Here is a 57671-nt window from a genome sequence, read left to right as displayed (position 1 = left end):
TTGTTCTTCTTTTCCGCAGGAAGACAACAGCAACAGGCCAAAACAGCCACATAGGATCAGGTTTTTTGGGACAATCATGGGGGAGCTTAGTTTGAGGAGACACAGCGGAAACCCGTGTGCTCCAGGCCGGTATCCGGAGATGATTTCATTTTAGCACTGACACGGTACCCTTCACAATAGGACACATTGCATAGGAAGGACCCCCCCTTTACAATCTTTTTTGGAACAGTAGGCTCCTGCGGATCGTAACTGTCGGATGGACCTTGCGGGTTTACCTGCACTTCGTTTTTCAAACGGGAATAATAATCCTCCCGGTACCAGTCGTTTGTCCATTCCCACACATTGCCAGCCATGTCGTACAAGCCGTAGGGGTTGGCTTCAAAGGACTTGACCGGTGCCAGGCCCTGGAATCCGTCCTCACCCTTGTCGGTTACCGGAAACTCTCCCTGCCAAATATTTGCCATGAATCCACTTTTTTCAACGGGATCATCCCCCCAGGGAAAAGATTTCTCTTCCAGGCCTCCCCGTGCGGCAAATTCCCATTCGGCTTCGGTGGGAAGGCGTTTCCCAGCCCATTTGGCGTACGCCATGGCATCTTCCCAGGCCACATGGACGACGGGGTAATCCTCTTTGCCCTCAATGCTGCTTCCTGGACCTTGGGGCTGCCTCCAACTGGCTTCCGGCGTCCATTGCCACCATTGCCCGGCATTGTTTAAGGGAACCGCCTGATCGGGTGAATGGAAGGTAAGCGAAGCTGCGACGAGCACCTCATCGGGCGGTTTCGGCGTACCCGGAGGCAATTGCTTTTTGATTTCTTCCCAATCGGGCTTTTTTTCCGCAACCGTCACGTAGCCAGTCGCCTCTACAAATTCCGCAAATTGCCGGTTGGTAACCTCGGTTTCATCGATCCAGAAACCGTCCACCTTTGCCGTATGGGCGGGTAGTTCATCCTGCCGGCCCCGGTCGTCCGTTGCACCCCGGGTAAACGTACCTCCCTCTATCCAAACCATTCCCTCGTGAGATACCGGCGCATCTCGCTCAGTAATGGCGGGTGCGGATGCAGCATTTCCCGCCGCAAACCGGTCGGGAATGGTACCATGACAATCCGTGATTTCTTCTCCTGCCGCTTCGTTTTCGGAAGAATCGGAGGAAGAAGAGCAGGAAAACTGCCCGAAAACAAGTAGTATAACAAAAGGCCAAAGCCTGTAATGCATGTTCATAATCGTTCTTATTTTTTTATCGGGTTCAATTTAATGAAGTTCGCCAAAAAGCCCTATGGATCGTACCAATTTTTGATGAGCGTACCTTTCTTTCCGTCAAACGCCGGATTACCAGGTACCTTTGAGGTAGGCCAACCGGCGTTCCACTTCTGGATTCAAGGCACTTACTGCCAGCCCGGCAGGGTCCCTCTCCGGCTCGTAATTACTGTGATCGAGAAAATACACCAGCGTATTCAGACCTATTAACGCTTCGACCGGATCCCCAACACGCTCAATCCAGGAAAAAAGCGCAGGAAACGGGTTTTTGACCTCTAAAATGCCTGCCAACTCAATGGCGCGTAGCTGCACCATGGCTTCAGACTCCTTCTCCCAATCGGGAAACTGGGCGTAGTCGCTGCCGATTCCTTTTCCGAAAGAAGCTGCTACGGTGTAGCCCCAATACCTTTCCAGAGGCGTACCGGTATGTAGGGTTTGAATAAGTTCCTCCCGAATGGCCGACCAGGGACGGGTGGCCCAGTCGGATACCGCTATTGCCCGTTCCAGGTCGGCATGGCGGCTTCGGCCATAGGCCACCGGGTTCGCCAGGGCTTCTTCCAAAAACCAGTTTTCCGGCAGAAAACCCAGGTCGTTGTGCGCGGCCAACCAGGCACTTAAGGCCTGCCGCATGCCCCGAAGCCGGCTAGCCATACCCGGCTCGGTTGCCAGATTATTAGTTTCGAAGGGATCATTCTCCATATTGTAAAGCCGCTCTATCGGCTTGGACTCAAAAAACGCTCCTTCGGTCGGATCCAACTTGCCTTGTCCGTGCAGGCTTCTCCATTCGGCAAATGCCCGCATCTTGTACCGGTAATTGTTGTGCAAGGCATCCGGATACCAGGGCTGGTAACTTCGGATGTATTTCCATTTACCTTTCCGCAGGGACCGGACCATTTCGTATTTTTCGTCAAAGCGGTCAGCGTAGCCGTATGCTTCATCCCGGGATTCAAGCGTCTCCCTGGACAGGTCTTTGCCTAAAAACGGCTGTCCATCCATGGGCTCCGGAACTTCGACACCTGCGAGTTGAAGGAGGGTGGGTGCAAAATCGATAAAACTAACGAAAGCCTCCGGAGATTCGCCGCGTTGGTATGGAACCAGCTCCTGGTAGTTTTCGGGAATACGCACCACGAGGGGCACGTTCAAACCCGTTTCGTACAAATAACCTTTACTGCCCGGCAGTACACCGCCGTGGTCGCCGAAGTAGAACACAAAGGTGTTCTCGAGCAGCCCTGCTTCCTCCAATTCCCGGATTTTCTCGGCTACCCAATCGTCGATTTCCCGGATCTTATCCCGGTGATAGGCCGTGGTATAGCGAAACAAAGGCGTATCTGGATACATGGGAAAAAGCCGGACCTGAGATGGATCGTCATTGGGCCGGTAGGCGTCCATCCGCGCCTGGTCGAAATGCAAACGACTTTCGTGCGAACCTGTAAAGGTTTCCTGATGAAAAAACGGCTGCCCCGGCTCCGGACGGTTATGCCAGGAAGCCTGATTTGACGATTCGTCCCACACCCCTTCTCCTTCGATTGCGTTGTAATCCTTTTTTGCATTATTGGTGGTGTAATACCCGGCCTTTCGCAAATAAGCCGGAAACATGTCCAATCCCTCCGGCATGGGTACCGGCTGAATTTTCCGGTGCAGGTGCATGCCGGTTCGCGTAGCCAGGGTACCGGTAATCAGGGTGCTTCGGGCCACCGAACATACCGGGGCGTTGGAAAAGGCATGGGTATACGTAAGGCCCTCGGTAGCCATTTTTTCAATGGCTGGTGTGGAGACCCCATTCGGATCAAACAACTTCATGAAATGCAGGGAATTGTCCTCCGAAATCAAAAACACCAGATTTGGGGGGATCGCTTTCTTATCCGGATTGTTCGTTCGTGCTGCAGACAAACCGGGAATAAATAAGCCCAGGCATGCAATCCACTGCATCAAAAAGGAAAGTATCGAAAACTGTTTCATCGGCATACAACGAAATTTACGTAATGGAAAGAACGTGGTGAAAAGGCGTGTAGCCCGTTAAAAAAACCGTCGGCGCATCCTGCTTGGGCAGGGCGCCCCGAATCTGTACCCAGCGGTGTCTGTGCAGCCCCGGACCAAACCGAATGGACGAACCGGCATGGGAGTAAGTTCCCGTTCCGGATTTCAGGTAGTAGGTATCCTCCAGCGTTTCGTGCGGAACGGTTCCGACAAAAGTACCTCCAGCCCTGAAAATAAGTTCCAGGGCGACCGGGACCCGTTCGGTGCCTTCAATACTGATTTCTACCGAAAAGCCCTGTCCCTCCTCCCGGACGGTTACCTGGCTGTGCAGTTTCTGCACCTCGGATTGGGGGCGTTCCGATCGGGGCATTTTGGCCCAGTCACCATCCCCGGGGATTTTATCTGCTGGAAACGGTTGGTAATAAGGCCCTTGCAAATAACTGCTAAGCTGAAAGGCTCCCTCGTTTTCGGTCAGGGTTTCGGAGACAAATTGCCCTTTTCCAAAAAAGGCACTTGCAAAACGTATTCCCTGCAATGCCAGGCCGGCTTTATGGAAGGTGAAAAATACGGGACTTTTTGCCAGAATGGAGGCATCGTAGGCTCCTCGCCGCACGCGCGCCAGGTTGGAATTCGGAAACACCTTTGCATAGGACCTCGGTAAGGGTTTCGCTGCAGGCAGTTCTTCCCATAAGCGCTCGTCATCGAGGAAATAGTACAGAAAACCGGCGGTCTTTTCGAAGGCTGTTTCCTCAATCAGGCGGCAAGCGGCTGCATATTGCCCGTTTCCGTCTTTCAACGCCATGTACCGGTACGGGTAGTAGTAATTTTCCAACGTGCCGATGATGGAATTGTCCTGCCGCCCGGAAGCTTCCGTGACAATCTCCCCGTTTGGGTGCAGGTAATAAAAATTCATGTCCAGATTTCGGCGCACATAGGCATACAGTTCCGGTTTATCGAATCCGCGTGCCGTGCTGATCAACACCCGATTACTCAGGGAGGAATAGATATAGCTGCTTTTTTCCTCGTACTGACCGTCTTCATCCATGTCTATCCCCTCGGAAAGCCAGCGCTCGGCTCGTGCCAGGTAGGCCGGGTCCTGTTCGATTTTGTGTAGCTCAGCCAACGCCGAACAAACCACCCAACGGTGGTTGGGCGTATGAATGCCTCCGACTTTCAGCGCTTCTCCCCCTTGCAGTAGAAACTGTTTGAGCGGTAGGGTGATGCGATCTTTTCCCGGTACGTTGCTGCCTGCTAGCAGGCGCCAAACCGGCGCAAGCCATTTGACAATAAAACCGGTATCGGGGGTGGAATGAAAATTCGTTGAAAGCAGGTCGATGGTGCCATCGCTGTGCTGCAGACGCAGCAGGAAATTCGCTGCCCGCCCCAGCCTTTCCACCAGCCCGGCATCGGCATAATGTACCGATTCGGGGCAAATCAGCGCGCAGCACCCGGTTTTGAGAAATGCGGTGGCGGCATGGGGTGAGGGCATGCCGTTTCCATCCAATACCGCCCCAAAATCCGGATCATCCCGGTCTTCCTCCAGGCGGGGAAAGATGGTGGCCAGGTTGGCGTCGTTTTTCTTAATCATCCGGACCAGCCACTCGGGCTTTTCCGATCGATCGAAGGGAAGCACGGGAGAGACTTCACTTCCCGGTATCAGTAAATTCGGTGCAAAGGGCACCAACAGTGCCAAGTGGCCGTTATGCTTGATAAATTTTCTTCGGTTCATTCGGGGTTTATTTCGCTTTTTCGGAACCAAGGTAGAAAAAATCAGGCTACTTCCAGGCAGGTACAGCAAGATAAAATCCGGTTTTTGACTGCCGATGCTTTCATTTACCGCCCTTTACGTTACGGATGAGATCGTGCACGCCTGCCAAAAATTTCCGATTTGGCTTAGCCCACGGTTTCCAAAAGCGATTCCCGAAGTCGTTTGGCGACGATCTTTTCCTGTCCTTTTTCCAGCATAAAGACCGCAACCCGTATGTAATCCTCACTTTCCCAGGAAATGGTTTCGATAGAAGGCGAGCCGTTTCTCATTTTTTCTCCGAACTGCTTTCCTGTCAATTTTACCCGGTCCTTGTCCCAGGAAATTTTCAAGGTAGGGTTTTCATTGGCGATTTCCGGAATAAAGGTCTCCGTGCGTATCCCCGGGATATCGGCCAGGGTATCAGCAATGTAGGCAACCCGATTTTCCCAGGTTTTCCAGATTTTGTCATGGTCCCGGTTGATAAAGGTTTCCAAGGCAACGTACATGCCGAGAATTTCTTCCTTATTGACTTTGTTTCCACGACCAATATTTCCGCCACGTGGGGGCGAATGCATCCGGGCAGCTTCTATCAAATCCTTCCTTCCCATCAAGATACCCGCACTCTGCGGTCCACATAGGGCCTTTCCTCCCGAGATGGCCACCAGGTCATAGCCCATGTCGTTGTATTTCCAAAGGTTTTCCACAGGCGGTACATCGGCTGCGATGTCGTTCATGGTCGGGATTCCGTGCTTTTTGGCGACTTCGATCCAGGTACGGTGCTTGATTTGCCCCTGCGGTTCCTCCCGGTTTAAAAACCACATCATGGCCGTTTTTTCAGAGATCGCGGCTTCCAATTCTTCCAGCGTCTCCACCAGCACCAATCGGGCACCGGTGTTCGTCAGCGCATGGTGGTAGCCGTTTGCGTGGGTTTTTTGCAGGATGATTTCTGTTTTCATGCCGCTACCCTCCAGAAACGGCAACATGGCCACTTTCTTAGGATCTTTACCGGTGAGTACTCCCGCCGTACCCAATACCAGGGCCGACCAGCAGCCTGCCGTTACCATGGCTGCCTCGGAATGACAGAGGGCAGCGATTTTCTTGCCGACTGCATCCTGCACGTCGTCAAGCATCACGTAATGCCTGGATGATTCGTTTATGGTTTCCATGACTTCTTCGGGCATCAGGGAGGCAGTCATGGAGGTATAGTTACCAGCGGCATTGATGAAGGTCCGCAGGCCCAATTCCTGAATTACGTTCCGTTTTGCCGGTGCGGCAGCGGCGGTTGCGACAGCCGGCAACGCCATACCGCTGCCGAGCAACCCTCCCAAAAAAGGAATGGCGGTGATTCGTTTGAGTAGTTTTCTTCGTGTAAGCATAAGCCGTGTTTTAAAATCCGGGTACAATCGGTAATACAATATGACTGGGGCGGTTTCCCCCGTGGTGAATGGTTTGCTGGGCAATGCGAACCTCCGCATCCGCTCCCAGGGGCTTACCCGTATTGGGGTTTCGGTCAAACTGCGGGAAATTACTGGAGGTGATGTCGATCCGGATACGATGTCCCGGTTGAAACACGTTTGCCGTTCCCATCATTTCAATTTCGAACTCGTACACTTGATTCGGGGTGAGCAGATTGATCTGATCCAGGCCGTCTTTGAAACGGGCGCGCAGGATGCCTTCCGAGACCGGGTAGGCGCTTCCATCCGGATACACATCGACGAGCTTGATCATCCAATCCGTATCGGGACCGTCGGTGGCGGCATGCAATTTCATGGTAATCGGGCCGGCCACAGTCACTGGTGTTGTGAGGTACTCCGAGGTATAGACCAATACATCGTTTCTGCGCTCAATTACCCGCTGATCCTTGGGTCCGGCGATGGTCGGGGTGCCACAGCAATTGTTTCCCCCGTAGGTCATGACGGGAAGATTGGGATCATAACGATACGTATCGCTACCCGCGGCGGCCGGCTTGTCGAAGGTAAGTTTTCCGGACCCGCGCAGGGAGTTGGCCGGACCCTCCCCCGTCAGGTACAGCGCCTTGTACTGCGTTCCCGGAATGGGCCAATCCGCTTCCTCCCTCCAGGTGTTTTCGCCCATGTAAAAGAGCTTTACCGGTTTTTCTTTGTCCAATCCATTGGCAATTCCCTTCAGGTGAAAATCGTAATAGCGCAGTTCCTCTTCAAAGAGATCCACAAAGGCATGGTCGCCAAATTCGAGGTCGCCAAACCCGGTACCCGGACCGTGGCCCCAAGGGCCAACGAGCAGCTTGGTGCCTGCGCGGGCAGCGGCTGTCCCGCCATATTTTTTCATGCCCGTGTACCCATTCAGGGTACCCATCAGGAATATATCAAACCAGCCGCCGGTATTATAGGCCGGGACCATCACCTTGTCAAAACGTTCTTCGTCGCTGATGGATTTCCAATAGTCGTCGTAACTCTCGTGGGTCAGCCAATCCCGGTAGTGCGGTACTGCATAGCCTGCACTCTGCAGGTCCCCATCCTTCAAGGGAAGGTGCATCAGGATATTTTCGTATCTCAACTCCTCGGGCGTGTAACTCGCCGTGTGCCAGTTTTGGGGCAACATGATGCGGTTGGGCATCCGCACCACGCCCCAGCCGTAATTAAAACTCAACCGAAAAGCACCACCCATGGTAATCCAGTTGGCGTACAGGTTGGTCGAGGCCACCGAGGGAAAGATGGCATCCAGGCTGGGGGGACTTTGACTGGCCGCCGCCCATTGGTTGTGGCCCAGGTACGATCCGCCCTGCATCGCGATCTTTCCGTTTGAAAAATCCTGCTCGGCGATCCATTCGATGGTATCGTGGCCGTCGTTTGCCTCGTCCCGGAAAGGATCCCACTTTCCTTCGCTTTCATAGCGCCCTCTTACGTCCTGTACGATCCCGATGTATCCCCGCTGCGCGAATTTTATCATGCGCTCGTGGTGCACGCCTTCCCGTTGCAATCCATAGGGCGTACGGGTGACGATCACCGGATATTTTCCCGGTTTGACCGGGCGGTAGATATCGGCATACAGAATGGTTCCGTCCCGCATGGGTACGGGTACCTGCCGGACGATCCGGATTTCGTTTTGTACCGGATCGGGATCATTCGCCGCAACTGGGACGGTACCCGAGAGGCCCAGGGAAAAAACGAACAGGACGGCAAGAAACGGTAGGTTTTTCGAGAAGTACCCCTTGCCGAAAACGAAGAAGTTTTTTAGTGCTTGCATGTGGTTATTGGTTAACGGGCAGATTTCATGTGTAACGAATTGAATTAGCGGGTAAATAAGCATTTGACAGATGGTCGGCAGGAGGTAGTTCGATACCCAATGCATTGGCGATTAACTGCTTGGGCACTACCGCCTCCCTACCTGTAATTTCGCAATCCGGCGGCATCCATCGGATGGGTATGGTACCAACGGTTGTATTTTTCGGGTATTCGGTGTAAAACAACTTTAAACGGAAGCGGTTTCTGTCAGCGAGGCTTGATATATTACGTCCCATTACCCATTCAAACCGATTCGTCAGCAACTATCCCCTGCCCAACAGCGTCCCTTGTCCTCTTTGTATTGGGTGATAATTCCCTGATGAATAGGACATTTTGTGTGGTTGGATTACTCCCCATACGCCCAGCGGACCTGCTCCCAGATGGGTTCCCCATCGTTTTTTTGCGCCGGACCGGGCGTACTTCTTCCTGCTTTGATCAATCCGATCAATTCCTCTTTCAATGCCGCCACTCGTTCCGGATACCGTTCCACCAGGTTGTCTAGCTCTCCGGGATCTGCGGCGAGGTTGTACAACTGAAAATCGGGTAGTCCCTCCAATCCCCCGTTGCTGAGTGGCGCAGTCCAGCCTCCGGAACCCGGCCAGCATATCAGTTTCCAATCCCCTCTTCGGATGGCAAAGCGCCCTTCGATCGAGTGATGGACAATCGAGGTACGTCTTGACGGCGATTCCTTCCGCATCAGGGCGGAAAGAAAGCTGTAGCTATCCTCAGCTGCATCTTCGGGCAAGGGTTTTTGCAGGAGTTCGGCAACCGTGGCCATCAGGTCCGTGGTGCAGACCAATTGGTCGGAAACACTTCCGGCAGCAACCTTTACCGGCCAGTGCACCAGAAAAGGCACCCGGTGTCCGCCTTCGTAGATATCCGCTTTGTGTCCCCGCCAGCCGTTGCTGGGATCGTGTCCTACCTGCGCGAGTTCCGGATAATCGGCCCGGGGAGAGCAACCGTTATCCGAGGTGAAAATAATTACGGTATTGTCGAGCAGGCCGTTTTCTTCCAATGCCCGGGTAACCTGCCCCACCACATCGTCTACCTGCAGCATAAAATCGCCGTACATGTTGGCATTGCTTTTTCCCATAAATTCGGAGAGCGGGAGTATGGGCGTATGGGGAGCAGGCAGGGCAAAGTACAGGAAAAACGGGGAGCCCGCAGTAGCCTGCCTGTCGATGTATGCCAGTGCCTTTTTGGTGATATGCGGTAGGGTTTGCGTGTGATCAAAATCCGCTCCGGTGGGGCCTTCGCGCCAATAGCCCTTCTCGTCCACGTTTCGGGTGGTACGATCCGGCAGGGCGGTCACCCGGTCGTTTTCCACATAGACATAGGGGGGAATGTCCAGGGAACTGCTAAACCCGTACGAATAGCTAAATCCCCTCTCCCCGGGTCCATTCCGAATGGGTTGGGTGTAATCTACCTCTAGCACCTGATTCAACCCATCGATTTGCGTGTATTCTTTAGAAAAGGTCCAATCCCAGCCCAAGTGCCATTTCCCTACAAAGGCCGTATGGTACCCCGCTTCCTGCAGGAAGGCGCCGGCCGTGAGTCGGTCCTGAGAAATCAGCGGTGCTGAGAAGCCTCCCAGTACCCCGCTTTTTAATTCCGAACGCCAGTTGTACCGCCCGGTAAGGATGCTGTATCGAGTAGGCGTACACACGGCCGAACTGGTATGGGCATCGGTAAATCGCATGCCGTTGCGTGCGAGCCGGTCGATATGGGGAGTGGAAAAAGCAGCCTCGGCGTTGTAACAGGAGGCATCACCAATCCCCATGTCGTCGGCAAGAATGTAGACAATGTTGGGTCGGGTGGATTGCTGTGCAGAAACAGACAGCACCAAACCAATCCCTACGAAATAAAGGAGCAGGAGAAGCTTCGGCATCATGGGTAATTCGGTTGGGTTGAGACGGACGGTTCCGTCGATTTAGAGGAAATATACGGGATTCCTTTTGGCAAATCAACCGATTGCCCCGAATCTGGCAAAAATGCCTGCGCTGGGGACTACCTGTTTAAGGTCAAACCTGTCAGGTTTTGGAAACCTGACAGGTCTCATTCCAGGAAATGGTCGCTGTTGATTTTGGATGGCTGGCACGGATATTCGCAGGACTTCCAACGCATCCTTTTCCAATCGGAACGGTTTTATGGCCAAACCTGTCAGGTTTTGGAAACCCGACAGGTCTCATTCCAGGAAATGGTCGCTGTTGATTTTGGATGGCTGGTACGGATGTTCCTTGGACCTCTAACTCATCCTTTTCCAATCGGAACGGTTTTAAGGTCAAACCTGTCAGGTCTCATTCCAATTCCTTATGCATCAGCCATTCCTTTTTCGCTTCGATCATGTTTGCGACATGCTCCCAGTCATCAAAAAAGTTTAGGTAATAGTCCCTGCTAATTTTGGATGGCCGGTCCGGATGTTCGTAGGCTTTCCAACTCGTCCACTTCCAGTTGGAATGGTTTTCAACAAAGCCGTGTTAGACGGGATTCAAATGAATGTAAAGAAAAGTCTCCTGCCATTGGTGTTCGGAGAGGATGGGCGTCTTTTTAAATGCCCGAATAAATAAGTTTCCCTTTCGATGGTATCGCTTATTAATCGCCTTGGTATAGGAATTAAAAAAATCCGAAAACCCCTTTACTGCCGGGTTCTTGGAAGGATGCCCGGTCAGACCGGACAAGTCTTCGCGTACCCCAATCAGAAGATGAAAGTGATTTGGCATCAAGCAATAGGCGTAGGTATTGATAACCTTTTCCAGGTATTTTGTATATTGTTTTAGAAAAAATCGATAATTCTCGACTTCTCTGAAAAGGTTATCCGCACCGTTGGCGTGGTTGTAAATATGGTAGGACTGACCGGGTTCCAATTCTAATGATTCTAAATTAAAAGGATTTCAGCTTTCACAAAATTTTCGATCTTTTGGACGATTACTAATTGGCGAAAGCTGTTTAAAAATACCTTTTTTTGTTAGAATTTAAAAATTCACTTTTTTTAAAAGCCTTCCATTACAGATAATAGACCTGTCAGGTTTTGGAAACCTGACAGGTCTCATTCCGTTACGCTATATATGGACGCTCACTGGTCCATCCCTGACAGACCGGAAACGGATCCCTGCAAGTGGGCTGTACTCCTGAAACACAACCACCGGATTTACCCATGAGCAACAGGGAGCAACGATTCGTTTTTTGGCAAAAATGGCTGACCTACGCCAACCTGCTGATTATTGCCGTTGGCTTGTTGGTAGCCTTTGCAGGAAATTCCATCTTTTTTGCCCAACACAATGCCTTCAGCCGGCAGGTTTTTTTCGAAGGGGAGCCGTTTAGCCGGGAGGCTCTGGTCTTTAAAAACTGGCTCTTTGGCATTATCGGAGGCAGCATTGTCGGGTTCCATACACTGATGCTACTGATTTCAGAAAATGCGTTTAAAAAGAAGGAACCCTGGGCCTACCGGGCCATATGGTACGGAATAGCCTCCTGGTTTTTGATCGATAGCGGGGTTTCCTTCTACTACGGCGCCATTTACAACGTGTTGCTGATCAATCTGGTAGCCCTGTTCCTGATTGGCTTACCCCTGCTTATGACCCGGGCGGAATTTACCCAGAAAATTCCCGGAGAATAAGTGCGCGCCCTGCCTACCTGCTTTCCTTTCGTTCTAAAAATCCGTACATTTCACCCCTAAACAATCCTTCCAAAACCCAGTTTACGATGCTTCGATTCGGCTTTCTATTGTTTCTTCTAAGTTTTTTAGCTCACCAAGCACAATGCCAAACGGATTACCTAGACCAGGCCATCTCCCGACACCGTAAAGGTCAACTCCTCATTACCGCCCCTGCGGGTGCAAACGTGCAGGTTACCCAGCTCGCTCACGAATTCTGGTTCGGTGCCGCCATTGCCAACGGCCTGGGATCGGGCAGCATGGACCCGGACGACCGGCGCAGGTACAGCGCCCGTTTTCTGGAAAACTTCAACAGTGCTGTCACGGAAAATGCGCTAAAATGGGCCAATATGGAACCCGAAAAAGGAAAAGTCAACCACCAAACCGTGGAAGGCATTTTGGCATGGACCGAGGAGAATAACCTGCCCCTTCGGGGACACAACCTGTTCTGGGGCATTGAGAAATTTGTGCAGCCCTGGGTAAAAGAACTGAGCGATGAAGAACTGGAACGCACCATCCGGGAACGAGCCATTTCCATTGCCCGCCGCTACAAAGGGCGTTTTGCAGAATACGACCTCAATAACGAAATGATTCATGGCAACTATTACGAGGAGCGCCTGGGGCCGGGTATCACCGGCAAAATGGTCGGGTGGGTACTGGAAGGAGATCCCGATGCCAAACTCTACCTAAACGACTACGATATCCTGACGGGCAACCGACTGGAGGATTACCTGCGCCAAATCCGGGACCTGCTGGCGCAGGGCCTGCCGATCGCCGGTATCGGGGTTCAGGGACACCTGCACGGCAGCAGCTTTGATCGCATGGCGCTGCAAGCCAGCCTGGACTCCCTGGCCCGGTTTGGGCTACCCATCCGAATCACCGAATTCAACATGCCCGGACAGCGCTCCAAATTTTACAAAGATACTCAACTGCCCATGAAAGCAGAGGAGGAGGCCCTCAATGCACAGGAACTTGTGGACTACTACCGCATTTGCTTTGCTCATCCGGCCGTGGAAGGCATCCTTATGTGGGGATTCTGGGAAGGTGTCAACTGGATTCCTGCCTCTTCCCTGTACACCCGGGACTGGCAAGCACGGCCGGCTGCCAACGCTTACCAAAACCTTGTATTTGGCCAATGGTGGACAAAAGCAGAACGTCGTTTTAATGCCCAAGAAACCTGGGAACTACCGGCTTTCTTTGGCCGGTACCGGATTACGGTGGATGGAAAAAGCCAGGATGTAGAGCTTAGCAAGGAAGCCGGACTGCTGCGAATCGATTTGACTCAATAATCCGCGCCTGTGAGGCTTTCCAGCACGGACTGTTGCCAATTTCGCAACTCCTGCTCCATTGTTCCGACGCGCTCTGGCTGATCGGCATACAGGTTATGCTCCTCTGCCGGGTCGGTCGACAAATCGAAGAGTTCCCGTTTCGTATCCTCCCCGGTTTTTCCATGGATCACCAATTTGTAGGGGTAATCCAGCCATGCCCGGTCACCGGCAAAATCCACCTCCTGAATATCCGGATGCCGGTAGTTTCTGAAATTACGTGTAGCGATGCCATTCATTAGCTTTACCAGTGGCGTGGTTCCGGATTGCAACTCGGCTGCTATGTAAGGTTCCAGGTCCTCTCCTCCGCTGCGGGGCCGTCCGTTCCAGAAACCAATGGGCTCCGGTCGTTGGTCCATCTTTCCTTCAAAAACCGGGCTGATATCCAGTCCATCCAGCGGCCTTTCCGGAAGGGGAATGCCTACCAGGCTACACAGCGTAGGCAACATATCGCTTGACACAAGAGAAGCGTCGGATACCAGGGGCTGGGACAGTTTGGCCGGCCACTCCAACACGGCCGGTACGCGGATTCCTCCCTCGTATACGCTGCCCTTTTGCTCTCGGAATGGCACCGTGGCATTGCCCTCCTGCGGGGTGCCGTTGTCACCAAAATACCAAAGCAATGTATTGTCACGCTGCCCCTTTTCCGAAAGGTAGTTACGTAATTGTCCAATGGATCGGTCCATGGCGGTAATCTCGGCAAATCGCTCTTGCAGTACCTCTCGCTGCAGGCGCTTTACCGGTGCGCCGGTTTCGTTGGAGGTCAACCGCACCATCCGGTCGCCGAAATCCTCGGGCAGGTCCTCGTACAAGGCCAGGTCTTCGGGTAGCCCGCTATAGGGTTCGTGAGGAGAACCGTACCAAATAACCACAAAGAAAGGCTTGCCTTGTTCCAGTGCCTTATCCATAAACTGTTGGGCTTCGCGGACCAGAATCTCCGAACTCTCGCCCTGGAAGATCACCGGCTCGGCACCGTTGTCCGAAAGCGGGGGATTCATTTCAAAAAAATTGTCGTGAGAAAGGTACTCCTGAAAGCCCATCACTGCCGGATTGGTTGGAGAGGAGGCTTTCACCGGGCCCAGGTGCCATTTCCCGTAATGCGCCGTAGCATAGCCTGCCTCTTGCATCAGGCTGGCGATACTGATTTCTTCCGGCCGTATGGAATAGCCGGGGTTGAAGGTACCGTAGCGATTGGGATGCCTTCCGGTGATGATGCTCCCGCGGGTAGGTGAGCAACTCGGGGAGGCCGAATAGAAGCGATCCATACGCAGTCCAGTTGCAGCCATTTCGTCCAGCACGGGGGTATGCAGGTAGGGATGCCCGTTGTAACCGGTCTCGTCCCATCCGTGATCGTCTCCCAGAAGCAAAACCACATTGGGCAGTACCGGCCCTTTCTCGGCCGCTTGCTCTGTAGATTGCTTGCAGGAAAACGTTAGAAACAGCAGGACACTGGAAAGTGACAGGTAGTTCAGAAACGTGATATTTTTCATGAGGTGCCAGATTGATTTGGGTGGATTAAGGTAGCATATTTTTTTCCCTTTCCAAATAACTTTCTATCTCTGCTTCGGTCAGTCGGTAAGGTTCTTCGAGCTTTTTTACCAGCTCGGGCCGGGTTTCCGCCAAATCCAGGGATTCCGAAGGATCCTCGCGAAGGTGAAACAGTTTCCATGGCTCGGAGGGTTTTTCCCGTAAAATTTTGTACTCTCCCCAAATCAGTGCCGCATATTGCTGGTAACGAAAGTACAGGGCTGCATGCGGGGAATGCACCGTTTCACCGGTAAGTACCGGCAAGGGGTCCTTTCCATCGATAAAGCGATCCTCCGGCAAGGGAGCATCTGCCAGGGAAGCGGCTGCCACAAACAGGTCGGGGGACCACAAGCGGGTACCAATACGGGAATTGGCAGCGATCTTTCCTGGCCAGCGTACGATGGCCGGGACGCGGATACCCCCTTCCCAGAGGGTCACCCCGGCTCCGGAAAAGGGCGCATTGGACTGAATATCCAGGTAGGGATAAAAGGCCCCGTTGTCCGAATAAAAGAAGACGAAGGTATTGTCGGCAATTCCCAACGCATCGAGGCGCTTCATCACCCGACCGATGGCCAGGTCAATGGCCGTTACCACCGCGTTGAAGCGCTGTTTGGGGTCTGTTACCTCTGGCGACAGGCCATAAGGCGCAAAGGCGTGGTCCGGCGCTTTCCAGGTATTGGGCTCAGCAGGTGCCACATTCCGGTCACCCGGATGGTGGGGAGCGTCAAAGGGCAGGTACACCATCCAGGGTTGCCCCTCGTCTGTTTTGTCCTCGATAAAGGAGATGGCCGCATTCGCAAACAAATCGGTACTGTACTCCCCTTCCCGGTTGATGGCTTTCGTATTGTGGTACAGGTCTTTCCTGCCCGCGTACACATGGGTAAAATGATCGGCATTTCCCGAAGCGATGCCCAAAAATTCGTCAAACCCGCGTTCGGTGGGGCGGGATCCCGGAGCAAAGCCGATGTTCCACTTTCCAAAGGCAGCCGTGGCGTATCCGTACGGACTGTTCTTGACCACCTGCGGGAGGATTACTTCCGAGTGGGGAAGTCCGACGCCGTAATTGCCTGCAAGGCCTACCAATTGTTCGGATAGCTTGTTGCGTTGGGGAATTCGGCCGGTGAGGAGGGCCGCTCGGGACGCTGTGCAGGTGGGGGACGCCGTGTAGAAATCCGTCAACAGGGCTCCTTGACGTGCAAGCAAATCCAGGTTAGGTGTGTGAATAGGAGAAGCCTCGTTAAACGGTCTCAGGTCCCCGTATCCCACATTGTCTACCGTGATGATCAGTATGTTTGGCGCTGACTCCTGCGGTCCACCGGATCCGGTAGTTTGGGCAGTAGCAATCCCGGCAATGGATAGCAGCAGGACTAGCGAAAAGGTAACGTGCACATAGGTTTTCATCCGATTTGGGTTTGGTAGTTGGAATGCATCGATGCAGTAGTCAGGTAAAGGCAAGGGAACATATTTGCCCGCAGGCTGCTCCTGCATGGGAGAATCAGTGGGCAATAAACCATTGAACCAAATAGGCATAACCATCTCATCACCATTCTATTAAGACAACTTACTTCTGGCATTACTTATCCTTTTTCGGGAAGGTCATTATCCCGGACCTTGCGGAGCTTCGTTTGGAGGATTTCCTGCATACGTTCCACCGTTTTTTTGTAAGCGGGTAATTGGGCCAAATTGGTGTATTGCTTGGGATCCTGCTCCATATCAAACAACTCCATTCCTTCCTCTCCTTCCTCTCCATATTGGATAAAGGCCCACTTTTCGTTTCGAATCAGAAAGGTATGGGTACCTCTCCAGGTATTGACCGAGAAGGCAAACTCCCGGGTTTGATAAGCGGGATCATCCAACGCCGGAGCAAAACTTTTGCCCTGAATCCGGTCCACTGCCTGCAATCCTGCCAGCTCCGTTACGGTGGGATACAAATCGATTAGCTCGACAAAGGAATGGCATACCTGTGGGGCTTTCCCTGGCACCTTGACGATCAGGGGTACGCGGGAAGACTCTTCCTTCAGGCTGACTTTCATCCAAAAATCGTGCTCTCCGAGGTGAAAGCCGTGATCGGAGGTAAAGATCACGATGGTGTTTTCCTCGAGTCCCTCCTCTTCTAAGGTTTGCAGGATTTTGCCCACTTGTGCATCCATGTAGGTGACGGAAGCATAATAGGCCGCGATGGCTTTCTTCTGTTGTTCTTCCGTCATTTTCGCATTCAGCGTGGTTACGTAGTTAATACCCCGTTCCGGGATATCGTCCCAATCACCGAGCACTTTTGGAGGCAATACGGTCTGCTCGTAGGGATACCGATCGAAGTAGGTTTTCGGCGCAACGAAAGGGACGTGAGGCCGCACCAGGCCCACCGCCAAAAAGAAGGGCTGGTCCTTCAGCTTCCGAATCAACTCAGAGGCTTTCTGCGCGGTCTTGCCGTCCGAATGGACCAAATCGTCTCCGTCGGCTTTGACGATGGTCATGACATTGCCGCCCTTTCTGGGCAACAGGCCATAGGGGTTGTTCTGCACCAATTCTGCTTCTCCTTCAGCGGTCCACTCGGGTCCCTGGCTGTTGTACCGCTCGGTCCAGGAAGCCTCGTCGTCGGTACCATTGGATCCTTTTTCAATATCAATGGGCACGCCCATGTGAAAGATTTTGCTTACGCGTGCGGTATGCCAGCCATTATCTCTGAAAAGCTGGGGCCACATTTTTTTATCCGGTCCAATATTTTCCCGTCCACTCACGTAGCCAAAGGTGCCCGTGGCATGGGGATAGTAGCCGGACATCAGGGAGGCACGGGAAGGCCCACAAACCGGGTATTGGCAGTACGCACGGGTAAATCGGGTTCCTTCGCTGGCCAGGCGATCTATATTGGGTGTGTAGCCGGCACTGTTTTCGTAGGAAGAAACGGCGGTAGTGGTCAGGTCGTCGGAAATAATAAAAAGAACATTTGGTTTGTCGCTGGACTGCGCGTTTACCGAAATCCAGCTTAGAAGGAATAATACAAATAGTACCTGCTTTTTATTCATGAATGTATTTTTTTAACTATAAGGAAGAAAAGAAAACCTCGTTTAGTATTAGAAAAAATATGAAGTTGCTAATTGCTTTTTATATCAAATCATCAAAAAACAAAAACTACCCCTCAAACCTTTCCTCGTGCACCACCTTGCCCAGGACATCCCGATGCTCGAATCGAATTTCGGGCTTTCCGGAATTGCGGTCTACCTGTACACTTAAAAAACCGCCTTTGAGCCGCAAAAACCGGTGCTCCGGCCGCACATCTCCCTCTTTCCAACCCTGGGAATGGCAATCGCTTACCGGACCCGATCCAAATTCCATCAGCCCGGTTTCGCTATCCTTCGAAACGTATTGCCAATGCCGGTCCCCATTGACCACGTACATGTTGCCTTGACCCGAAAGGAATCCCCGCAACCACTCTCCCTCGTGCCGGAAACTTTCATTCGCATGATTGTCTGTTTTTTTCTCTCGATCCGGCCCCACCACCGGGGTGGCCGTAATCAATATCTTAAAGGTAGCGTCCGAGGCCTTTACCGTCTCCTGAAACCACTGCTTTTGTTCCTCACCCCAGATGGTCTTCTCCGGACCGTCCTCCATGGTGTTTTCGGAACGGTATTCCCTTCCCTCTACCATCCATACCTGCAGGTCCTGGCCCCAGCGAAGGGTTCGGTACGGCTTTCCTTCGATGGGTACATTTTCGTACCAAAGTTTGAGCCCATCGTCAAAAGTCAAATCCCCATAAGGCCCCTTGCCTCGATACATATCGTCTTTGAGTAAATCGTGGTCGTCCTTGACCATGTACAGGGGTACTCGCCTGTAGAAATCCCTCAAGGATAGCCAACCGTCCATGGCATGCCATTTATGCCGGGCTTTTTCCAGGTTTTTGGCCAATGGCCCGGGCTTATCGTAGTAGATATAATCTCCGGTATGGACAAAAAAATCAGGCTCCAGCCTTCGCATGCTATCGTAGGTCTGAAATCCCCTCCGCTCGTCGTCAAAACTCCAGAAATACTGACAGGTAGAGGTGGTGAAACGTACGGGTACCGGATCCTGTTCCGACGGCGCCGTAGCGAAACTTCCCTCCTCTTTCCGGATCAATCCTCCGTCTAGCGGCTTTGCTTCCCAATGGACCCGGTATTTTGTGGCGGGCTGGAGTCCCTTTACGGACATCTTTACGGTATAGTCGTGTTCGAGCTGCGCCTGTTGCCAGTCCGAGGTCCATACGATTTGATCGCTGCTATCCAGGATGCGGGCCCTTACCTGGCCGGAAGCTCCGGATACCGCACCGTCCATTTCGTTTACCGGCTGCTCCTCGTCAAAATCGATGGGGTGCCGAAACACTTTTTCCTGCCGCTCGTGGCGTACCGGCTGCGGAAATTCCTGCCCACAGAGCCGGGTCCAAAGCATGACGGAATCCTTTCCCACTTCGGCGATTTTAAATCCATTGGTGAAGTAAACGCCGGTAGTGGACCTTGAAACCAGATTCAGGAATTTATGGATGGGATGGGCAAAGATTTTTGGAATGGCCATCAGTGAAAGGAGACTTATCCCCGTTTTCTTGAAAAACCCCCTTCTGTTAGCTTTTTTCATGGATAATTTGGTTTTAATTGGGTGCATTGGACATCCTGGCAAACTGGATCAACGTGTGATATAAATCCATTTAAGGTGTTTTATCGGCTGAACCTTGAATTCAGGCCAAATCTGCTCTGACCCGGCTGTTTGCCTGGCTTGCTGATGCAGACGGTTAAATTTAACTAAAAATCCTGTGATCTGTATGTGCTTTATACCTTAATTGGCTATTAAAACCCATTGCCTTGCCAGCGTGGAATCAACCATGGTCAGAATATTCATTTTATTGGATACAATTATATTATGGTTTCCATCGTTCCGATGAAACCTCATCTTTCGGTTCTGATTTTTTTCAATTCTTGTCAGACAATGAGTCGCTACGCTCATAGATACCTCATTTTTATTCATATACTTTTCGGTGATTCCGGTAGTTTTATCAATCCGAACCTTGATGGAGATCCTTCAAACTATAGTGACTCATCCCGAAAAAAGTATACCGGTTTACATTTTATTCATTGTTAGTCCTACCACAAGTTTACATTTTCATCCCTAAATCCCCCTTTTCCCCATTGAGAGAACGGGGGATTTGTTCTTTCACGATTGTCTGGCCACATAATTCCATAGCCAGTCTCCCTATCTCTTGGCGGAGAGCCATTGAAAATAGAATTTGGATAGCTGTTCAAGTGGCTCTTCTCTCAATCAAGAACTTATTAGCTCAAGAATAGGTGAAAGCAACAAATCATACTATAGCATAATTGAACTCAGGTTAAATGATAGCTCTATACCTACATTGATTTTCTATCTGACACCAACCTCTTCAGCCCAGCTAACGTAATCATTAACCATTTCCGAAAGAATTTGTGGATTTTTCCTGCCGATTTCGTTGAGTTCAGTGGGATCTTTTTCCAGGTCAAATAATTCCCAGTCAAAATCAGGGGCTTTGGAAATAATCTTCCATTTCCCTTTTCGCATGGCCTGATGGCCAAAATGCTCCCAATACATTTTCCGGTTTTTCTCCATGGCTCCCCCATCAAAAACCGGCCGAAGGCTTTTGCCCCGAAGGGCGGTTAGCGGCTTTCCCTGGTAGGCATCCGGATAGCTGGCATCCGCCAAATCCAGGCAGGTTGCCATGATATCCACCACGTGGCCTGTTTCCCGGGTAATCCCTTTTGCTTGCAGGCCTGCAGGCCAATGCACGATCAGGGGTGTGACCATTCCTCCTTCCTCCAGCCAACGTTTGTACCTACGAAACGGGGTGGTTGCCGCAATGGCCCATGGCTTTTTGAAAGCTACATACGAACCCGGATAGCCTATTTCTGAATCAGGGTTGTGCATGTTTCTTCCGGAAATATCTTCGGGAGATGCCCCATTATCGGAAAGGAATAGAATAACGGTATTTTCAAACATTCCATTGGCTTTTAATTCGCTGATCAGCCGACCGATTCCCTGATCCATTCGGTCTACCATGGCCGCATGCACTTCCATTCGCCTTGCCCAGTCGGACTTATCCGCTACTTCTTCCCAAGTCGGCACACCTGCCTCCCGGGGAGAAAGGCGGAAAGCAGGGTCCAATAGACCCAGACTCAACTGCCGTTGGTACCGCTGTTGCCGCAAGGAATCCCAACCGATGGCATACCGCCCCCGGTACTTCTGAATATCTTTCGGTAAGGCGTGCAGGGGCCAATGGGGCGCGGTATAGGAAAGGTAAAGTAGAAAGGGTTTTTCCGGCGAGCGCTCGCTATGATCCCGAACAAATTCGATCGCCTGATCCGAAAAGGCATCCGTCATGTAAAAATTCTCCCCCGGAGGCTCCCAGGAATCGTCATCCAACGCCATTTGCCGCAGCCGTACCGAGTCCTTGTCCAACTCAAAATAACTGCTACCGCCACTGATCAATCCAAAATACCTGTCAAAACCTCGCTTTCTTGGCCAATGTTCCCGTTTTTCCCCCACATGCCATTTTCCTGACATGTAGGTGGCGTATCCTGCTTCCCGAAGCAGTTCGGCAATCGTGGCGGATTCCTTGTTCAAAAACCCCTGGTACGGGCCGGGTTCCGGATCACCGAAAACCGAACTGACCATCCCTCCCATTCCTGCTTCGTGGGGATACAGGCCTGTAAGCAGCGAAGCCCGGGTAGGACAACACCGGGCCGCGTTGTAAAACCGTTGAAATACCAAGCCCTGTTTTGCCAACGCATCCAGGTTTGGCGTCGCTATTTCGGACCCGTAGCAGCCCAAATCCGAGTAACCCAAGTCATCGGCCAGGATGATCAGGATATGGGGACGCTCCGCTATGGGTTTCTTTCCCCCGTGCTGACAGCCTACCAAAAATAGCAGGAAAAGGAGTAATGGCAGACTTCCCGAAGGAATTGGCCATCGCCCCGCGAAATGAGTCCTCCACAAATAACCCTCAGCCAGCCGGTAGTCGCAAATGCGGTACTTGACCCCTGCTGGTTTGAATAAACGGCCCCCGACAGCTTTGTCGGAGGCCATTGCCCTTACATGCATGATTTAGTAGCCGGGGTTTTGTTGGAATTCAGCCGGATTGCTCGCCCGATCGATTTGGGTTTGGGGGATGGGTCGCACCAAGTGCATTTCCTGGATATTGGGTGCCGCATCCAGGTTGTGTTGCCGCACGCGCTCCAGGAGGGTACCGGTACGCTTCAGGTCGTACCAGCGGTGCTTTTCGCCGATCAATTCCCTGGCCCGTTCCTCCAAAATAAAGTCCAGGTCAATATCGCCCGGTGCTACCTGCATATCGGCTTCCTTGCCGTCGATTGCTGCCCGTGTCCGTAGTACGTTGATGTAGTTGGCCGCCACGTCGTTTTTGTTTTGCCTCCAGGCGGCCTCTCCTGCTATCAGGTACATTTCAGCCAGGCGCATCACCGGAAAATCCCGTCTGCCTGCGGTTTCGTTGATACTGGGCCGAAGAGGATCCAGAAATTTCAGCAGGGAGGGGTAATTTCGTCGACGGTTGGTGCCGATTTCCTGGTAACTGCTCACGTCTCCGATCCAGTTGCCTTTGTAGTCAATGATCCAGTAGGGCGCGGCTTGTTTTACTTCGTCAGGTACCGGCTCCATGACGATGTGAATGGCTGTATCCCCCGGGTTCACCGGATGTCCGTTGATTTCCGCGGAAATGTTGGCATACCAAACGGTCTTAAAAGAGCCGTTCCAGCGGGCGTCCTTTTCCCGGTCGTATAGGCTGAATAGATAATTGGTGGGAAGAAAGCGCTGAAAAGGTCGGCCATTTTCCGTATCGCGCACCATGGCCGGGTTGAAGGTATAATCGAAGATAAAGTACAAGTGGCCGGAATTGCCCGGTCCGTTGAGCAGGGGATCGTCGGTAAACTGTACGGTCCAGATAAACTCACTGTTGTCCTCGTTGTTTATGTCCCACAAATCCCCATAGGGCGTCACCAGTTCAAAATTGTAGTTGTTGATAACGTTCGCTGCCAGCCGTTCCGCTTCGGCCCAGTTGCCGATGGTCAGTTGCACCCGGGCCAACAGTCCTTCGGCAGCAGCCTTATAGGCCCTACCCGGTTCGGAAGCAGCCACCGGCAGGTTGGCGACGGCAAATTCCAAGTCCGGTAAGATCCCATTCTCGTAAATGGTATTCACGGGAGTCCGATTGGCTTCCGTCTGCACACCCTGGGTCTCGTCCAGGGAAAAGTGTACGTCCCCCCACTGTTGCACCAGATGGAAATAGTACAACCCTCGAAGGAAGCGTGCCTCTGCCTCAATTTCTGCTTTTCGCTGATTGGATAGCCCGGTGACGTCTTGCACCCGATTAACCACCGTGTTGCATTGGTTTACACCCACATAGAGCGCATTCCAAATGGCCGTAACGGTGCCGCTGGTACCCAGGAAATTTGGCGAATAATTGTTGATATGAGGGTTGTTCGCAACCCCGCCAAAGCCGTTGGTAAATATGTCCGTACCGGTCACGGTCAGAAAAAATCCGTTCTGCTGCCCGTAAAAACTTCGCAAGGTGGTATAGGATGCCTTTAGTCCATCTTCTATTCCGCCAGGGGTAACGTAGTAGCCTTCGGCCGTGGCCAGGCTCACCGGGTCTTCAACTAGTATTTCTTCACAAGCGCCCAACCCAAGGGTAAAGGCCAGCCCGATTAGTATGCATGTATTTTTCATGGTCGCTACAATTTAAAATTTTAGGTTTAATCCAAAAATGTACGTGGCCGTGGTAAGCGGGCTTCCCTCACCAACGATTCCGTTGGAGGTCTCCGGATCCACAGTGGTATAGGGTGAAAAAATTAACGCATTGTTTACGGTGGAATAAATGCGTGCAGAACTCATCCCCAATTTGCTGATCCAACTCGACTTGAAGTTGTACCCGAGGGCAATATTTCGGATTTTAATAAAGGATCCGTCAAAGTAGCGCACCGCATCCGAATAAAGGGGTGCCTCCCCTGCATTGGGGCGGGGAAAGGCATTGGTGGGGTTATCCGTTGTCCAATAATCCAAATTGATGGAATTGTACCTACCCTGCCAGTTGTTACCGCCAAGGTTGTGGTAATCGCTTCGGAGCATTTGGCCCATGCGGGCGTGTACCAACACCGAGAGGTCAAAGCCTTTGAACGAAACCCGGTTGGTGAGTCCTCCGGACCAATTGGGCACGGTAGAGCCCAACACGCGCCGGTCATCGGCGTTGATTTGTCCGTCCGGCTGATCGGTCAACTCTCCGTCGCTACCCCGGCCATTTACGTCCCGAATCCGTATATCGCCTGGCGCCTGGCCCTGGTCTGCAGCCAGGTCTGCTTCGCTGGTCTGCCAGATACCCGCCTGGTCAAAGCTATAAAAGACATTGATGGGCTCCCCGATAAACCAACGGTTTCCCACGTCATCGCGCTGTCCTTCAAATAGCTCCGTAATTTGCTCCCGGTTGGAAAATACGTTCAGGTTTACGTCCCAACGGAATCCAGAGGGGCGGTTAACTACATTGGCATTGGCCGTGAGTTCCCATCCCGAATTTCGGGTGCTGCCGATGTTTTGCAGCACAGAATTGTAGCCGGAGGTAATGGGCAGTAAGCGATTGAGCAACAAATCGCTGGTATTGGTCACGTAGTATTCCAGGGAGCCGTTGATCCGGTCTTCAAAGAGGCCGTAGTCCAGTCCGATATTCACCGTCTTGGAAATCTCCCAGCGTAAATCCGGATTGGGAATCAGGTTATTCCGGTACCCAAAGCCCGCATTTGTACCAAAAATATAGGTAGAACGTGCCAAACCACCCAGCGTCTGGAATGGGTCGATCGCCGTATTGCCTACCTCTCCGTATCCGGCGCGTAACTTGAGAAATGAAACCTGTCCGCCCTGCAAGAATTCTTCCTCGGTCAAAATATAACCCGCAGAAAAAGCCGGGAAAAAAGCCCATTTGTTCCCTTCAGCCAATCGGGAGGAGCCATCAGCCCTACCGGTAAGGGTAAACAGAAATTTATCGTCGTAGCGGTAATTGACCCGCCCCATATAGGACATCAAGCCCCATTCGCCAAGCGAACTACCGATACCCGTGATGGTTGACGAGCTGCCCAAATCGTAAAAAAGCGATTTCTCGATGGGAATATCCTGCCCCGATAGGGAGGATTCCTCAAACCGCGCGGTCTGAATGGAAAACAATCCCACCAGGTTCAGCGCGTGTTTGCCAAAACTGCGGTCGTAGGAAAGAATGTTTTCCTGGGTATAGGAAAAGTCCATGTCGTTACGTACCGATCCCCGGTTGATGTTTCCTTCAAGCAATCCGGTGTACGTACCTCTTCGGGAAAGGTTGAAGTCCGGGCCATAGTTTACACGGAGTTTCAGGTACTCGTTGAATTGGTATTCGCCATAAATATTGGCAAATATCCGGTGTCTGCGGGTTTCGTCTACGTATTGGTAGGGTTGGTAATTCAGCAGGGGATTGGCCAGAAGTCCTTCTCGTGGATTGGGAAAGGCAAGAAAATTCCCCTCGGCATCGGTAGGTCCCACCAGGGGCGAATACCCCAGGGAATTGTTGTAGGGAGCGTTCGACATCTGGTTGCGTTCGCTGACACTGACCGTGGCGCTCACCCCCAGCTTCAATTTGTCGGTCAGTTGGGATTCCAGATTTACCCGAACGGCCGTCCGCTCAAAATCGGTACCCGGAATGTACCCGTCTTCGCTAAAGAAGGAGCCAGAGACGTAATAGTTGATTTTATCCGTTCCGCCACTTACCGATACCTGATGGTCTTGCTGACTTCCGGATTGAATGGCCAAATCCAACCAATCGGTAAACCGCCCGGCTTGCAAATTTTCGATTTCCAGCGGTGCGAAAAAATTGGCATCGAAGCTGGGATCATCTCCGGCATGTCCCCGGGAAATTCGGGAATAAGCGGCAAACTCCCGACCATCCATTAGGTTCAGGTCTTGCACGGGCTGCTTCACCCCGTAATACCCATCGTAACTGACCACCGCTTTTCCAGTTTTCCCTCGCTTGGTGGTGATCAAAACCACCCCGTTGGCACCCCGGGAGCCGTAAATGGCCACTGCGCTGGCATCTTTTAGTACTTCCATGGACTCAATATCGTTGGGATTAAAGTCGTTGATATTGGCACTGGTGGGAATTCCATCGATCACGTAAAGGGGTTCGTTGGAAGCGTTGATGGAGCGGTTTCCCCGTATCCGGATTTGTACCGGCGCACCGGGAGAGCCATTTGCCCGGACAATATCCACACCTGCCAGTCTTCCCTGGGATTGTTCCAGAAAATTTCCGGCGGGGGTTTCCTGTAGGTCCTTGCTGCTGATGGACGATATGGCTCCTGTCAGGTCGCTTTTTCGCTGCGTTCCGTAGCCGACGACCACGACTTCCTCCAGATCAGATTGATCTTCCTGGAGCACCACCGATAATTGGGTCTGGTTTTCCAGGGGTATTCGCTGCGTCTGGTAGCCGATAAACGAAATCTGGAGTACATCTCCCTGATCTGCTTCGATGGAAAACTGTCCCTGAATATCCGTGACGGTTCCAGTGGTCGTTCCTTCAATCACGACCGTCGCTCCCGGAATGGGGATTCCATCCTGATCGGTGACGGTACCGGTGACGGTAATGTACCTGACATCCCCGTTAGGATCGGCGGCAGTGAATGCGGCAAATGGACGAACGTATGTCCAGGGATCGGGCATTTCTTCTGCCGAAAGGCCGAAATGCAGCAGCGAACCCGACAAAAGAACGGCCATCGCCAGGTTGCTTTTGGTAGTTTTGCTTTTCATGGGTTTATTGATTTTGGTGAGTGAATGAAATGCTTGTTAACAGGTGCTTTACATGTTGGTTCTTTTTATGCTGCGAATCAATCGAAAAATGGAAACGGTGGATTGATTGTGATCAACGATCCAGGATATCGCTTTTCCCCGGTTAGTTGGAAGATTTTTACGTCGATAAAGTATGCATTTTTTTACCTTTATGCAATACATCTTTTTCGAAGGGAGTAAAATAAAAAATATCGTCCTGAATTATTGCCGGTTTTCCTGCATATATGGAAAAATCTAGTTTTACAGGAAGGCCCGCAGGTCTCGTCGAACCAGAAGGGTATACAGGCACTTGCATCGGATTAGCCGGACCTCGTTGCTCTGCCCATCCAGGAAATGGATAGGATGGATGGGTTTCGACCGCACCGCAAAGGGCCAAGGCATTAGCGGCCTGGTGCTCCGGTTCCTCCAAAGGCTCTCAGGTTGTAGGTAAGCGTGAGCATAAAAAACTGCTGCACGACCTGTGTGCGGGTGTCTTCGATATACACGTCGGTGACGTTTCGGTCAATACTGGTGTTTTGATTGAGCAAGTCAAAAACCGTCATCTTCAATTCAAACTGCTCGGTGGGCGGGAATCGGTAGCCCAGGTCGGCGTTCATAAGCCAGACGGATTGATCAAATTCCTCGCCCAACCCCTGGAACCATTGGTTATTCACATTGGTGCTGACAAAAAACCCACCCGCAAAATTCCAATACAGGTCCAGCCGGGTACTTTGCGTATAGTAATTATTGTTGAGGCTTTCCTGCAAACTACTGCGCACGATATTGAAGTTTCCCCGGGTAGACAGGTTAAAATCCAGGTGTTCGCCCAGGTTACTGCTTATTCCAATTCCGGGCCCAACGTACACGTTCCGATTATAGTTGGTTTGATCGTTGATCAACCCCGGCCGATTGGTAATTCCTGCACGGGCGCTTAGGTTCAGGTTGCTCTCCATAAAGTTAAGCGGGAAACCAAAGGAAAAATAGCTGCGCAGGTCCCAGTATTGATCCAGGTTTTCCGGTCGGTTTAACTGCCCGCCCTGCCGGAGCAAGACGTCTCCCTGAATGAGGGTATCCTTGCTGGCGATGTAGGTAGCGTTTCCCAGGTAATTGCTGGTAACCTGCCCACCCAGGTACATAAAAAACGAACGGTTGGTCTCGGGGTTGATTTTTCGAATGCGCGTAAATAGCCGGTGCTCGTATTCCTGATCCAGATTTGGATTACCCGTAGAAATCTGAATGGGATTGCTGTTGTCGATCACATCCTGCAGCTGCCGAACCGAGGGAGCATCGGTGTCTCCTCGATAATAGATCCGGATATTGGTGTTTTCGTTGGGGTCGTAAATAAACACCATTCGCGGTACAAAATTCCTAAAGGTGCGGTTGGTGTTTTCGAAGCCAGGAAACAGCCGGTCGCTATCCAGCAGGGATACCTGGTAATCAAATGAGGAGTAAATGCGAATTTTGTTCTTATTGTAACGATAGCCCAAACCGACCTCGTGCTGCAAGTAGGTATTTTCAAACTCGTTGGATAGCGTGGAATCCAACACAAAACGGGTAGCTTCCATCTCCCGTTGGGAAACCTCTTGTAAGGTATTGCCCAAATCGTTCCCAACTTCGTACTCCAACCGGATCTGAGAATGATCGCCTATGGGCTCGGTGTATTCAATCTCAGCTTCGTACGAGAAGGAATTGGATTTGCCGAGCGTATTTTGGATCAGGCTATCTCGATTTCCGGTCAGAAAGTCCCGGCTAACCGACACCAATCTGGAATCACTGCTGCGGTTGTCCATCCGGGTATCAAACTTGGCGGAAAGGGTACGCCCCTCTTTATTAAATTTGTAACGGTAGGTAAAATCACTTAAAAATCGAAAGGATTCATTGGCCCCCGAGCTTGTATTTTCGGTCTCATTGATAGGGGTATTGGGATTGAATAGGTTTTGTGCAGAAAGCAAGCTATTGGATGTTCCGTTTACGTACCGAACTCGTGGCCGCCAGATAATGGCGTGTTTATCGGACATGTCGTAATCCAAACGCAGGTCCAAACGGTGGTTTTGACTCCTGTCTTCGTTATTCCGGACCTCGTCGTACAGTTGCAGGCTATCGCTGGGCAGGATGTACTCCCGGGAAGAATTTCGGTTGAGAAAATTCCGGCTTTCGTTAAAAAAATAACTCCCGTTAAGTTTGGCTCTCCCTTCGTCAAACTTGTCCGTAAAGTTAAGGCCGATGGCATTGGTATGCGTAATTCCGGGCATTTCCCGGGTGGTAAGTGGATTTCCACGCCTGCCTCCCCCGCCTCGCCGATTGTCATTTCCTCCAAAGGCACCGGAAAGGTCATCTGCCGAAAAGTTTTGCTGATTGATGTTATTACTTAATCCCAGGGCGGTAATACGTTGGGTTTCGTTGAAAAAATTCACACTCCCTCCTACCAGGTAGTTATCGTCCGTCCCGTAGCCGGCAAACAGACGGCCAAATTTCCCCCCTCGTTTTTCTTTCTTGGTGATGATGTTGATGGTTTTGACGGTTTCCCCATCATCAAAACCCGTTAATTGGGCCTGATCGCTCAATTGATCTAAAAATTCTATCCGGTCAATGATTTCTACGGGCAGGTTTTGCAGGGCCATGGCCGGGTCATCCCCGAAAAAAGGCTCTCCATCTACCAAAACGCGCCCCACGGTTTCCCCCTGTACTTCCACGGTACCACCTTGCATGACTACTCCGGGCATCTTTCGAATCAGTTCCCCGGCGCTTGCCTGTCCCCTGGTCTGGTAAGCGGCGGCATTCATGGATACCGTATCGCCTTTCATTTGACCGCTCATGGTCTGCGCCTGCAGCTCGTAGGTTTCCAGCAGGCTTCCTTCTTCCACCATCTCAAAGGCACCTAAATTTTTCCGATTGGTGACCTGCACGCGCTTTTCCAAGGTCTCGTAGCCCACAAAACTAATGCTGAAGTCCAGGGTACGTTGGGTAGGGCGCTCAAATGAAAAGCGGCCATTCTCATCGGTAAACGTCGTATGCAGGGTATCCCCCGCGACACTGGTAACAAATACGTAGGCCCCGGGAAGCGTTTCTTTAGAGGATTGGTCCCGCACTTTTCCATTAAGTGTGGATTGAGAAAAAGCGACACCATGGATAAATATAACAGTTAGTAGTAAATATGAAAATTTTAACATGTTGGTTTAGGTATTATTTTATTAAAAATCGATTTTTTCGATTAATAATATATTAAAAATACAAAAAATTGTATTAAATTAAATTTTTATTCTATTAATGGTGTACAGCGCCAATAAGTGGGGAAGAAAGCGTTTCTATTCCTTCAATTGTTAGTAGGGCTCCTGCCGTTTGCAGCAGGATCTAAATCCGAGTGGGTTCTCCCCTTCGTTTGTACCGTATTGCCGGCAACGCACCGGTGATGGAAGTACTAACGAGCGGGAGCAGTCCCAATTTTATCTTTAAAAAAGTAGGCCTCCCTTTAGTCTGCACATGGATGCCCCGACCGACCGTTTTTTTTCGGTCAACGGCTTTCAGGGATTTTGCTTTTTCCGGGGTCGGTAGAGCAATTTAACCGCCACCCCAATCACAACAAATGAGATAATCATGGCGATAACCACCCAAAAACGGGAAGGGTTTAACGGATATTCGTCTGCATACGCTTCGTCTGCCTGGCCCAAAGCGTAACGAAATTGAAGCAGGTATAAAAAGAAAGTAACCGAGAGGTAATTGCAAATTTTGCTAAGCCTTTTCATAATTTTAGTTGTTTTTTACCAGATACTCCTGCAAAAACCCATCCAAAAAAAAAGCGGGGATCATTGCCCCGCTTGCTATGGTAAAATCAGTTGTTTGTTGACTTGCGTATTTTCACCTACCGTCCCCGGGCCACCAACCATCCAGGCTGGCCAGCAGCTGTTTGACCACTTTTGGGTTTGCTTCGGCCAGATTCTGTTGTTCCATTGGATCCTGTAGAATATCATAGAGCTGTATTTCACTCGTATTGGTGTTTGCCGGGCCGGGAGCAATTAGCTTCCAGGTACCGCTGATAATCATGCGACTTTCCAGGGTTTTTTCCGGTTGATCCACCGCCACCATATCGTGCGAGAAGTCCATGCTGTAAATCCGCTTGCGACGGGCCAGTGCTTTTCGGTCCATAACGTTGATGCCTTGCATCTCCGGAAGGGGGTCCATGCCCACCGCTGCAAGCGTGGTCGGGACCATATCGATGCTGCTTGTCAGGTGCTCGGTTTCCATACGTGGCGTTATTTTCCCCGGCCATTTATAAATGATAGGCGTGCGAATACCCATGTCCTGGGGATCTTGTTTGGAACCGGGTGCGTATCGGTTAGGCCGCTCCGGGTCCTGAATCCAACCATTATCGGTAACAAACACCACCAGGGTATTTTCCGTTAGACCTTCCTGTTCCACCTTATCGAGTAGCTGTCCTACGGTAATATCCAGCCATTCGCACATGGCCCAATAAGCGGCAACTGCCTTCGTCGGCGCTTTCGGTAGGTACTTGTTTAGCAGCGAATCTGGTGGGGTATGTGGCGAATGGGGCAGAAAAGGCGCATACCAGACAAAGAACGGATCGTTGTCTGCAATGGCCTTATCCATAAATTCAAAAATGGGCTCCATCCCTTCCCTTCCAATTTTCAGTCCTTCGTCTCCATGCCTACCGCCCCGGGTAGGATCGCCGTGGGTCATGCCATCGGTAAATCCACCTTCTTTCCAGTGGCCACCCCACCATTTACCAGACTGAAACGACACGTAACCCAATTTTTGTAATAACTGCGGTACGGTTGGATGTTTTTGAAACTCCTCCAGGTAGTCCTTGTAAAGCCGCGAGCGGGCCTCCTGCCAGTCGGTCTGGTAGCGGGGTTTCTCGAAGGTGAATTCGGGATCATTTCCGGTAATCCCGTGCTGGTAGGGATACAAGCCGGTAATAATGGATGCCAGCGAAGGGCTGCAAAGCGGCGCTGTCACATAGCCTCTGGTAAAGGTAAGCCCATCCGCAGCCAATTGGTCGATGTTTGGAGTCTCGATATGAGGGTGCCCCATAAACCCGTAATCCGTCCAGGACTGATCATCGGATAATATATAGATGATATTGGGTTTTTCCGATTGGGCGAAAGCCGAAAAAGAAAGGAGAAAACTCAGCTGCAGGGTGAGCAGCAGTGCCGGTTGTATGTTTAACTGCATTTGCATTCAACGATCGTTATTTTGTTTTGGTTCTATGAAAATTACGCATCAATTTAACCATTTTTTTAGGAAAGATATCAAACTAATCCGGAATTAAACCCTCAAAATTTAGCCAGGAACTCCCGGAAGCACCCAGTCATTCGCTACTTATTTCGGTCGATTCTTTCCAGAGGGAATTCTTCGTGGGGCGTCCGGGCAGTTTGCAGCATTTCATTTAAGCGTCTCAAAACTTCCGGTTTTTCTTGGACCAAATTTCGGGTTTCTCGGGGGTCGCTTTCCAAATGGTACAACTCTGGCGGTTTCTGAAACTGTTTCACCACTTTCCAGGCACCGCTTCGTACGGCCTGCATGGGACCTTTCGCTTCGTTGAATTCCCAGTAAAGGTATTCGTGTTCCGATTGGTTGTCCGTATCACCCAGCAGGCTGGGTAAATAGGATAGTCCGGTGGTAGGTGCCTCCGGTTCCAACCCTGCCAATTCGCATGCAGTGGGAAGAAAATCCCAAAATGCGGAAACGTGGTTGGATACGGAACCTGCCCGTATGGTGTCCTTCCATCGGGCAACGAAGGGAACCCGAATGCCACCTTCGTACAAATCCCTTTTCATACCGCGCAAGCCTCCATTGCTTTTAAAAAAACCATTGTCATAAACGGGCCCGTTATCACTGGTAAAAATCACCAGGGTGTTTTCCGCCAGCTCCAATTCATCCAGCAAATCCATTACCCGTCCCACATCGCGGTCTAGTCTGGAAACCATTCCCGCGTAGGTCACATTCCCCGCTTCGTCGTGGTAATAATGGCCGGGTTTCATTTCCCTTTTTGGCCAATCCCTATTCAGATAGGGTTTTTTAGAATCTTCGGGCACGGTCAGTTCGTAATGAGGCAGGGTATAGGACAGCATCAGAAAGAAGGAGGTGTCCTGGTTGGCTTCGATGAACTTCAGGGATTCTTCGGTAATCAGGTCGTGGGAATACGCCCCTATTTTTTGATTCGGCACATTCCCTTCTAGCAATACTTTCTCCTTATTGCGCCACAAAAATTCCGGATAATAGTGGTGAGCCTCCACATGGGTTCTATACCCATAAAAATAGTCAAATCCCTGGTCCAGGGGATGTGCTGTGGTAAACGTTTCATCCATACCCCATTTTCCGACGATGCCATTGACATAGCCGGCTCGTTTCAGTTCTTCGGCTACCGTCACGTCCTGAGGTAGCAAGTCTACGGGTTGCCCGCTCCGGGTCCAGGTAGGGTTGCCTCTTACCCGCGTTCTACCCGTATGCTGCCCGGTTAACAGGACGGACCGCGAGGGACCGCAGACCGTTGATCCCGCATAATGTTGGGTGAAAACCATTCCTTCGGATGCCAACTGATCGATGCGTGGCGTTTGTATGTGTTCTTGACCATTGAAGCCCACATCTCCGTATCCCAAATCATCTGCCATGATGTAGATGATGTTTGGCCTTGCCTTCAAAGGATCTGCCTTTTGCTGGCAGGAAAGGGCTAACGCCAGAAGGGTAAACCCAGAAAACAGCAGCGGATACGGTACCCATATAGATAAAAGATTACGCATACTAGTGGCGGAGAGTTGGTTGATACAAGGGCAAAGGCTCGCCTTGAATACCCGGTCCAGACCATTTCAGCTCGAGGGTTAGGTTTTCAGCATCCTTGGGCTTTTTGGTCACCCATTTGATTGGGTGATACCCTTCTTCCAAAAGTAACTGGGAACTACCGGATTCTGTTGCCAGGTTTGGGTTGTCATTATCAATCACCAGGGCCTCGTGAACGTGCATGACCAGTCCGCCGTTGGTTTGGAAGCTAATGTCATAGGTGCCGGTTCGCTCAACTTTTAGCAGCCCCTGGAAAACCAGTACGTCAGCTCCCTTTTTCGGTACATGGTCCTGCAAGCGCGACAAAAGGACAAGCTCCTTTGGCATTTCATTTTCTGTATTAATCAACGGCACCCAGGGGAAGTCCCCTACGTAGCTGGCAACCTGAACCCCTCTAGCTGGAATCGCATTTAGGTCCAATGCAGGAACCGGTTCCTTGTCGTAGGGGCGTTCGGCGGAGCTATTCGCCCTTCGCCAGCGCAACACGCTATTTTTCATTTCTTGTTGAAGTGCAACATACTCGTCGTTCGTTCCGGCGAGGTCGTTGCTTTCTCCAGGATCGGTTTGGGTATCAAAAATGCTGAAATCATCTTGATGTGATAAAATAGTGTATCGGATGCCTTTGTATCCGTTCAGGTAGAGTACCTGCATCTCTCCCCGCTTTTGCCCACGCCGGGATTCAAGAAACGAAGCATAATCAGACGTAGCGTTATTGACCTGGTATTCGATGTACACCTTGCCCGGATGCACCGTTTCCTTTCCGGAGAGTATGGGCCAAAGCGAACGCCCATCTGTATTCGCCGGAGCGGGCAACCCACTTAACTCGGCAAAGGTGGGCAACCAATCATGGAAACCGGACGGGGAATCATTTCTGGAGCCAGCCTGTATGCTTCCCGGCCAGCGCACAAGTGCCGGAACCCGAATTCCTCCTTCCCAGGTATCCCGTTTGGTACCGTCCATTTCCCCATAACTTTCGAAAAAGGTAGGCGCATAGTCCCCGTATCCGTAGGATTCCAGGTGCGGACCGTTATCCGAGGTAAAGACGATCAGTGTTTCCTCGTCGATATTCAGGTCTTGCAATAAGTGAATCAGATCGCCTACTGCGTCGTCAATGCGCCGAACCATGCTGGCAAAGCGTCGCTGCACTTCCGGCCATTCTTCCTTGCGGTACTCGGGATGGATAAAGCTGTTTATTTCTCCGTTGGCTGTATTGATAAAATTGCCTTTTTCTCCCAGATACTGCACGCCGCCGCTAGTACCTCCCCCGGAAGGATAGGGCATGCTGGGTATTTCCAGACCTGCATGGGGCGTGTCGTAGGCCAGGTACATAAAAAACGGTTGTTCCGGATTGCCAGTTTTATGGTCTTGAATGTATTTCTTTGCCCGTGCGGTAAACAAATCGGTGGTATAACAGCCTGCCAGCGCAGCAGATATCTCCCGGTTGCCATCGTAGAGCTCCATGGGCCCGCGACTTGCCACATCGTGTGCCGGATAGTGATTGTGGCCGTCACGGTGACGAACATATCCGAAGAAATAGTCAAATCCACGCTTCGTAGGATACGCTTCCCAGCTCGAAGGACTTTCTCCCTCCTGCCCCTGAAGTCCGTACTTACCAATCAATGCAGTTGCGTAACCGGCCTCTTTTAGGACGGTGGCGAGGTTGTGGTTGGCGGGGAGTGCTTTATCAAATTGGTTATTTCTAATAGCGGCATGCCCTTGATGCAAGCCGAGCAATAGCGTTGCCCGGGAGGGCGCACATACCGGCGCGGGCACGTAATGCCGGCTCAGTATCATTCCCTCTTGCGCCATCTTATCCAGGTTTGGAGTTTGGTGATACGGTTTCCCTTCGGCTTTTCGTTGATTCTGAAACAAGACGCCCAGGTCACCGTATCCCAAATCATCGGTAAGGATAAAAATAATGTTGGGCTTTTTATCTGCCGGACTAAACCCAAAAATGCGGTTTGGCTGAAACAGGGACAACAGTGTCAGCGCTGAACATACAATCCATTTAATCTTCATCCAATTTTGATTTTATTAGGTTGGTTTCAAATTCCTTATCGTAACGTGGATTTGCCTGATCCGGAACGGGTGCGTTGACCTGCTCCCGCCAATCATCGAGCAATTGAATCATTCGATCCCGGATTGCTGGTTGACTTTCCGCCAGGTTCGTTGTTTCCCCCGGATCTTTTTCCAGATCGTAGAGTTCGTAGTCATTTTGTTCAAAATAGTGGTGCAACTTCCATTTTCCCTTCCGAATGACAGACCCGGGTCGTGTTCGGAACAGGGGATCCTTTCCGCCGTCTTCTCTGGGATTGTACGCCTGAAGGTAGATGGGAAAGTGCCAAAACAGCGCTCGCTCCTCCAGCGGTTGGTTGCGAAAAAGGGGCGCAAGGTCCCTACCCTCCAACTGTCTATGGTCTGGTATTTTAGCTCCGATGATGTTTTTTAGGGTGGGATAAATGTCCATGTTCGTCACCGGAACATCCGTCTTGCTTCCCGCCTGCACCTTGCCAGGCCAGCGGATGACCAACGGAACACGGATACCGCCCTCGTAGTAGGAACCCTTTCCTGCGCGCAGGGGCGACTGGTAGGAAATATCCCGGATGCCTCCGTTATCGGATGTGAAAATCACCAGCGTATTGTCTGCCAGCTTGAGTTCGTCCAAAACCGCCAGCAATCTCCCCACATTCTGATCCACCGAGGCCACCATGGCTGCATAATCAGCCCGGTCCTGGCCGTTGGTTCCGGGCTTATCGGCAAAGGCTGCGATCAGTTCCTGCTTTCCCATGATGGGCGTATGTACCGAATAAAACGGCAGGTACAGAAAAAAGGGGCTTTCTTTGTTTGCCTTAACAAAGCGTATGGCTTCGTCAGTCAGGCGGTCGGTCAGGTATTCTCCTTCCGGCCCGTTTTCGATAAAATCGATCTTGTAGGGACTAACATACCCGCCGCTCCCGGGATTGCCCCGATGGCTGCCGCCCACGTTTACGTGAAAACCCGCCTGCAGCGGATCTTCGTTGATGTGCCACTTCCCAAAAGTACCGTTTACATACCCATGATCCCGTAGCATCATCGCCAGGGTATAGATCGAATCGGGCAGAAAATGCCGGTTGGGGGTTGGGATAAGTTGGCGGGTTTTTGGATGGCCCCTTTCCGAATTGTCCACCGTATAGACCCCGTGGCTGGGTGTATTCCTACCGCTCATCATGCAGGCCCTACTGGGTGCACAATTGGCAGCGGCGGCATAGGCATGGTAAAAAACCATGCCTTGCCCTGCCAATGCATCCAGATTTGGGGTTTCGTAATAGGCGCTTCCCATAAAGCCCAGGTCTTTCCATCCCAGATCGTCCACGTTGATTAGGACAATGTTGGGACTCCTTTTTTCCAGGCAAGAAAAAAGGAGGCTAATGAGGGCAAGAACTGAGATACTTTTACGAAACCACCTATGCATGTGCTGTAAATTACTGGTTAATTTGCGTATCCATTGTTGGAAGGATCTGCGTCCAACAGATTCGGGTTTAGAATAATTTCTTCTTCCGGAATCGGCAATCGGATGTGATGGGGTTGGATATTGCTACCCGGATCGTAGGTGCGGTACTCCGCATTTTTCACCGTTTCCAGCAAAATCCCCCAGCGAATCAAATCGTACCTGCGATGCCCCTCACCTGCCAACTCCCATCTCCTCTCCACTTGTATGGCCGTACGCAATTCGGATTGGTTCATTCCTGCATACGGCTGGTCCGGTTCATAGGCTCTTTCCCGGACAGCATTGATGTACTGGTAAGCATCACCGGGGCCATTCAGCTCATTTTCGGCTTCTGCCAACATTAGGTAGACATCTGCTAACCTAAATATTAAGGTGGCCTCTCCGTGGTTGCCACGAGGAGAATTAACAAAATCAAAGTTAGTGAATTTAGTCAGGTATTGGAAGGTTAATTCAAACCCCAAATAATGGCTTAATACATTGTACGGACGCCTTAAATCATTTTCAGGGAATTCATCAATAAAACTCAGAATAGGCACGGTCAAGCCATATCCATTAAATTCTTCGTTTCTTGCCGCCAGGGCCTGTGACAGTGGGCCTCTGTCAGCCGGATCCTTTGGCTCATCCCTCAATCTTGGGTTGAATCCGTCGGTACGGTCCTGCGCATTGCCAGGAACATCTTTTTGAAAATCAATGGCCCAGATTACTTCCTCGTTAAATGGATTATTGACATCAAAAACGTCACCGAAGCCTGGCAGCAGGCCGTGTGGAGACTCGTTGATGATCGACAAGCATTCAGTCCTCGTATTGGTCCAGTCTTGTTGCCACAAATAAATCTTTGCAAGTAACGTTTTTGCCGCCCAAACCGTAGGTCTTCCCAAATCACTTCCGGTATAGGAATCAGGCAATAGATTATCTGTTTCGATCCGTTTTAAATCACGGACCAGGTTATTCCGAACTTCATTAACGGGCATTCGCCCCAATGAAGCAGCGTCGGCAATGGGTATTTCTTCGTCGTAGTAAGGTACGTCTCCCCATAGGTTACTGAGGTGGTAATAGCCAAAACTCCGCAAATAAATGGCCTCTCCGATCGATTGTTTTTTAACGGCTTCACTAATATTTGGGCTGTTTTCAACATTCGTAATCACCGAATTGGCATCGCCAATCATCCGGTATATCAATTGCCACAACTGCCGGGCATTCGAGTAGTTGCTTTGGGTCAACGTATAATTCTGCATGGGCTCATTGCCGCCAAATTGCCGGCTTGATTCCAATTCATCCGCCCCCAGCTGGGTGAAGGTGTGAACGCCTTGCCAATTGCCATAGAAACCATTTTGCCGTAAATTCAGGTAAATTCCGTTTACAGCAAGAACGGCCTCCTCATCGGATTGATAAAACGTACTGGGGTCAATGATTCCCCGAACTTCTTCTTCCAGAAAGCTTTCACAGCTGGTAGCAAACACCAGACAAAGCACAATCAGTATATAATTAGTTTTTAGAATTTTCATGGCGTGAAGGTTTAAAAGTTGGCATTTATTCCCAGGGTTACGGTTCTGGCGTTCGGATATTCTGCACGAATGATTCCCCGAACCACGCTGCCGTAGGTATTCCCCGATTCGGGACCAATTCGGGTCGCTTCCGGGTCGTATCCCCTGAAATTGGAAATCAAAAAGAGATTTGCCCCACTTGCATACACACTAAGGCTGTTAAACAACTTGTTATTTCGAAGTGGTACGTTGTAGTTCAACATGACATTTCTCAACCGAAGGTGTGACCCATCTTCTACCAACTCGCTGTTGGATGGTATATCGGAAATACTTACAGTACCACCGGCTCTAGGAATATAGGGGTGTGGATCGGATTCCGTCCAGCGATCTCTGGCCATTCCGTAAATGTTTTGGTCACTTCTGCCAAAGAATCCACGCTGCGCGAATTCATTGTAGACGTCATTTCCGAAGGTTCCCTGAAAGAATACATCTAACGAAAAATTCCTCCATTGTATGCTATTATTAATACCACCGAATAGTATGGGTTCGGGATTTCCTATGATCTCAAAATCATCGTTAAAACTGATCATGCCGTCTCCATTCGTATCCTTGAATCGTGGACCGCCGACCACCGCACGTAGGCCACTATACCTAAATTGGTCCAGCTCCTCCTGACTTTGCCAGGTGCCGAGGTATTCCAGACCTGAGAATACACCGACGGGTTCGCCTACGACCAATTTAGCCGCCTGCCCACCCTGATCCAGGAAATGGATATTGATCTCATTTACGCCACCTAAATCCAGAACCCGACTTCTATTTCCAGATACCGTGAGGCTTGAAGACCACTTAAAGTCATTCCTATCGACATTTACAGAGCGAATCATCAATTCAATGCCCTGATTTTGCAGCGAGCCGATATTTTCGAGGCGTTGGCTAAAACCAGTTTGTCTGGGGATTTCCCGATTTAGCAGGAGATCAACGGTTTTTTTATAGTAATAGTCTACCTCCATGGAAAGCCGGTTATCAAAGAAGCCTGCTTCCAATCCGATATCAAACTGGGAAGTGGTTTCCCAACGCAAATCGGGATTTGCAGGTCGATCGCGCCGAACACCGATGGCCTGCGATCCATTGAATATCACCGTGCCTGGATTCAAAACGGCGAGGGTACTGTAAGAATCAATGGCCTGACTCCCGGAACGACCAAAACTTGTCCTTAATTTTAACTCATCAAATACGTCTAGATTTTTGATAAACTCTTCGTCACCGATCCTCCAGGCAAAGGCCCCGGAAGGGAAAAACGCATATTGATTGTTTGCACCGGAAAATCGCGAAGACCCATCTGTCCTTCCTGCCAACGTGAATAGGTATTTATCGGATATGGAGTAGTTTACTCTTCCGATCCAGGATACGATTTGAAATGGGTCGTTATAACTTGAGGTAATCCTAAAGGTCTCCGGATCCCCCAATTGAAGCACATCAAAAGATACGCCATCATTGGGTAATCCATCCGTTTGTGCAGCAAAACCTTCCGTTTGGGACGTTTGCCAGGTAAATCCGCCCAAAATACTGACTTTGTGATTAGGTAGGATCTCTTTATCAAACGAGATGGTGTTCTCTTGAAGAATCTGATTATTAAAATTGCTGGTAATCCTTGCAAATCCACCTCGCTGGGCTGCTGCCCTGGAAGGCAAACTTCCCGATTGAAAAACATTTTGTTTCCGCCAATTTAATTGTGGCCCAATCGTAGACCGAAGGGTAATTGACTCAATTGGTTTGTACTCAATGTAAAAATTTCCGAGTAAATTATTGGTAAACGTTTGGTTGTGCTGCATCTGAAGCAATGCCTCCGGATTATCAAAAGGGCCTCCCTGCACGTAATCTTCGTCCCAAAGCGATCCGTCTTCCTGGAAAACCGGAAATGTCGTCAGCGCCCTTCTGGCATTCCAAAGGCTAACCAAATCGTTGTCATTTTTTACGAAGGACGTATTTATTCGAGTCCCCAAGGTTAGCTTATCCGTGAGCTTAAAATCGAGATTCGCCCGGAAGCTGTATCGCTCTATACCCGATTCCCTGATAATGCCTCGTTGGTTCATGTAATTTCCGGAGATGTAATAGTTTACCCGCTCCGTACTTCCCCTAACCGATAAGTCCAGGTTATTTATGGGAGCCGTTCTGGTAATCTGTTCTTGCCAATCGGTGTTTCCAATTAAGCTCTCGTCCACAAACGGATTGGCTTCGCCACTAAACTCCGCGTATTCAAATCCATATGCCGCGCGTTCGGGTCCGTCCAAAAAATCAATTTTTCTGGCTAGATTTTGAAATCCGGTGTAGGCGTTCAGAGATACCGAAGGTTTTCCTCCGGAAACGCCCTTTCCACTTTTGGTAGAAATTAGGATGACTCCATTAGCCCCTCGGGTACCATATAGTGATATCGCAGATCCATCCTTCAAAATATCAATGGACTCGATGTCGTTTACGTTGATGTTATTCAAGTTGAAATTAGTGCCTGCAATAAACCCGTCTATTACGTAAAGGGGCTCATTGTCCCCCTGAACGGAATTACCACCCCGAATTCGTATGGAAGCCCGTGCACCGGGACTGCCACTCACCGACGTCACATTGACACCCGCAGCCCTGCCCTGAAGCAATTGGTCAACCCTTGGTGCGGGAAAATTGGCAAGTTCTTTTGCATCAATTTTTGAAACCGACCCGGTTAGGTCCGATTTCTGTACGGAACCATAGCCCAAAACCACCACCTCGTCGAGCGATGACACATCCTCTTGTAGGATTACATTTAGTATACTTTGGTCGCCAACCTCAATGCGCTTCGATTCGTACCCAATATAAGAAAACACGACCGTCGCTCCCTCAGGAACATTTAATCGGTAATTTCCATCCAGGTCGGTAACTGTTCCCACTGATGTACCCGGAATGGAGATCGTTGCGCCGGGAATGGGGTCGCCGTTCTCGTCAGTCACCGTTCCGGATATTTCGACATCCAGCCAGTTTCTGTTATCCACCCGCATTTGGGGGGCCAGTGTTGATACCAGCCCAACCTCACTCTTTACCACATATATATTTTCGTTAACCCGCTTGAAATCGTAATTGACTTGTTCGGTGATTCGTTTGAGAACGGTTTTTAAATCGGAGCTGAGTGCCAGCGTGATTCGGGTTCTGTCGTTGGCCACTTCCTGGTTGTAGGCAAAAACAAAATCGGTTTGCCGCTCCAGTTCTGCCAGAACCGTGACCAGTTTCTGGTTCCTGGCCTGCACATTTACCTGGTAATCCTCCATGCTCTGGCTGGATCCAGGGGCTGCGATAATTACCTGCATCACAAGTAATTGAAGCAAAAAGTACTTTAGGGTTTGTTTGGAATAAAGCACAATTAGCCTTAGTAAATTATTTTTCATAATTTTAAACGTTTATTGTTAAACATGGGTGGTTTGCCACCAAATCCGATCCGGGACTGTTGCAGCAGTTCCGGATTCTTTTTTTTAGCAATCGTGTGTTAGTTAATTGATTTCCATAGGCCCGTTTATTAGTCAATACATCGGTTGAAATACAGGGTTACTTTCCGCTCACCCGTTTTTTTGATATCAAAATCTACCAGGTTCTTCAAGCCGTGCAATACGGCATATAGGTTGCCATTGGTGTAGGTAGCTTTTATTTGGCAGCGATCCAACCCCTCTCCTTCTATCTCGATCGAATAGTTGTAAATCGCTGCTAGACGGTGAATAACCTCTTCAAAGGTGGCCAGGTCAAAGGACACGGACTGCGCTTTCCAGGCCAAAAACCCTTCCGGATCTACCGCCTCTACCCGGATCTCCCTGCGGTCCGGAAATACCGTCGCCATTTGGTTGGGTTGCAGGTTCACCCGGGTTTCTTTTTCCATGCCCTGCTGGTACACGGCCACACTTCCGTGTTGGACGGCCACCTTAACCGCCGATTCCCGGTGTGCTTTCACGTTGAAACTAGTACCCAACACCTTCGTTCGCACCCCCTGACTTTGCACCTCAAATACTGCCGCTTTATCCGCTACCACCTCAAAAAAGGCTTCTCCATCCAATTCGACCAGCCTTTGGCCCGGTTCGAATTTCAGGGGAAACCGAAGACTGGTATTTGTATTCAAATAGGCCAGACTGCCATCAGGTAGGGTAATCGTTGCCTTTTGCCGCTCATTGGTGCTTCGCTCTTCCCATACCACCTCCGTCGGTGTTTGCAGCACCTGGTAAACCAGGAAAACCAGGCCAATAAGCAGAGCCACGGATGCTGCCAACTGCAGCGGGCGCAAAAAATAATTCCGCTTCGGGGAGGCCTGAATCCGCCGATCAATTTTACCCTTGATCCGTTGCTGAATCTCCGCTGCGTCCTCCGTGTCCAGGTCCCAGGACAACTCCCGGCGTTGAAGCCGATCCAAAACCTGAAGCAATAAGGATTTTTCACGGGCAGATAAGCGCCCGGTATCCCTTTTTTGTAATAGCTGCAGAAACGCTCGTTTATTCATTTTTTGTTGGTATCTAATAGACAGTACCCAACCAGCCTATTACTACTTAGTCCAAACAATAAAAAATCGCAGAGAGATGTTACCAGCCAACAAAAATAGAGGCCATTTTTCCCGATTTGAAGACGATTTTGTTGGTATAATCGATTTAATCAGAACAAAAATGAAAATGATACGATGATGAATGAGGACAAACAAAAATAAATTTGGCCGAGATTTTTTTTGATGGATTTTAAGGCCTTGTACAAATGGGCCTCCACCGTACGTACCGAAATATTCATCTGACGGGCAATTTCTGAATTGGGTAAATCGGCTTCCCTGCTGAGTTGAAATACCTCTTTACACTTATTCGGCAAAGCTCCCACGCTTTGCCTTACGATCCGGTCTACCTCCTCAAATTCCAGTAAATGATCCGCTCCCAGCTGTTCGGGTAAATGAGCGAAAACGGCTTCCAAATCGCTGGTCTTTTTCAAGTCTCGAATCACGTTCAGCACCTGAAACTTCACCGCCCGAAATAAATACCCCTCCAGATGTTCGATCTTTTTATGCCTTCCACGCTCCCAAAGGTCCACAAAAACCTCCTGTACCAAATCCTCGCACACCAACTGATCCTCGAAGATTTTAAAGGCATAGAGGTACAGCCGCCTCCAGTACCGTTCGTAAATGGTGTCGAACGCCTTCAAATCGTTGCGGCACAACGCCGCGCAGAGGGCTTTATCGGTTATATTGGTTTGGGTCATTGGTTACAAAGTCTACCAATTTAGAAGTTTTTTACCAATCAAAAAATGAACCCTCCAAAAAAAGCGTTTCTTCCAGCGATATCTAATACACCGGCTGAACCGGTTGCAGGCCAAAGTCAGCGGCTGTCTTCTGGGCGGCAGCAATATCATTCACCAGCGGAAAATCAATCCCCTGCGCAAATAGCACCCGAAATACGGCAGGATCGTCTGTCCCAAAATAATTAACCCGAATGCCTTTTTCATGTAATACCCGAGCGTAGTCCCGAAAATCCGGACGTATCGCTCCTCGTAGTTGGATAAAATCGGCGTCCATCGCTATCGTGGCTGCCACGTAATCGGCTCCTCCGGTTTGCCGCTCCATGTTGCAAACCAAGACCGATTCGGATTCGGTACGGGCACCGATGCGGGCCGCTTCCTGTACGGCCAGAAAAGCCTGATGCGCCCGCCCCTTCGCTTCAAGTAGTCGGGCAACACGTTTGCCTAACTCCTTTCCTCCTCTTAGGTGGATGTTCAACCAAATATTCCGGGGCATGACCTCCAGCGCTTCCTCTAATGTAGGAATCTGGGTTCCGGCAAAAGCAGCGTCTTTCCAACTGCCGGCATCCAATTGCTTCAATTCCGCCAGCGTCAGGTCCGCCACGGCACCCGAACCATTTGTGGTACGGTCTACCCCGGCATCGTGCATCAACACCAGCGCCGAATCCTTGGTAAACAGAACGTCGAATTCTATCATGTGTGCACCCACCCGAATGGCCTCCAAAAAAGCCGGGAGGGTATTTTCCGGGTGGGTAGCCATGGCCCCTCTATGGGCACAAAAACCGCGCTGGGGTAGTTCGATTACCTGGGCGTGCAGCCCACAAGTAGTCGACAACAACCAGGCAATAGCCAGGATCGTTTTTATTCCGGAAAGTGGTGGTATACAGGACATATATTTACGTAAACAACATATCCGCTAGATCATTCCCGGATGCACGCTTGCCTGACCATTTAAGGCAGGGATCGTTCCAAGGCCATTTCCAGACCTCTCAGCTCCGCCAATCCTTTCAACCTGCCAATACCTGAATAGCCGGGAATGGTGTTCTTTTGCAAATCGTCCAGCATTTGGTGCCCGTGATCGGGTCGAAAAGGAATGGCTGTACCTCTACCCCGGTTGATTTCCACGAGGAGCTTCACCACCTCGTACATGTCTACGTCACCGTCCAGGTGATCGGACTCGTGAAAATTACCCGTAGCATCTTTTCGCACGTTACGCAGGTGTACAAAATGAATTCGATCGGCTACCGCACGGATGATCTCCGGAACATTGTTTTCTTTTCCAGCTCCCAGGGATCCGGTACACAGGCAGATTCCATTAAATGCTTCGGGCACCGATTCGCTGATGAAGGTTAGATCCTCCAGATTGGAAGCAATTCGGGGCAAGCCCAGAATAGCATAGGGCGGGTCATCCGGGTGGATGGTGAGGGTAATGCCGTGTTGCTGGCAGGTGGCCTGCACACTGCGCAGAAAGTAGACGAGATTTTCCCGGAGACCGGCTTTTCCCAGGGTTTGGTAGCGGGAAATACTTTCGGAAAGCGTTTCCAGGGTCATGCTTTTTTCGGTAGGCACCCCCATCAGTACGATATCGGATAGTTCCTGCTTTCTTTCGTCAGACATTTCGCTCCAGCGCAAACCCGCATTTTCGCTAATTTCAGCGGGATACTCCGCACTGGCACCCGGCCGCTTGAGCGAAAAGAGGTCAAATGCAGCCAGATCGGTCCAATCGAAACCAAGGGCTTTTGCCCCGGAAGGCAGGCTTATGGAGAGATTGGTGCGGGTCCAGTCAAGTACCGGCATGAAATTGTAGCAAACCAGGCCTATCCCCGCCTGTGCGAGGTGAATTAGGGTTTTCCGGTAGTTTTCCAGGTAGTTCTCGCACGCTGCCGACCGGGTTTTAATGGCTTCGTGAACCGGGACCGACTCCACCACCAACCAACGTAGCCCGGCATCTTCAATGACTCTTTTTCGGGAAAGAATCTCCTCCAGGGGCCAGATTTCTCCGTGGGGGATGTGGTGCAAAGCGGATATTACCGCAGTGGCGCCAGCCTGGCGAATATCCTGCAGGGAAACGGGATCATTCGGACCAAACCAGCGCCAGCTTTGAATCATCGACATACGCTATCGTAAAACGATCTGAAATAAGGTGAATTAAAGCACGTATTGGGTTCCGTACGGAAATCTGTTTGGACGGGAGAGCATGGCGTTGGCTTCGTCGTCGTTTTTGAAACGCTCTCTCATGGGATCCCAATAAAGTTTTCTTGGCAACTTCATGGCAATATGTGATAGCAGGCAGGCACTGCAAGAACGGTGCGCTACTTCCACCGGAGCGATGGTCTGCTCCCGGGAAACGATACAATCCAACCAGTTTTTGTGATGCTCTTCGCTTTCGTACAGGTGGATTTCGTCGGGACCGATCACCGAGGTAAGAATTTTTTGGTCGCTGGCTTTAAAGGCTTCGCTTGGCTTTCCGCCTGGAACCGGATCACTATCGGTCACGCCCACATTGCCTCGGGCCACAAAGATCCAGCCTTCGGTGCCTTCAAAGCGCACGCCGTTTGGATAATCTCCGCTTACTTCCATGATCACGTCGTTGTCGTATTTGGCCGTAACGTTGAAGTCTCCATGAACCGTCCACAAGCCTTCGGTGGGAAAGTCGGCTGTCGCTTCCAGCTCAATGGGTCCGGAATACTCTTTACCCATCGCCCAATGGGCAATATCGAGGTGGTGGGCTCCCCAGCCGGTGATCATTCCGGCTCCAAACTGCTCGCAGCGAAGCCAGCCTGGTCTGGATCGAAGGTCGCTTTGGGAATGGACACGATCCAATGTATAGGGTACCCAGGGAGTGGACCCCAGCCACATGTCGTAATTCAAGTTAGTGGGAACAGGCATTTCCTGGGGATTTCCACCGGCAGGGTCGCCTGGCAATCCGATCAAAATTCGCTCCACTTTCCCGATCCGACCATTTCGTACCAGTTCACAAGCTCGTTTGAATTGGGGCCATGGGTTTAGAGAACGCTGCTGACTTCCTATCTGGAAAATCGCCCCGGTTCGGTGAATGGTATCGCTCATCATGCGTCCTTCCTCAATGGTGAGCGAGGTAGGTTTTTGCAAGTAAATGTCCTTTCCGGCAAGCGCCGCCTCCATGGCAGGTTGTGCATGCCAGTGATCCGGAGTACTGATGATCACGGCATCCACATCTTTGTGTCGGATCATCTCTTTGTAGTCTTCAAACACCTGCACGTCCACATAATTGCTTTGGCCGGTTTTATCAGCGTAGTATTTTTCTACCCAGGTCTTGCCCTGCGCCGCCCGGTCGCGGTCCACGTCTGCTACTGCCACCACCCGGGCAATGTCGTTTTTCATGGTTTCAGGCAAGTCGTGGGTCATGGCAATCCGACCAAAACCTACCTGTCCTATATTTATCTTATTGCTCGGTGCGTTTTTTCCTAAAACCGAAGCAGGTACGATGGTCGGAAAACCAGTAACTGCCAGAGAAGCTGCCAACGCCCCTTTGGTGCTCGATTTCATAAAATTCCTTCTCGAAAGACCGGATTTGTTTTCTTTTTTCATGGAAGCATGCGTTTAGGTTATTCTAATTGGTATGTGTATCGTGATTTATCTTTCTTCTATCTCAGGGGCAGTTGGTTGGTACGCCTACGCCTCCCGGAGAGGAGAGGAGTTTATTCCTTTTTGATCGTGATTTTAGGAGGCAACCCAAATTGTTTCCAGGCTGCTTCTGCCTCTTCCGGACTTATTTTCTTAGATGAAACCAAAAATCGGTAGTTTAACACGTAGCTTTTTCCGGGTTCCAGGTGCCAATCCCTATTTTTTGTGGGGGCAAAATTGGCGTACATGTCGCCCCTGCCGTACATGTCTTCGGGCCAGATCCGCAGGGGCTCCGGATGGTTGTAATTGGCGGGGGACGACATCATCACTACAGAAGCATAGGCATCATCGATTTCTCCCTGAACAATACACCACCGCGCCAGACTTCCGTCGGCCGTTTTTCGATTCAGTCCTTCCGAGGTGATCACTTCACTGTTTTGGTTGTTCCATTTTTCGGTCGTCCTCCACCCCAGACTACCGTAGCGGTACTCTTTCAGGGTTACCGGCGTCGCTGCTGGGTTGAGAAGTATGCTGATATCTGCCAGGTAATAGGTTTCGCTATCATCTAGCGCAAAAATTCGCGCACCCTGTACTTCCGTCATGGCTACTTCCGGAGTCGGTCGGTTTTGGAGCACCAGGTGCTCGTGCAATACCCGATACCCGGCAAAAACGGGACCCTCGGACCTGGTTACAAAATTGGCAAAGCGGACGGTACCCTGCTTCTCCGCAAGGTTCCAAAAATCGATTGTTTCTCCTTTGAATACAGCACGGGTCCAGGGATTCCATAGACCGTAATGATGGTAATGGTCTTCTGGCTGAATTCGGGTCAACGCCTTTCCGCCCGGAGACCACATGGGATGGACAAAACCACTACGGGCGTAGGCCGAATCAACTCCCTCCGGAGGGTATACCGTGGCAAAATTGTACTGCCAGAGGTCCTTTCCATTTTTCCGTACAATCAGCGCCTTGTCCGTCTGATCAAGCTGCAATGGCCCAACGTCTTTTTTCGGTGTGGACTGATGCAGTTCGTAGGTACGGACTAGTCCTTTATCTTGTGCCGGAGGGATCAGCCAATGGAGGGTCCGGTCATTCATTGGATCCACCTGGAAGGGAACCTCGGTAAGGGCTCCTCCGGTTACTTCTACCAATCGAAGCACCGAGTCGGGAAGCGCCGTGAGTCCAGTCAGGTTAACCGAAGTGGGCTGAGCAAAATTAGAGATAGCCGGCAATTCCACTGCCAGGGTTGCTATCTTTTGTGAAAAGCCCCAAAATGGTAACGAAAACCCTAGGAAAAAACTAACGAGTGCTTTAACTTTCATCATTCGGCTGGTATACGTCGTCTTAAAATTTCCAACGACCGTAAACATATTAATATATTTATTTCAATACAACCGATTTCATATAAATTTATCCGGAATACAGCCATGGATTAACTAGCCAAATGGGAGTGCAGATACTGGGAGCAGCACGGGCACCGAACAAACTTGAGGTTGACAGGTACCAGGTCCGGAATTAACCGGAATTTGATTCTAAAAATCGATAAATTATTTAATAAAATTCTAAAAAGTAAAAATAAATAAGGATAAGCTGAGTATTCCAAAATTTTTATTAGTCTGAAATCGGTTGCATCCATCTAAAATTTTATTTATTATTAGGCGTCAACCATTGGGGAATTACCAAATAAATGAAAAAAGAAATCACCATTTACGACATTGCTGCAAATGTGGGCTTATCGCCTACGACCGTGAGCAGGGCCCTAAGTAACCATCCAAGAGTACACGAAACTACCCGAAAGAGAATAATGGATGCAGCGAAATCCCTGGGATATCAATCCAATATTTTCGCATCCAGTCTACGCAAACGGAAATCCAAAAGTATCGGCGTGATTGTGCCGAGACTAAACAGCCCCTTCCAGTCATCTGTTCTCGCCGGAATGGAAAAAATTGCAACCCAATCTGGATACAACCTGATCATCAGTCAATCAATGGAGTCCCTCGATAAAGAAATTTCCAACACAGCAATCATGTACAACAGCCGCGTCGATGGGCTATTGGTCTCCAAGGCCGGAACAACCGACGACATAGGTCATTTTCAACCGTTTTTTAAAAAAGAAATCCCCGTTTTGTTCTTTGATCGGGCACCGGAAAACAATCATTGTACCGGGGTGGTGATCAACAATACACAGGCAATTTACGATGCGACAGAACACCTTATCAAGCAGGGCTGCAAACGTATTGTGCACGCATTGGGTAATCTACAAATAAACGTCTATGCCGACCGCCTGAAAGGATACAAATATGCACTTATGGACCACGGGTTTGTGTTCAATTCGGAAAATGTAATCAGCATTGAACTGGACGAAGAGGCAGGGGAACGAATTGTAAAAAAGATTTTAAAAATGCATCCCCGACCCGACGGGTTATTGGTATCCAACGATACCAGCGCAGCAAGTTGCCTGATGGCACTTAAAAAAAGAGGTATTCGCGTTCCCCAGGATATTGCCATCGTAGGGTTTAATAACGACCTGATCTCCCGCATGGTGGAACCCCACCTGAGTACCGTCAATTATCCGAGTTACCATATGGGCGAAGTAGCGATGAAAAACCTGATCAACCACCTGGACGACGAACACGAGGAAATTCTTCAAAAGACAAATACCATCACCCTCCGATCGGAATTGATTATTCGGGACTCCTCAAAAAGACACCCAGATCCCATCTGAAGGCCGGTTCCGTATTGGTCCAAACATTGAATCCAACGACGGAAAGAAACTCTTTCCGTCAATCGATGCGAAGCAATGACGGTGCAAGCGCCAGGATGGTATTTTGATCCGCATGCCCTACGTTGAATCACTGAAATACAACTGACTAAGGTAATCCGTTGTGGGTAAAAACATGCGCTTTGAGCGAATGTTACGCGCAAACCCCAGGAATAAAAAAATCGGATGGTACCGTTTATTTCTGGTATTTGTACAAAAAAACAAAAAACCTGGGAAAAACATTGACATTTTACTAATTTAGATTAATCTTTATTTTGAAATCAACAATTAACCGACGTAAAAATGGATAAAATTTTAGATATTGACAATATAGACCTAAAGATCATTTCATTACTTAACGAGGACGCAAAAACCCCTTACACGGAAATTGCCAAAAAAGTGTTTGTTTCTTCGGGAACGGTGCACGTGCGCATGCGAAAGCTGGAGGACATGGGAATAGTGAAAAGCGCCACGCTCAATATTGACTTTTCCAAACTCGGATACGATATTTCTGCTTTTTTGGGCATTTATTTGGAAAAAAGCTCGCTGTACGACAATGTCATTGAACGCCTCAAAGAAATTGCCGAAGTAATCAATGCCTATTACACCACGGGAAACTACAGCATCTTTGCCAAGATTATTTGCAAAGACACCAACCACCTACGGGATGTGCTGAACAAAATACAAAAAGTAGAAGGTATCGACCGTACCGAAACATTGATCGTTTTGGAAGAAAGTATCAACCGTCCGATCCAATTATTGGAAGGGAAAAAATAATCATTAGTTAATTATTAAGATTAAATCTAAATAAATTTTTTATTTGGTTTTTCCAATAATGGGTATGGCTTTTTTAACAGAGATAAATCCAATTGAGAGGGAAATTAAAAATTTTAACTTACTCTTATTCAAATCTTTACCCTAAAAATATCGACTTTTTTTTCTTATTTTGGAGTCGGCTCGAACAATAAAAAATAGATTAATGTTGTATATTTGTGCATCAAAATATAATTAGTCTAAATAACTCTTTTTATGAGCAAGGACAATGAAATTTTAGAAGAATTCACCTCAAAGGAATACGAACACGGTTGGTCGGTTAACTACGAGGCAGACGAAGCCCCTATTGGATTGAATGAAGACATCATTCGCTGGATTTCTGCCAAAAAGGAAGAGCCGCAGTGGATGTTGGACTGGCGGCTGAAGGCGTATCGCCATTGGGAGACGATGGAAGAACCCACCTGGCCAAACGTTCGGTACCCAAAAATCGACTACCAGTCCCTGCGGTATTATTCTGCGCCAAAGCAAAAAAAGAAGCCATCCAATATCGACGAAGTAGACCCCGAGTTGCTCAAGATATACGATAGACTAGGCATTTCGCTAAACGAGCAGAAACGACTTCAGGGAATTGCCGTAGATGCCGTGCTTGACTCTGTGTCCGTGGGTACTACCTTTAAGGATACGCTGTCTAAACTTGGCGTTATTTTTTGTTCTTTTAGTGAGGCAGTAAAAGAGCATCCGGAATTGGTGAAAAAATACCTTGGTTCGGTCGTTCCGGCTACCGATAACTACTTTGCAGCGCTCAATTCGGCTGTTTTTTCCGATGGCTCCTTTTGTTACATCCCGAAGGGCGTACGTTGCCCCATGGAATTATCCACCTATTTCCGAATCAATGCAGCCAACACTGGTCAATTTGAGCGGACCTTGATCATCGCTGAGGACCAATCTTACGTCTCTTATCTGGAAGGGTGTACCGCTCCGCAGCGAGATGAAAATCAGTTGCATGCTGCGGTAGTAGAGATTTATGCGGCAGAGAAAGCTGAAGTAAAATACTCGACGGTTCAAAACTGGTATCCGGGTGATAAAAACGGTAAGGGCGGAATTTACAATTTCGTGACTAAGCGAGGAATCTGTGCGGGCAATCACTCCAAGATCTCCTGGACGCAGGTAGAAACCGGTTCGGCAGTCACCTGGAAGTATCCTTCCTGCATACTTAAAGGCGATCATTCCATTGGGGAATTTTATTCGGTTGCTGTCACCAACAATTACCAGCAAGCGGATACCGGGACCAAAATGATCCATATTGGAAAAAATACCCGCTCCCGAATCGTGTCAAAAGGCATTTCAGCTGGCCATTCGCAAAACTCGTACCGAGGGCAGGTACAGGTGATGAAGCGCGCTACCAATTCGCGCAATTTCTCTCAATGTGATTCCCTACTTATGGGGGATAAATGTGGTGCCCACACCTTCCCCTATATTGACATCCACAATTCTACAGCAAAAGTAGAGCACGAAGCAACGACTTCAAAAATCGGAGAGGATCAAATCTTCTATTGCAACCAACGGGGGATTGATTCGGAAGATGCCGTGGCATTGATCGTCAACGGGTACGCGAAGGAAGTTTTAAATCAATTACCAATGGAGTTTGCCGTGGAAGCGCAAAAACTCCTGGCGCTGACATTGGAAGGAAGCGTAGGATAATTAACATAAAAACCATGCTATCAATAAAAAATTTACATGCCTCTATTGAGGGAACAGCCATATTAAAGGGAATAAGTCTGGAAATAAAACCCGGAGAGGTTCATGCCATTATGGGACCAAATGGTTCCGGTAAATCCACCCTTGCCTCGGTATTGGCCGGTAGGGAGGAATACGAAGTTACCGAGGGAGAAGTTAGTTTCAAAGGGAAAGACCTGCTGGAACTCAGCCCTGAAGATCGGGCGAGGGAGGGAGTTTTCCTAGCATTTCAGTATCCAGTGGAAATCCCTGGGGTAAGTTCCACCAACTTCCTCCGAACCGCAGTCAATCAGGTGCGTGAATACCGGGGGCAGGAACCGCTGGACGCCGTGAAATTCCTGACACTGATGAAGGAAAAAATGAAATTGGTCGAAATTGACCAAAAACTGCTCAGCAGGGCGTTGAATGAAGGTTTTTCTGGAGGAGAAAAGAAGAAAAACGAAATTTTTCAAATGGCTGTATTAGAACCATCCCTCTCTATTCTGGACGAGACTGATTCCGGTCTGGATATAGATGCCCTCAAAGTGGTAGCAAACGGAGTGAATCAACTCAAAACCAAGGAGAATGCAACCATTGTGGTTACGCATTACCAACGGTTGCTCGACTACATCGTCCCCGATTTTGTCCACGTATTATACAACGGGCGAATCGTAAAATCAGGTGCCAAAGAATTGGCGCTTGAATTGGAAGAAAAAGGTTATGACTGGATCAAAGAAGAGGTCTCGGGAACAGCTGTTTAAGAAATTGCTAGACTTCATTTACTAATGACGGTATCAACAAAAAAAGATCATAAATTAACGGAAGCATTCCTACTCGAATCGGAACGCCTGCCTTCATCCCTCCTGTTTGCGGAGCTTAAGCGTCAGGCCAGGCAGGTGTTGAGCGAGGCCGGGTTACCGACGATTAAAAACGAGGAATACAAGTACACAGGCATTAGCAAGCGTCTAACGGATCAACTGCCAAACCTTGGGCCATCCGCCCCCTTTGCTGACATCGAACAGGAGATGAAGGCGCAGGAAGCACTGGTTCGTGCGGTGGGAGGCTACACCCTGGTATGTGCCAACGGAAGGTTCCAGCCCAACCTATCGACGGTGGATCAGCAGCAGTTCGTCGTGAGCAGTATGGCATCCCTTGACTCGGATTCCGCTGCTCAGATCGGCCAAATTGAAAAAAACGAAGCCGATTCCTTTACTGCCTTGAATTCCATTTTTTTTGAAGACGGGGTGTACATACGGGTGCCGGCTGGTAAAATCATAGACCGACCGATCTTATTGATCAATTTTGTCAAGGCAACTGAAAAGGGATCTTGTGTACATCCGCGGACGTACATTCAGGTCGGAAAAAATGCGGAAGTTACGTTTATCGAGCAGACCGTTTGGTTGGGGGAAGCCACCGTTTTTGTCAATGCTGTATCCGAATGGACGGTTGGTCAGAATGCACACGTTCGCCACTACACGCTTCAAAACGGAAGAAAAAACGACCTCGCGGTTACAAACACCCGATCGAGTATTTACCAGGATGCCAATTTTACCTCCATCGTGTTAAGTCTGGAAGGAGGAATGATTCGCAATAATCTGAGCCTGGATCTGCGGGCCAGCAATTGCGAAGGAAATATGTACGGGTTGTATTTACTAAATGGAAAAACCCATGTGGACAATCACACAAACGTGGACCACATGCAGGCCCATGCCGAGTCCAATGAATTGTACAAAGGAATCTTAACCGACCATTCCAGGGGTGTATTTAATGGTAAAATCTTTGTTCGACAGGATGCACAGAAGACCAACGCCTTTCAGCAAAACAACAACATACTTTTGTCGGAAGACGCCACGGTGAATACCAAGCCTCAGTTGGAGATATGGGCGGATGATGTCAAATGCTCCCATGGTTGTACTACGGGGCAGTTGGACGAAGAGGCACTGTTTTACCTTAGAGCTCGAGGTATAGCTAAAGATGCGGCTAAAGCATTGCTGTTGCACGCCTTTGCCGGTGAGGTATTGGATCAAATAAAGGAAGACGGTTTTAAAGAATATTGTGAAACGCTAGTACATGCACGACTTGGAGGAAATTATTGATCAAACTAGTAAGGGATTAAATGTGGCGGAGATTCGAAGTAAATTTCCCGTTTTAGACCAAGAGGTCAATGGGAAACCGCTTGCCTATTTCGACAATGCCGCCACGACGCAGAAGCCCCAAGAGGTACTTGATGCGCTAAACGAATACTACGAAAATCATAATTCCAACATACACCGCGGCGCGCACACCCTGGCTGGACGGGCAACGGATTTGTTTGAGAAAACCAGAAGTTCCGTTCGGGCATTTATTAACGCCCCCTCCGTGGAAGAAGTAATCTTCACCAAGGGAACTACAGACGGCATCAATCTGGTCGCTTCAACTTTTGGAAAAACCTATATCGGAGCGGGCGATGAAGTCATCATTTCCACCATGGAACACCATTCCAATATCGTTCCGTGGCAGATGCTGTGTGAAACAAATAAAGCCGTCCTGAAAATCATCCCCGTTTCGGATACTGGAGAATTGGACCTGCAGGCCTATGAAGAATTACTTTCGGAGAGGACCAAATTGGTGGCGGTGGTGCATGCATCCAACGCATTGGGTACCATTAATCCGATCAAAAAAATGATCCAATTGGCCCACGATCGCGGGGCCCGATTTTTGGTGGACGGAGCACAAAGCCTGGCCCATCTTGATGTGGATGTGCAAGACTTGGACTGCGACTTTCTCACCTTTTCAGCCCATAAGCTATATGGGCCCACAGGGGTGGGAGTACTTTACGGAAAACGCGAACTACTGGAAGCCATGCCTCCGTATCAGGGAGGGGGTGAAATGATCCGTGAGGTAACCTTTGCCAAGACCACTTACAACGATATTCCTTATAAATTCGAGGCGGGCACGCCCAATATTGCCGATGTGGTCGCATTTGACGCAGCGTTGGCATTCATTCGGTCGATTGGAAAAAAACGTATACAAGAGCAGGAAAACCAATTATTGGCGCATGCGGTTGAGCTTTGTTCACAAATCAATGGCTTCATACCGGTGGGCACCGCCAGGGAAAAGGTAAGTGTCATGAGTTTTACGATCAGAAACATGCATCCCTTTGACGTAGGAATGATGCTCGATGCAGCAGGTATCGCCGTGCGCACGGGACACCACTGTACCCAACCGCTGATGGACCGTTTCGGATTGGAGGGAACTGTCCGAGCTTCCTTTGCTGTTTACAATACCAACGAAGAAATTGACAGGCTTTATGAAAGTCTGGTACGCATAGCAAAACGAAAAAACTAATGCCAAGTATCGACGCCGTACAGGAGGAGATTATCAACGAATTTGAAATATTGGGAGAGGACAAAGAGTCAACCATATACTATATCATGGAACTCGGAGATCAGTTGCCCGAGTTTCCCGAACCGGAGCGGACGGATGAAAACATCATCAAAGGCTGTCAGTCAAAAGTTTGGCTGACTACAGACTTCCGAGACGGGCGGGTCTATTACCTCGCAGATTCCAACACCGACATTACCAAAGGTTTGATAAGCCTGCTCATTCGGGTGCTCTCTGGCAAGAAGGCCGGGGAAATTTTGAACACCGACCTGTATTTTATTGACAAAATTGGGATGGGTTCCATCATTGGTTCGCAACGTTCAAATGGCCTGGCAGCCATGATCAAACAAATGAAGCTTTTTGCCCTTGCTTACCAATCAAAAATTGACGCCTAAACAACATATGGAAAATCCAGATCAAAACATAGAAGTACAGGAGGACATCAAACGAAAGGTGGTAAATGCGATCAAGGATGTGTACGATCCGGAGATCCCGGTAGATGTGTACGAGTTGGGCCTGATCTATGAGATTACTGTCTATCCAGTGAATAACGTATACATCCTGATGACCTTAACGTCACCCAACTGTCCAGCGGCCGAGTCGATTCCTTCGGAGGTGAAAACACGTGTATCGGAAATTGAAGGGGTAAACAACGTAGAGGTCGAACTAACCTTTGATCCACCCTACTCACAGGACATGATGTCAGAGGTAGCAAAATTAGAATTGGGGTTTTTATAAATTTCACAATAACTAACGCAAGAACACTATGTATCCAGAGGAATTAATAGCTCCAATGAGAGCAGAGCTAACTGACGCAGGCTTTACGGAATTCAGATCGTCAGCTGACGTTGAATCACATTTAAAGGAACACAAGGGAACGACGTTTGTGGTGGTCAATTCGGTATGCGGATGTGCAGCGGGAGCAGCTCGTCCGGGAGTTCGGTATGCCTTGGAAAAAGCCGGGAAAAAACCTACCGTGCTGGCTACCGTTTTCGCCGGAAACGACGCCGATGCAGTCGCCAAATTCCGGGAGAAAGTTCTCCCCTACCCTCCTTCGTCGCCAGCCATGGCCTTATTCAAAGACGGAGAATTGGTACACTTTATCGAAAGACACCATATAGAAGGACGAAATGCCCAAATGATAGGTGATCATTTAGTCGAGGTATTCGAACATTTTTGCTGATAAAAAAGCCCTTTTGGGGCTTTTTTTCATCCCATTGATACCGCTCAACCTGGTTTTAGTAAAATTTGGCAGATACTAGTTTTCCCTGCCTTTTGAAAATCAACTCCAAATTATTTTATTCCTGTAAAAAAGCCGACGCGCCGTTTTACAAAATAAGATTTTACGTTTGGCAGTTGGTACGAGGGGCTTTCGAAAATTTAATAAGGGAAATATGCCCAATTTTTAGTACATTGGTACCAAATTTTATTTCGATTTGATTCAGTTTGGAATTTATAATACACTTAATTAGATAAATATGTCCGATATTGCTAAACTATCCTATAAAGGAAACGAATATGACTTGCCAGTCATAGAAGGTACAGAAAACGAACAGGCCATCGATATTGCCAAGCTCCGTGGACAATCCGGTCTGATCACCATAGATCCAGGGTACAAAAATACCGGGTCTACAAAAAGTGCCATTACCTTTTTGGATGGAGAGGAAGGAATTCTCAGGTACCGAGGATACAATATTGAGGAATTGGCCGAAAATTCTGATTTTTTGGAGGTGTCCTACCTGCTTATCAACGGTGAGTTGCCCACGGCCAGTCAGTACGATAACTTTTCAAATAGAATCACCAAGCACACGCTTGTTCACGAAGATATA

42 protein-coding genes (2 of these 42 cut by a window edge) are annotated in these 57671 nt (G+C 49.8%); 12 read left to right on the top strand and 30 right to left on the bottom strand.

Annotated features, from left to right (window positions below; translation table 11 throughout):
* The 8 genes from BMW71_RS02010 to BMW71_RS01975 form a co-directional block, all read right to left on the bottom strand.
* Window positions 1-78, bottom strand: the beginning of a protein-coding gene (locus tag BMW71_RS02010; RefSeq protein WP_092168749.1) for a sulfatase family protein. The gene continues 1512 nt to the left of window position 1, outside the view; only the first 78 of its 1590 coding nucleotides appear in the window; the start codon lies at window positions 76-78; its stop codon lies off the left edge, out of view.
* Window positions 79-86: 8 nt separating this feature from the next.
* Window positions 87-1214 (bottom strand): formylglycine-generating enzyme family protein, encoded by a 1128-nt coding sequence (locus tag BMW71_RS02005; RefSeq protein WP_218145545.1) that lies wholly within the window; start codon window positions 1212-1214, stop codon window positions 87-89.
* A 114-nt stretch (window positions 1215-1328) separates the two neighbouring features.
* Window positions 1329-3215: a sulfatase family protein gene (locus BMW71_RS02000; RefSeq protein ID WP_244891048.1), complete on the bottom strand. Its 1887-nt coding sequence runs from the start codon at window positions 3213-3215 to the stop codon at window positions 1329-1331.
* Window positions 3216-3231: 16 nt separating this feature from the next.
* Entirely contained in the window at window positions 3232-4962 is a 1731-nt protein-coding gene (locus BMW71_RS01995) for a hypothetical protein (protein ID WP_092170165.1), read from the bottom strand.
* A 164-nt stretch (window positions 4963-5126) separates the two neighbouring features.
* The gene (locus tag BMW71_RS01990) at window positions 5127-6356 is read right to left on the bottom strand and encodes an aminotransferase class V-fold PLP-dependent enzyme (protein ID WP_092168739.1); all 1230 of its coding nucleotides are present in this window, start codon (window positions 6354-6356) and stop codon (window positions 5127-5129) included.
* A gap of 10 nt (window positions 6357-6366) precedes the next feature.
* Window positions 6367-8205 (bottom strand): CocE/NonD family hydrolase, encoded by a 1839-nt coding sequence (locus BMW71_RS01985; RefSeq protein ID WP_092168736.1) that lies wholly within the window; start codon window positions 8203-8205, stop codon window positions 6367-6369.
* Window positions 8206-8589: 384 nt separating this feature from the next.
* Entirely contained in the window at window positions 8590-10134 is a 1545-nt protein-coding gene (locus tag BMW71_RS01980) for a sulfatase family protein (RefSeq protein WP_092168733.1), read from the bottom strand.
* 586 nt (window positions 10135-10720) lie between these two features.
* A complete protein-coding gene (locus tag BMW71_RS01975; RefSeq protein WP_244891047.1) occupies window positions 10721-11107 on the bottom strand; it encodes a hypothetical protein in 387 nt (128 codons plus the stop codon).
* A gap of 290 nt (window positions 11108-11397) precedes the next feature.
* Between BMW71_RS01975 and BMW71_RS01970 the strand changes: the two genes are divergently transcribed.
* Both BMW71_RS01970 and BMW71_RS01965 read left to right on the top strand, forming a co-directional pair.
* Window positions 11398-11859 (top strand): hypothetical protein, encoded by a 462-nt coding sequence (locus BMW71_RS01970; RefSeq protein WP_092168730.1) that lies wholly within the window; start codon window positions 11398-11400, stop codon window positions 11857-11859.
* An 86-nt stretch (window positions 11860-11945) separates the two neighbouring features.
* Window positions 11946-13184 carry an endo-1,4-beta-xylanase gene (locus BMW71_RS01965; protein WP_092168727.1) on the top strand — a complete coding sequence of 413 codons (1239 nt, stop codon included), beginning with the start codon at window positions 11946-11948 and terminating at the stop codon, window positions 13182-13184.
* Here the strand turns inward: BMW71_RS01965 and BMW71_RS01960 are convergent.
* The 22 genes from BMW71_RS01960 to BMW71_RS01860 all read right to left on the bottom strand — a co-directional run bounded on the left by BMW71_RS01960 (window position 13178) and on the right by BMW71_RS01860 (window position 48553).
* A complete protein-coding gene (locus tag BMW71_RS01960; RefSeq protein ID WP_092168724.1) occupies window positions 13178-14710 on the bottom strand; it encodes a sulfatase family protein in 1533 nt (510 codons plus the stop codon). The genes BMW71_RS01965 and BMW71_RS01960 overlap by 7 nt on opposite strands.
* A 25-nt stretch (window positions 14711-14735) precedes the next feature.
* On the bottom strand, window positions 14736-16148 hold the full coding sequence (locus BMW71_RS01955; protein WP_177179555.1) for a sulfatase-like hydrolase/transferase: 1413 nt from the start codon (window positions 16146-16148) through the stop codon (window positions 14736-14738).
* A 176-nt stretch (window positions 16149-16324) separates the two neighbouring features.
* Entirely contained in the window at window positions 16325-17770 is a 1446-nt protein-coding gene (locus tag BMW71_RS01950; RefSeq protein WP_092168720.1) for a sulfatase, read from the bottom strand.
* A 106-nt stretch (window positions 17771-17876) separates the two neighbouring features.
* Entirely contained in the window at window positions 17877-19349 is a 1473-nt protein-coding gene (locus tag BMW71_RS01945; protein ID WP_092170162.1) for an alkaline phosphatase D family protein, read from the bottom strand.
* Between the two features lie 777 nt (window positions 19350-20126).
* Complete coding sequence (locus BMW71_RS01940) at window positions 20127-21836, bottom strand: arylsulfatase (RefSeq protein ID WP_244891046.1); 1710 nt, start codon at window positions 21834-21836, stop codon at window positions 20127-20129.
* Between the two features lie 3 nt (window positions 21837-21839).
* Window positions 21840-23477: a RagB/SusD family nutrient uptake outer membrane protein gene (locus BMW71_RS01935; RefSeq protein WP_092168717.1), complete on the bottom strand. Its 1638-nt coding sequence runs from the start codon at window positions 23475-23477 to the stop codon at window positions 21840-21842.
* 12 nt (window positions 23478-23489) lie between these two features.
* On the bottom strand, window positions 23490-26564 hold the full coding sequence (locus BMW71_RS01930) for a SusC/RagA family TonB-linked outer membrane protein (RefSeq protein ID WP_092168714.1): 3075 nt from the start codon (window positions 26562-26564) through the stop codon (window positions 23490-23492).
* A gap of 157 nt (window positions 26565-26721) precedes the next feature.
* Entirely contained in the window at window positions 26722-27012 is a 291-nt protein-coding gene (locus BMW71_RS23845; protein ID WP_218145544.1) for a hypothetical protein, read from the bottom strand.
* Entirely contained in the window at window positions 26984-29752 is a 2769-nt protein-coding gene (locus BMW71_RS01925) for a TonB-dependent receptor (protein WP_092168711.1), read from the bottom strand. Before BMW71_RS01925 ends, BMW71_RS23845 begins: the two co-directional genes overlap by 29 nt.
* Before the next feature lie 351 nt (window positions 29753-30103).
* On the bottom strand, window positions 30104-30325 hold the full coding sequence (locus BMW71_RS01920) for a hypothetical protein (protein ID WP_092168707.1): 222 nt from the start codon (window positions 30323-30325) through the stop codon (window positions 30104-30106).
* Between the two features lie 112 nt (window positions 30326-30437).
* Window positions 30438-31772 carry a sulfatase family protein gene (locus BMW71_RS01915; RefSeq protein ID WP_244891045.1) on the bottom strand — a complete coding sequence of 445 codons (1335 nt, stop codon included), beginning with the start codon at window positions 31770-31772 and terminating at the stop codon, window positions 30438-30440.
* A gap of 143 nt (window positions 31773-31915) precedes the next feature.
* Window positions 31916-33340 carry an arylsulfatase gene (locus tag BMW71_RS01910; protein ID WP_092168702.1) on the bottom strand — a complete coding sequence of 475 codons (1425 nt, stop codon included), beginning with the start codon at window positions 33338-33340 and terminating at the stop codon, window positions 31916-31918.
* Window position 33341: 1 nt separating this feature from the next.
* A complete protein-coding gene (locus BMW71_RS01905; RefSeq protein WP_092168699.1) occupies window positions 33342-35396 on the bottom strand; it encodes a sulfatase-like hydrolase/transferase in 2055 nt (684 codons plus the stop codon).
* Window positions 35386-36828 carry a sulfatase gene (locus tag BMW71_RS01900; RefSeq protein ID WP_092168697.1) on the bottom strand — a complete coding sequence of 481 codons (1443 nt, stop codon included), beginning with the start codon at window positions 36826-36828 and terminating at the stop codon, window positions 35386-35388. Before BMW71_RS01900 ends, BMW71_RS01905 begins: the two co-directional genes overlap by 11 nt.
* A 17-nt stretch (window positions 36829-36845) precedes the next feature.
* Entirely contained in the window at window positions 36846-38369 is a 1524-nt protein-coding gene (locus BMW71_RS01895; protein ID WP_092168694.1) for a RagB/SusD family nutrient uptake outer membrane protein, read from the bottom strand.
* Window positions 38370-38380: 11 nt separating this feature from the next.
* Complete coding sequence (locus BMW71_RS01890) at window positions 38381-41758, bottom strand: SusC/RagA family TonB-linked outer membrane protein (RefSeq protein WP_092168691.1); 3378 nt, start codon at window positions 41756-41758, stop codon at window positions 38381-38383.
* 128 nt (window positions 41759-41886) lie between these two features.
* Window positions 41887-42852, bottom strand: a complete 966-nt coding sequence (locus tag BMW71_RS01885; RefSeq protein ID WP_092168688.1) for a FecR family protein — start codon at window positions 42850-42852, stop codon at window positions 41887-41889.
* Between the two features lie 149 nt (window positions 42853-43001).
* Entirely contained in the window at window positions 43002-43589 is a 588-nt protein-coding gene (locus BMW71_RS01880; protein ID WP_092168685.1) for an RNA polymerase sigma-70 factor, read from the bottom strand.
* Window positions 43590-43671: 82 nt separating this feature from the next.
* On the bottom strand, window positions 43672-44517 hold the full coding sequence (locus tag BMW71_RS01875; protein ID WP_092168682.1) for a glycerophosphodiester phosphodiesterase: 846 nt from the start codon (window positions 44515-44517) through the stop codon (window positions 43672-43674).
* A 59-nt stretch (window positions 44518-44576) separates the two neighbouring features.
* Entirely contained in the window at window positions 44577-45740 is a 1164-nt protein-coding gene (gene uxuA, locus BMW71_RS01870; RefSeq protein WP_092168679.1) for a mannonate dehydratase, read from the bottom strand.
* A gap of 33 nt (window positions 45741-45773) precedes the next feature.
* Window positions 45774-47195: a Gfo/Idh/MocA family protein gene (locus BMW71_RS01865; protein WP_092168677.1), complete on the bottom strand. Its 1422-nt coding sequence runs from the start codon at window positions 47193-47195 to the stop codon at window positions 45774-45776.
* Between the two features lie 110 nt (window positions 47196-47305).
* Window positions 47306-48553 carry a DUF6807 domain-containing protein gene (locus tag BMW71_RS01860; RefSeq protein ID WP_244891044.1) on the bottom strand — a complete coding sequence of 416 codons (1248 nt, stop codon included), beginning with the start codon at window positions 48551-48553 and terminating at the stop codon, window positions 47306-47308.
* Window positions 48554-48915: 362 nt separating this feature from the next.
* On the opposite strand from BMW71_RS01860, the gene BMW71_RS01855 reads away from it, so the two are divergent.
* The 10 genes from BMW71_RS01855 to BMW71_RS01810 all read left to right on the top strand — a co-directional run.
* Window positions 48916-49953 (top strand): LacI family DNA-binding transcriptional regulator, encoded by a 1038-nt coding sequence (locus BMW71_RS01855; RefSeq protein WP_092168674.1) that lies wholly within the window; start codon window positions 48916-48918, stop codon window positions 49951-49953.
* Window positions 49954-50292: 339 nt separating this feature from the next.
* Window positions 50293-50766 carry an Lrp/AsnC ligand binding domain-containing protein gene (locus BMW71_RS01850; protein WP_092168671.1) on the top strand — a complete coding sequence of 158 codons (474 nt, stop codon included), beginning with the start codon at window positions 50293-50295 and terminating at the stop codon, window positions 50764-50766.
* Between the two features lie 252 nt (window positions 50767-51018).
* Window positions 51019-52464, top strand: coding sequence for a Fe-S cluster assembly protein SufB (sufB, locus tag BMW71_RS01845; protein WP_092168668.1), 1446 nt, complete (start codon window positions 51019-51021; stop codon window positions 52462-52464).
* Window positions 52465-52478: 14 nt separating this feature from the next.
* Complete coding sequence (gene sufC, locus BMW71_RS01840; protein WP_092168664.1) at window positions 52479-53240, top strand: Fe-S cluster assembly ATPase SufC; 762 nt, start codon at window positions 52479-52481, stop codon at window positions 53238-53240.
* Window positions 53241-53264: 24 nt separating this feature from the next.
* On the top strand, window positions 53265-54575 hold the full coding sequence (gene sufD / locus BMW71_RS01835; protein WP_092168661.1) for a Fe-S cluster assembly protein SufD: 1311 nt from the start codon (window positions 53265-53267) through the stop codon (window positions 54573-54575).
* The gene (locus tag BMW71_RS01830) at window positions 54550-55806 is read left to right on the top strand and encodes a cysteine desulfurase (RefSeq protein ID WP_092168658.1); all 1257 of its coding nucleotides are present in this window, start codon (window positions 54550-54552) and stop codon (window positions 55804-55806) included. Before sufD ends, BMW71_RS01830 begins: the two co-directional genes overlap by 26 nt.
* A complete protein-coding gene (locus BMW71_RS01825) occupies window positions 55806-56237 on the top strand; it encodes a SufE family protein (RefSeq protein WP_092168656.1) in 432 nt (143 codons plus the stop codon). The genes BMW71_RS01830 and BMW71_RS01825 overlap by 1 nt, the downstream gene beginning before the upstream one ends.
* Window positions 56238-56244: 7 nt before the next feature.
* Window positions 56245-56580, top strand: coding sequence for a DUF59 domain-containing protein (locus BMW71_RS01820; protein ID WP_092168653.1), 336 nt, complete (start codon window positions 56245-56247; stop codon window positions 56578-56580).
* A 28-nt stretch (window positions 56581-56608) separates the two neighbouring features.
* Complete coding sequence (locus BMW71_RS01815) at window positions 56609-57025, top strand: BrxA/BrxB family bacilliredoxin (RefSeq protein WP_092168650.1); 417 nt, start codon at window positions 56609-56611, stop codon at window positions 57023-57025.
* Between the two features lie 295 nt (window positions 57026-57320).
* A protein-coding gene (locus BMW71_RS01810; RefSeq protein ID WP_092168647.1) for a citrate synthase crosses the window boundary here: on the top strand, window positions 57321-57671 show its 5' portion. The gene runs 936 nt beyond the window's last position; 351 of the gene's 1287 nt are visible here — the first part of the coding sequence; it begins with the start codon at window positions 57321-57323; its stop codon lies off the right edge, out of view.

Origin of the sequence: Cyclobacterium xiamenense, assembly GCF_900109255.1 — a bacterium.
Taxonomy (GTDB): domain Bacteria; phylum Bacteroidota; class Bacteroidia; order Cytophagales; family Cyclobacteriaceae; genus Cyclobacterium; species Cyclobacterium xiamenense.
The sequence above is the reverse complement of the archived record's forward strand: the minus strand, read 5'-3'. Positions and strand labels throughout refer to the sequence as shown.

Coding starts and splice junctions, on each gene's coding strand:
- BMW71_RS02005 (WP_218145545.1), bottom strand. CDS start 1,214: ATGCATTACAGGCTTTGGCCTTTTGTTATACTACTTGTTTTCGGGCAG.
- BMW71_RS02000 (WP_244891048.1), bottom strand. CDS start 3,215: ATGAAACAGTTTTCGATACTTTCCTTTTTGATGCAGTGGATTGCATGC.
- BMW71_RS01995 (WP_092170165.1), bottom strand. CDS start 4,962: ATGAACCGAAGAAAATTTATCAAGCATAACGGCCACTTGGCACTGTTG.
- BMW71_RS01990 (WP_092168739.1), bottom strand. CDS start 6,356: ATGCTTACACGAAGAAAACTACTCAAACGAATCACCGCCATTCCTTTT.
- BMW71_RS01985 (WP_092168736.1), bottom strand. CDS start 8,205: ATGCAAGCACTAAAAAACTTCTTCGTTTTCGGCAAGGGGTACTTCTCG.
- BMW71_RS01980 (WP_092168733.1), bottom strand. CDS start 10,134: ATGATGCCGAAGCTTCTCCTGCTCCTTTATTTCGTAGGGATTGGTTTG.
- BMW71_RS01970 (WP_092168730.1), top strand. CDS start 11,398: ATGAGCAACAGGGAGCAACGATTCGTTTTTTGGCAAAAATGGCTGACC.
- BMW71_RS01965 (WP_092168727.1), top strand. CDS start 11,946: ATGCTTCGATTCGGCTTTCTATTGTTTCTTCTAAGTTTTTTAGCTCAC.
- BMW71_RS01960 (WP_092168724.1), bottom strand. CDS start 14,710: ATGAAAAATATCACGTTTCTGAACTACCTGTCACTTTCCAGTGTCCTG.
- BMW71_RS01955 (WP_177179555.1), bottom strand. CDS start 16,148: ATGAAAACCTATGTGCACGTTACCTTTTCGCTAGTCCTGCTGCTATCC.
- BMW71_RS01950 (WP_092168720.1), bottom strand. CDS start 17,770: ATGAATAAAAAGCAGGTACTATTTGTATTATTCCTTCTAAGCTGGATT.
- BMW71_RS01945 (WP_092170162.1), bottom strand. CDS start 19,349: ATGAAAAAAGCTAACAGAAGGGGGTTTTTCAAGAAAACGGGGATAAGT.
- BMW71_RS01940 (WP_244891046.1), bottom strand. CDS start 21,836: ATGCATGTAAGGGCAATGGCCTCCGACAAAGCTGTCGGGGGCCGTTTA.
- BMW71_RS01935 (WP_092168717.1), bottom strand. CDS start 23,477: ATGAAAAATACATGCATACTAATCGGGCTGGCCTTTACCCTTGGGTTG.
- BMW71_RS01930 (WP_092168714.1), bottom strand. CDS start 26,564: ATGAAAAGCAAAACTACCAAAAGCAACCTGGCGATGGCCGTTCTTTTG.
- BMW71_RS01925 (WP_092168711.1), bottom strand. CDS start 29,752: ATGTTAAAATTTTCATATTTACTACTAACTGTTATATTTATCCATGGT.
- BMW71_RS01920 (WP_092168707.1), bottom strand. CDS start 30,325: ATGAAAAGGCTTAGCAAAATTTGCAATTACCTCTCGGTTACTTTCTTT.
- BMW71_RS01915 (WP_244891045.1), bottom strand. CDS start 31,772: ATGCAGTTAAACATACAACCGGCACTGCTGCTCACCCTGCAGCTGAGT.
- BMW71_RS01910 (WP_092168702.1), bottom strand. CDS start 33,340: ATGCGTAATCTTTTATCTATATGGGTACCGTATCCGCTGCTGTTTTCT.
- BMW71_RS01905 (WP_092168699.1), bottom strand. CDS start 35,396: ATGAAGATTAAATGGATTGTATGTTCAGCGCTGACACTGTTGTCCCTG.
- BMW71_RS01900 (WP_092168697.1), bottom strand. CDS start 36,828: ATGCATAGGTGGTTTCGTAAAAGTATCTCAGTTCTTGCCCTCATTAGC.
- BMW71_RS01895 (WP_092168694.1), bottom strand. CDS start 38,369: ATGAAAATTCTAAAAACTAATTATATACTGATTGTGCTTTGTCTGGTG.
- BMW71_RS01890 (WP_092168691.1), bottom strand. CDS start 41,758: ATGAAAAATAATTTACTAAGGCTAATTGTGCTTTATTCCAAACAAACC.
- BMW71_RS01885 (WP_092168688.1), bottom strand. CDS start 42,852: ATGAATAAACGAGCGTTTCTGCAGCTATTACAAAAAAGGGATACCGGG.
- BMW71_RS01880 (WP_092168685.1), bottom strand. CDS start 43,589: ATGACCCAAACCAATATAACCGATAAAGCCCTCTGCGCGGCGTTGTGC.
- BMW71_RS01875 (WP_092168682.1), bottom strand. CDS start 44,517: ATGTCCTGTATACCACCACTTTCCGGAATAAAAACGATCCTGGCTATT.
- uxuA (WP_092168679.1), bottom strand. CDS start 45,740: ATGTCGATGATTCAAAGCTGGCGCTGGTTTGGTCCGAATGATCCCGTT.
- BMW71_RS01865 (WP_092168677.1), bottom strand. CDS start 47,195: ATGAAAAAAGAAAACAAATCCGGTCTTTCGAGAAGGAATTTTATGAAA.
- BMW71_RS01860 (WP_244891044.1), bottom strand. CDS start 48,553: ATGATGAAAGTTAAAGCACTCGTTAGTTTTTTCCTAGGGTTTTCGTTA.
- BMW71_RS01855 (WP_092168674.1), top strand. CDS start 48,916: ATGAAAAAAGAAATCACCATTTACGACATTGCTGCAAATGTGGGCTTA.
- BMW71_RS01850 (WP_092168671.1), top strand. CDS start 50,293: ATGGATAAAATTTTAGATATTGACAATATAGACCTAAAGATCATTTCA.
- sufB (WP_092168668.1), top strand. CDS start 51,019: ATGAGCAAGGACAATGAAATTTTAGAAGAATTCACCTCAAAGGAATAC.
- sufC (WP_092168664.1), top strand. CDS start 52,479: ATGCTATCAATAAAAAATTTACATGCCTCTATTGAGGGAACAGCCATA.
- sufD (WP_092168661.1), top strand. CDS start 53,265: ATGACGGTATCAACAAAAAAAGATCATAAATTAACGGAAGCATTCCTA.
- BMW71_RS01830 (WP_092168658.1), top strand. CDS start 54,550: ATGCACGACTTGGAGGAAATTATTGATCAAACTAGTAAGGGATTAAAT.
- BMW71_RS01825 (WP_092168656.1), top strand. CDS start 55,806: ATGCCAAGTATCGACGCCGTACAGGAGGAGATTATCAACGAATTTGAA.
- BMW71_RS01820 (WP_092168653.1), top strand. CDS start 56,245: ATGGAAAATCCAGATCAAAACATAGAAGTACAGGAGGACATCAAACGA.
- BMW71_RS01815 (WP_092168650.1), top strand. CDS start 56,609: ATGTATCCAGAGGAATTAATAGCTCCAATGAGAGCAGAGCTAACTGAC.